This is a genomic window from Gordonia sp. KTR9, from assembly GCF_000143885.2.
Classification (GTDB): domain Bacteria; phylum Actinomycetota; class Actinomycetes; order Mycobacteriales; family Mycobacteriaceae; genus Gordonia.
In genome coordinates, this window is sequence record NC_018582.1 from 1 (window position 1) to 55,694 (window position 55,694).

64 protein-coding genes, 2 pseudogenes and 1 riboswitch (1 of these 67 running past the window's edge) are annotated in these 55,694 nt (G+C 63.7%); of the genes and pseudogenes, 43 read left to right on the forward strand and 23 right to left on the reverse strand.

Translation table 11 applies throughout. The features are described from left to right. The first annotated feature begins 76 nt into the window (after positions 1-76). From KTR9_RS25090 to KTR9_RS25115, 6 genes are all read left to right on the forward strand, one after another. The gene (locus KTR9_RS25090; RefSeq protein ID WP_011161105.1) at positions 77-790 is read left to right on the forward strand and encodes a ParA family protein; all 714 of its coding nucleotides are present in this window, start codon (positions 77-79) and stop codon (positions 788-790) included. After that, the gene (locus KTR9_RS25095) at positions 787-1,266 is read left to right on the forward strand and encodes a hypothetical protein (RefSeq protein ID WP_014928771.1); all 480 of its coding nucleotides are present in this window, start codon (positions 787-789) and stop codon (positions 1,264-1,266) included. The genes KTR9_RS25090 and KTR9_RS25095 overlap by 4 nt, the downstream gene beginning before the upstream one ends. Before the next feature lie 133 nt (positions 1,267-1,399). Next, positions 1,400-2,272 carry a DUF2637 domain-containing protein gene (locus KTR9_RS25100; RefSeq protein WP_014928772.1) on the forward strand — a complete coding sequence of 291 codons (873 nt, stop codon included), beginning with the start codon at positions 1,400-1,402 and terminating at the stop codon, positions 2,270-2,272. A gap of 221 nt (positions 2,273-2,493) precedes the next feature. Further along, complete coding sequence (locus KTR9_RS25105; protein ID WP_014928773.1) at positions 2,494-2,820, forward strand: hypothetical protein; 327 nt, start codon at positions 2,494-2,496, stop codon at positions 2,818-2,820. Beyond that, complete coding sequence (locus tag KTR9_RS25110; RefSeq protein WP_014928774.1) at positions 2,817-3,011, forward strand: hypothetical protein; 195 nt, start codon at positions 2,817-2,819, stop codon at positions 3,009-3,011. Before KTR9_RS25105 ends, KTR9_RS25110 begins: the two co-directional genes overlap by 4 nt. Positions 3,012-3,074: 63 nt before the next feature. After that, positions 3,075-3,599 carry a hypothetical protein gene (locus KTR9_RS25115; protein ID WP_044508583.1) on the forward strand — a complete coding sequence of 175 codons (525 nt, stop codon included), beginning with the start codon at positions 3,075-3,077 and terminating at the stop codon, positions 3,597-3,599. A gap of 124 nt (positions 3,600-3,723) precedes the next feature. Here KTR9_RS25115 and KTR9_RS25120 read toward each other — a convergent pair whose 3' ends face one another. After that, a complete protein-coding gene (locus tag KTR9_RS25120) occupies positions 3,724-4,224 on the reverse strand; it encodes a hypothetical protein (RefSeq protein WP_070415664.1) in 501 nt (166 codons plus the stop codon). 379 nt (positions 4,225-4,603) lie between these two features. On the opposite strand from KTR9_RS25120, the gene KTR9_RS25125 reads away from it, so the two are divergent. Together KTR9_RS25125 and KTR9_RS25130 are read left to right on the forward strand one after the other, a co-directional pair. After that, positions 4,604-4,831, forward strand: a complete 228-nt coding sequence (locus KTR9_RS25125; protein WP_044508585.1) for a hypothetical protein — start codon at positions 4,604-4,606, stop codon at positions 4,829-4,831. A gap of 577 nt (positions 4,832-5,408) precedes the next feature. Further along, a complete protein-coding gene (locus tag KTR9_RS25130; protein ID WP_014928779.1) occupies positions 5,409-8,138 on the forward strand; it encodes an NACHT domain-containing protein in 2,730 nt (909 codons plus the stop codon). A 36-nt stretch (positions 8,139-8,174) separates the two neighbouring features. On the opposite strand, the gene KTR9_RS27780 is transcribed toward KTR9_RS25130, so the two are convergent. Continuing rightward, positions 8,175-8,735, reverse strand: coding sequence for a hypothetical protein (locus tag KTR9_RS27780; RefSeq protein WP_193363306.1), 561 nt, complete (start codon positions 8,733-8,735; stop codon positions 8,175-8,177). Between the two features lie 585 nt (positions 8,736-9,320). Continuing rightward, positions 9,321-9,842 (reverse strand): hypothetical protein, encoded by a 522-nt coding sequence (locus KTR9_RS25140; protein WP_014928781.1) that lies wholly within the window; start codon positions 9,840-9,842, stop codon positions 9,321-9,323. A gap of 879 nt (positions 9,843-10,721) precedes the next feature. Between KTR9_RS25140 and KTR9_RS25150 the strand changes: the two genes are divergently transcribed. Together KTR9_RS25150 and KTR9_RS25155 are read left to right on the forward strand one after the other, a co-directional pair. Beyond that, positions 10,722-11,828, forward strand: coding sequence for a hypothetical protein (locus KTR9_RS25150; RefSeq protein WP_049942633.1), 1,107 nt, complete (start codon positions 10,722-10,724; stop codon positions 11,826-11,828). A 153-nt stretch (positions 11,829-11,981) separates the two neighbouring features. Continuing rightward, on the forward strand, positions 11,982-16,295 hold the full coding sequence (locus KTR9_RS25155; RefSeq protein WP_148281328.1) for an Ig-like domain-containing protein: 4,314 nt from the start codon (positions 11,982-11,984) through the stop codon (positions 16,293-16,295). A gap of 248 nt (positions 16,296-16,543) precedes the next feature. On the opposite strand, the gene KTR9_RS25160 is transcribed toward KTR9_RS25155, so the two are convergent. Together KTR9_RS25160 and KTR9_RS25165 are read right to left on the reverse strand one after the other, a co-directional pair. Beyond that, positions 16,544-17,749 carry a hypothetical protein gene (locus tag KTR9_RS25160; RefSeq protein WP_014928785.1) on the reverse strand — a complete coding sequence of 402 codons (1,206 nt, stop codon included), beginning with the start codon at positions 17,747-17,749 and terminating at the stop codon, positions 16,544-16,546. 231 nt (positions 17,750-17,980) lie between these two features. Then, on the reverse strand, positions 17,981-18,595 hold the full coding sequence (locus KTR9_RS25165; protein WP_148281329.1) for a DUF6308 family protein: 615 nt from the start codon (positions 18,593-18,595) through the stop codon (positions 17,981-17,983). A 66-nt stretch (positions 18,596-18,661) separates the two neighbouring features. On the opposite strand from KTR9_RS25165, the gene KTR9_RS25170 reads away from it, so the two are divergent. From KTR9_RS25170 to KTR9_RS25180, 3 genes are all read left to right on the forward strand, one after another. Then, positions 18,662-19,141, forward strand: a complete 480-nt coding sequence (locus KTR9_RS25170) for a hypothetical protein (protein WP_014928787.1) — start codon at positions 18,662-18,664, stop codon at positions 19,139-19,141. A gap of 163 nt (positions 19,142-19,304) precedes the next feature. After that, positions 19,305-20,117 (forward strand): PASTA domain-containing protein, encoded by an 813-nt coding sequence (locus KTR9_RS25175; protein ID WP_158409765.1) that lies wholly within the window; start codon positions 19,305-19,307, stop codon positions 20,115-20,117. An 89-nt stretch (positions 20,118-20,206) separates the two neighbouring features. Further along, positions 20,207-20,878: a hypothetical protein gene (locus KTR9_RS25180; protein ID WP_014928789.1), complete on the forward strand. Its 672-nt coding sequence runs from the start codon at positions 20,207-20,209 to the stop codon at positions 20,876-20,878. A gap of 41 nt (positions 20,879-20,919) precedes the next feature. On the opposite strand, the gene KTR9_RS25185 is transcribed toward KTR9_RS25180, so the two are convergent. The 4 genes from KTR9_RS25185 to KTR9_RS25195 form a co-directional block, all read right to left on the reverse strand. Next, a complete protein-coding gene (locus tag KTR9_RS25185; RefSeq protein WP_049942634.1) occupies positions 20,920-21,315 on the reverse strand; it encodes a type II toxin-antitoxin system death-on-curing family toxin in 396 nt (131 codons plus the stop codon). Then, positions 21,312-21,554: a hypothetical protein gene (locus tag KTR9_RS27140; RefSeq protein ID WP_014928791.1), complete on the reverse strand. Its 243-nt coding sequence runs from the start codon at positions 21,552-21,554 to the stop codon at positions 21,312-21,314. The genes KTR9_RS25185 and KTR9_RS27140 overlap by 4 nt, the downstream gene beginning before the upstream one ends. Before the next feature lie 142 nt (positions 21,555-21,696). Beyond that, entirely contained in the window at positions 21,697-22,845 is a 1,149-nt protein-coding gene (locus tag KTR9_RS25190) for an HNH endonuclease family protein (protein WP_014928792.1), read from the reverse strand. Then, positions 22,842-23,927, reverse strand: coding sequence for an adenine-specific methyltransferase EcoRI family protein (locus tag KTR9_RS25195; protein ID WP_014928793.1), 1,086 nt, complete (start codon positions 23,925-23,927; stop codon positions 22,842-22,844). The genes KTR9_RS25190 and KTR9_RS25195 overlap by 4 nt, the downstream gene beginning before the upstream one ends. Before the next feature lie 277 nt (positions 23,928-24,204). Here KTR9_RS25195 and KTR9_RS25200 point away from each other — a divergent pair, with 277 nt between their 5' ends. Together KTR9_RS25200 and KTR9_RS25205 are read left to right on the forward strand one after the other, a co-directional pair. Further along, complete coding sequence (locus KTR9_RS25200) at positions 24,205-24,480, forward strand: type II toxin-antitoxin system Phd/YefM family antitoxin (protein WP_044508597.1); 276 nt, start codon at positions 24,205-24,207, stop codon at positions 24,478-24,480. Continuing rightward, positions 24,477-24,767: a type II toxin-antitoxin system RelE family toxin gene (locus KTR9_RS25205; protein ID WP_044508599.1), complete on the forward strand. Its 291-nt coding sequence runs from the start codon at positions 24,477-24,479 to the stop codon at positions 24,765-24,767. Before KTR9_RS25200 ends, KTR9_RS25205 begins: the two co-directional genes overlap by 4 nt. Positions 24,768-24,853: 86 nt before the next feature. Here KTR9_RS25205 and KTR9_RS27785 read toward each other — a convergent pair whose 3' ends face one another. Continuing rightward, positions 24,854-25,051, reverse strand: coding sequence for a hypothetical protein (locus tag KTR9_RS27785; RefSeq protein ID WP_044508602.1), 198 nt, complete (start codon positions 25,049-25,051; stop codon positions 24,854-24,856). 99 nt (positions 25,052-25,150) lie between these two features. On the opposite strand from KTR9_RS27785, the gene KTR9_RS25215 reads away from it, so the two are divergent. The 3 genes from KTR9_RS25215 (at position 25,151) to KTR9_RS25225 (ending at position 26,900) form a co-directional block, all read left to right on the forward strand. Beyond that, positions 25,151-25,354 carry a hypothetical protein gene (locus KTR9_RS25215; RefSeq protein WP_044508604.1) on the forward strand — a complete coding sequence of 68 codons (204 nt, stop codon included), beginning with the start codon at positions 25,151-25,153 and terminating at the stop codon, positions 25,352-25,354. A 162-nt stretch (positions 25,355-25,516) separates the two neighbouring features. After that, positions 25,517-25,855: a hypothetical protein gene (locus KTR9_RS25220; RefSeq protein WP_044508606.1), complete on the forward strand. Its 339-nt coding sequence runs from the start codon at positions 25,517-25,519 to the stop codon at positions 25,853-25,855. A gap of 433 nt (positions 25,856-26,288) precedes the next feature. Beyond that, on the forward strand, positions 26,289-26,900 hold the full coding sequence (locus KTR9_RS25225) for a hypothetical protein (RefSeq protein WP_014928796.1): 612 nt from the start codon (positions 26,289-26,291) through the stop codon (positions 26,898-26,900). A gap of 18 nt (positions 26,901-26,918) precedes the next feature. Here the strand turns inward: KTR9_RS25225 and KTR9_RS25230 are convergent, their stop codons facing one another. Then, positions 26,919-27,587 carry a hypothetical protein gene (locus KTR9_RS25230; protein WP_148281330.1) on the reverse strand — a complete coding sequence of 223 codons (669 nt, stop codon included), beginning with the start codon at positions 27,585-27,587 and terminating at the stop codon, positions 26,919-26,921. Positions 27,588-27,603: 16 nt separating this feature from the next. After that, positions 27,604-28,599 carry an LGFP repeat-containing protein gene (locus tag KTR9_RS27650; protein WP_158409766.1) on the reverse strand — a complete coding sequence of 332 codons (996 nt, stop codon included), beginning with the start codon at positions 28,597-28,599 and terminating at the stop codon, positions 27,604-27,606. Positions 28,600-29,704: 1,105 nt separating this feature from the next. On the opposite strand from KTR9_RS27650, the gene KTR9_RS25240 reads away from it, so the two are divergent. The 4 genes from KTR9_RS25240 (at position 29,705) to KTR9_RS25255 (ending at position 32,740) form a co-directional block, all read left to right on the forward strand. Beyond that, complete coding sequence (locus tag KTR9_RS25240) at positions 29,705-29,935, forward strand: hypothetical protein (protein WP_044508608.1); 231 nt, start codon at positions 29,705-29,707, stop codon at positions 29,933-29,935. A 30-nt stretch (positions 29,936-29,965) separates the two neighbouring features. Further along, positions 29,966-30,244 (forward strand): hypothetical protein, encoded by a 279-nt coding sequence (locus tag KTR9_RS25245; protein ID WP_044508610.1) that lies wholly within the window; start codon positions 29,966-29,968, stop codon positions 30,242-30,244. 99 nt (positions 30,245-30,343) lie between these two features. Continuing rightward, positions 30,344-31,927 carry a ParB/RepB/Spo0J family partition protein gene (locus tag KTR9_RS25250; protein WP_014928799.1) on the forward strand — a complete coding sequence of 528 codons (1,584 nt, stop codon included), beginning with the start codon at positions 30,344-30,346 and terminating at the stop codon, positions 31,925-31,927. A 441-nt stretch (positions 31,928-32,368) separates the two neighbouring features. After that, entirely contained in the window at positions 32,369-32,740 is a 372-nt protein-coding gene (locus KTR9_RS25255; RefSeq protein ID WP_044508613.1) for a hypothetical protein, read from the forward strand. Positions 32,741-32,793: 53 nt separating this feature from the next. On the opposite strand, the gene KTR9_RS25260 is transcribed toward KTR9_RS25255, so the two are convergent. Then, positions 32,794-33,183 carry a hypothetical protein gene (locus KTR9_RS25260; protein ID WP_044508615.1) on the reverse strand — a complete coding sequence of 130 codons (390 nt, stop codon included), beginning with the start codon at positions 33,181-33,183 and terminating at the stop codon, positions 32,794-32,796. A 312-nt stretch (positions 33,184-33,495) separates the two neighbouring features. Between KTR9_RS25260 and KTR9_RS25265 the strand changes: the two genes are divergently transcribed. Beyond that, on the forward strand, positions 33,496-34,437 hold the full coding sequence (locus KTR9_RS25265) for an ArdC-like ssDNA-binding domain-containing protein (RefSeq protein WP_044508617.1): 942 nt from the start codon (positions 33,496-33,498) through the stop codon (positions 34,435-34,437). Between the two features lie 408 nt (positions 34,438-34,845). Beyond that, positions 34,846-35,103, forward strand: coding sequence for a hypothetical protein (locus tag KTR9_RS25270; RefSeq protein WP_044508619.1), 258 nt, complete (start codon positions 34,846-34,848; stop codon positions 35,101-35,103). On the opposite strand, the gene KTR9_RS25275 is transcribed toward KTR9_RS25270, so the two are convergent. Beyond that, positions 35,100-35,591 carry a hypothetical protein gene (locus KTR9_RS25275; protein ID WP_044508621.1) on the reverse strand — a complete coding sequence of 164 codons (492 nt, stop codon included), beginning with the start codon at positions 35,589-35,591 and terminating at the stop codon, positions 35,100-35,102. The genes KTR9_RS25270 and KTR9_RS25275 overlap by 4 nt on opposite strands. Before the next feature lie 492 nt (positions 35,592-36,083). Between KTR9_RS25275 and KTR9_RS25280 the strand changes: the two are divergent. Next, positions 36,084-37,262, forward strand: a pseudogene (locus tag KTR9_RS25280) (IS110 family transposase); the annotation flags it as partial. A 27-nt stretch (positions 37,263-37,289) separates the two neighbouring features. Here the strand turns inward: KTR9_RS25280 and KTR9_RS28185 are convergent. Together KTR9_RS28185 and KTR9_RS25285 are read right to left on the reverse strand one after the other, a co-directional pair. Next, positions 37,290-37,910: a TetR/AcrR family transcriptional regulator gene (locus KTR9_RS28185; RefSeq protein WP_083889042.1), complete on the reverse strand. Its 621-nt coding sequence runs from the start codon at positions 37,908-37,910 to the stop codon at positions 37,290-37,292. 7 nt (positions 37,911-37,917) lie between these two features. After that, a complete protein-coding gene (locus tag KTR9_RS25285) occupies positions 37,918-39,249 on the reverse strand; it encodes an MFS transporter (RefSeq protein ID WP_238554177.1) in 1,332 nt (443 codons plus the stop codon). Between the two features lie 329 nt (positions 39,250-39,578). Between KTR9_RS25285 and KTR9_RS25290 the strand changes: the two genes are divergently transcribed. The 6 genes and pseudogenes from KTR9_RS25290 to KTR9_RS25315 all read left to right on the forward strand — a co-directional run. Further along, positions 39,579-41,078, forward strand: coding sequence for a SulP family inorganic anion transporter (locus KTR9_RS25290; protein ID WP_044508665.1), 1,500 nt, complete (start codon positions 39,579-39,581; stop codon positions 41,076-41,078). A gap of 17 nt (positions 41,079-41,095) precedes the next feature. Further along, complete coding sequence (locus KTR9_RS25295; protein ID WP_014928808.1) at positions 41,096-41,506, forward strand: MerR family transcriptional regulator; 411 nt, start codon at positions 41,096-41,098, stop codon at positions 41,504-41,506. Positions 41,507-41,738: 232 nt separating this feature from the next. Continuing rightward, positions 41,739-41,825, forward strand: a riboswitch (Fluoride riboswitch). Positions 41,826-41,842: 17 nt separating this feature from the next. After that, positions 41,843-42,331: a FluC/FEX family fluoride channel gene (locus KTR9_RS25300; RefSeq protein ID WP_014928809.1), complete on the forward strand. Its 489-nt coding sequence runs from the start codon at positions 41,843-41,845 to the stop codon at positions 42,329-42,331. Beyond that, positions 42,328-42,693: a fluoride efflux transporter CrcB gene (gene crcB / locus KTR9_RS25305; protein ID WP_044508622.1), complete on the forward strand. Its 366-nt coding sequence runs from the start codon at positions 42,328-42,330 to the stop codon at positions 42,691-42,693. The genes KTR9_RS25300 and crcB overlap by 4 nt, the downstream gene beginning before the upstream one ends. A 9-nt stretch (positions 42,694-42,702) precedes the next feature. Next, positions 42,703-43,245, forward strand: coding sequence for a universal stress protein (locus KTR9_RS25310; RefSeq protein ID WP_014928811.1), 543 nt, complete (start codon positions 42,703-42,705; stop codon positions 43,243-43,245). A gap of 268 nt (positions 43,246-43,513) precedes the next feature. Continuing rightward, positions 43,514-44,126, forward strand: a pseudogene (locus KTR9_RS25315) (transposase); the annotation flags it as partial. Here KTR9_RS25315 and KTR9_RS25320 read toward each other — a convergent pair. Beyond that, positions 44,088-44,450, reverse strand: coding sequence for an Rv2640c family ArsR-like transcriptional regulator (locus KTR9_RS25320; protein WP_014928813.1), 363 nt, complete (start codon positions 44,448-44,450; stop codon positions 44,088-44,090). The pseudogene KTR9_RS25315 and the gene KTR9_RS25320 sit on opposite strands and share 39 nt — an antisense overlap. 99 nt (positions 44,451-44,549) lie before the next feature. Between KTR9_RS25320 and KTR9_RS25325 the strand changes: the two genes are divergently transcribed. Then, positions 44,550-45,035, forward strand: coding sequence for an ArsI/CadI family heavy metal resistance metalloenzyme (locus tag KTR9_RS25325; RefSeq protein WP_193363307.1), 486 nt, complete (start codon positions 44,550-44,552; stop codon positions 45,033-45,035). Positions 45,036-45,058: 23 nt separating this feature from the next. Here the strand turns inward: KTR9_RS25325 and KTR9_RS25330 are convergent, their stop codons facing one another. From KTR9_RS25330 to KTR9_RS25350, 5 genes are read right to left on the reverse strand one after another with little or no spacing between them, the layout of a single operon-like run. After that, positions 45,059-45,469: an arsenate-mycothiol transferase ArsC gene (locus KTR9_RS25330; RefSeq protein WP_014928815.1), complete on the reverse strand. Its 411-nt coding sequence runs from the start codon at positions 45,467-45,469 to the stop codon at positions 45,059-45,061. After that, positions 45,466-45,891 (reverse strand): arsenate reductase ArsC, encoded by a 426-nt coding sequence (locus KTR9_RS25335; protein WP_044508625.1) that lies wholly within the window; start codon positions 45,889-45,891, stop codon positions 45,466-45,468. Before KTR9_RS25335 ends, KTR9_RS25330 begins: the two co-directional genes overlap by 4 nt. A 41-nt stretch (positions 45,892-45,932) precedes the next feature. Then, positions 45,933-46,616: an arsenate reductase ArsC gene (locus tag KTR9_RS25340; protein ID WP_014928817.1), complete on the reverse strand. Its 684-nt coding sequence runs from the start codon at positions 46,614-46,616 to the stop codon at positions 45,933-45,935. Further along, entirely contained in the window at positions 46,609-47,712 is a 1,104-nt protein-coding gene (arsB, locus tag KTR9_RS25345; protein WP_014928818.1) for an ACR3 family arsenite efflux transporter, read from the reverse strand. Before arsB ends, KTR9_RS25340 begins: the two co-directional genes overlap by 8 nt. Next, positions 47,709-48,071 (reverse strand): ArsR/SmtB family transcription factor, encoded by a 363-nt coding sequence (locus KTR9_RS25350; protein ID WP_044508627.1) that lies wholly within the window; start codon positions 48,069-48,071, stop codon positions 47,709-47,711. The genes arsB and KTR9_RS25350 overlap by 4 nt, the downstream gene beginning before the upstream one ends. A gap of 421 nt (positions 48,072-48,492) precedes the next feature. Here KTR9_RS25350 and KTR9_RS25355 point away from each other — a divergent pair, with 421 nt between their 5' ends. The 11 genes from KTR9_RS25355 to KTR9_RS25395 all read left to right on the forward strand — a co-directional run bounded on the left by KTR9_RS25355 (position 48,493) and on the right by KTR9_RS25395 (position 54,449). Then, positions 48,493-49,065 (forward strand): LPD29 domain-containing protein, encoded by a 573-nt coding sequence (locus KTR9_RS25355; protein WP_044508629.1) that lies wholly within the window; start codon positions 48,493-48,495, stop codon positions 49,063-49,065. A gap of 34 nt (positions 49,066-49,099) precedes the next feature. Next, a complete protein-coding gene (locus tag KTR9_RS25360) occupies positions 49,100-50,110 on the forward strand; it encodes a DUF3560 domain-containing protein (protein WP_014928821.1) in 1,011 nt (336 codons plus the stop codon). A gap of 855 nt (positions 50,111-50,965) precedes the next feature. Continuing rightward, entirely contained in the window at positions 50,966-51,208 is a 243-nt protein-coding gene (gene nrdH / locus KTR9_RS25365) for a glutaredoxin-like protein NrdH (RefSeq protein ID WP_014928822.1), read from the forward strand. A 20-nt stretch (positions 51,209-51,228) separates the two neighbouring features. Next, a complete protein-coding gene (locus KTR9_RS27790) occupies positions 51,229-51,399 on the forward strand; it encodes a hypothetical protein (RefSeq protein ID WP_014928823.1) in 171 nt (56 codons plus the stop codon). Positions 51,400-51,425: 26 nt separating this feature from the next. After that, entirely contained in the window at positions 51,426-52,115 is a 690-nt protein-coding gene (locus tag KTR9_RS25370) for a hypothetical protein (RefSeq protein WP_014928824.1), read from the forward strand. 18 nt (positions 52,116-52,133) lie between these two features. Further along, positions 52,134-52,625 carry a hypothetical protein gene (locus KTR9_RS25375; protein WP_044508630.1) on the forward strand — a complete coding sequence of 164 codons (492 nt, stop codon included), beginning with the start codon at positions 52,134-52,136 and terminating at the stop codon, positions 52,623-52,625. A 48-nt stretch (positions 52,626-52,673) separates the two neighbouring features. Continuing rightward, entirely contained in the window at positions 52,674-52,868 is a 195-nt protein-coding gene (locus KTR9_RS25380) for a hypothetical protein (RefSeq protein WP_044508632.1), read from the forward strand. A 25-nt stretch (positions 52,869-52,893) separates the two neighbouring features. Further along, positions 52,894-53,067, forward strand: coding sequence for a hypothetical protein (locus KTR9_RS27655; RefSeq protein ID WP_158409767.1), 174 nt, complete (start codon positions 52,894-52,896; stop codon positions 53,065-53,067). Positions 53,068-53,096: 29 nt separating this feature from the next. Then, positions 53,097-53,348: a hypothetical protein gene (locus tag KTR9_RS25385; protein WP_044508634.1), complete on the forward strand. Its 252-nt coding sequence runs from the start codon at positions 53,097-53,099 to the stop codon at positions 53,346-53,348. Positions 53,349-53,374: 26 nt separating this feature from the next. Beyond that, positions 53,375-53,569 (forward strand): antitoxin VbhA family protein, encoded by a 195-nt coding sequence (locus tag KTR9_RS25390; protein ID WP_083889043.1) that lies wholly within the window; start codon positions 53,375-53,377, stop codon positions 53,567-53,569. A 10-nt stretch (positions 53,570-53,579) separates the two neighbouring features. Further along, positions 53,580-54,449, forward strand: a complete 870-nt coding sequence (locus KTR9_RS25395; RefSeq protein WP_014928828.1) for a Fic/DOC family protein — start codon at positions 53,580-53,582, stop codon at positions 54,447-54,449. A 22-nt stretch (positions 54,450-54,471) separates the two neighbouring features. Here KTR9_RS25395 and KTR9_RS26625 read toward each other — a convergent pair whose 3' ends face one another. Continuing rightward, positions 54,472-55,694, reverse strand: partial view of an SIR2 family protein gene (locus tag KTR9_RS26625; RefSeq protein WP_014928829.1) — the 3' portion only. The gene runs 763 nt beyond the window's last position; only the last 1,223 of its 1,986 coding nucleotides appear in the window; its start codon lies off the right edge, out of view — the gene reads right to left on this strand; its stop codon occupies positions 54,472-54,474.

Below are 55,694 nucleotides of genomic sequence, written 5' to 3' on the forward strand. Positions count from 1 at the left end.
GAACGTTCCAGCGTTCAAGTGCCGGAGTACGTTCCAGCATTGTGCAGTCACAACGTTCCAACGATGGAGGATCGCAATGGCAAAGATCGTCGTGCACCACTCCCGAAAAGGCGGGGTGGGGAAGAGTACGGGAGCCTATGAGCTCGCTCACCTCCTCGATGCGGTCCTGGTCGACTTCGAGCATGACGGTGGGGGAGTGACCGGCAAGTGGGGGTATCGGCCGTTGGACCGGCTCCGCATCCCCATTCTCGATGCACTCCAAAGCGGCCGCACCCCGCGTCCGTTGAAAGGGCACGGCAAACCACGTCTCGTTCCCGGCCACCCCGACCTCTACGACCAGATGCCACAGCACGACGTCGTGGCCGACGCTCTTGAACGATGGGCGGGGGAGTGGGACACAGAATGGGTCATCGTCGACACCCACCCCGGGATCTCCCCAGCTGCGGCTGGTGCCCTCAGCGTCGCTCACGCCGTCATCGTGCCAACCCCACTCCGAAACCTGGATCTGACGGCCACGGAGGAACTGATCAACGACATGCCGGACTATCCGCTCATCATCTCGCCCACGATGATCCCGCCTGTTCCGCCTGAGGCGGAACTCAGAAGGCTCGCGAGGGCGGTCGAAGGCACCCCGGTCCAGGTTGGCCCGCCGATTCCTCGAGCAGTTGCGGTGGAACGACGGACAAAGAGGATCGCCATCACCTCAGAGAACCCGCCGGCAAAGGCGCTGCAGCCTGTCGCCGAGGCATACGAAAAGACCGCAAAGTTCGTCCAGGAGTACGTCCGATGAGTGGACTCGATGACATGGCCCAGGCTCGACAGAAGCGTGCGCGGGCACGTTCAATGCCACCACCGCGGCACCAAGCCCCCGCTGTCTCTGCCGCACCGGCCACGGCCCCGGAACCGGCACCGGCACCCGAGCAGCCTGACACCACAGCCAACGCCCCAGCGGCCGTGCAGGTCACTTCACCTACCAAGAAGAAGCAGCCTGCGGCACCCGCACCACCCCCGCCGCGTGCGGCGAGCACGACGGGACGCACTGTCGGCCCGAGCACGATCTACTTCGACGAGCCGACCGACGACTGGCTGGAAGAGGTGAGCATCGCCGGCCGCCGCACCAAGCCCCGAATCGACTCACGCAGCGCTATCGCACGATATGCCGTCCGCAAGCTCATGAACGAGATGACGCCAGAGCAGGTCATCGAGGCAATCCGCGCCGAGAGTGCCGCAACCGCACACACGAAGCCAGGCCGGCCCCGCCACTAACGTTGTAACTGCACAACTACACAACGTTTGATCTTTGTCAGGCCTGCCGCCTGACGGGGGGAGTTAAAGAGGTCCTGGTGGTGATTGGAGCACCACCAGGACCGACGACCAACAGAAATGGAGCTGTTGATCTATGTCCGACCCTACCCACGCCCGCAACACCGCCGAAGGCGCGTTAACCACCGCCAGTGTGGCCACCGCAGTCATCCTGAGCCTCATCGTTGTCGCGGCCTCATTCACTTTGAGCTTCACGGCACTGAGCGATCTCGCCCGCATGTCCGGGGCCATCCCGGACCGGTTGACCTGGCTCCTGCCCGTCGTGATCGATGTCTTCATTCTCCAAGCCACCTGGTGTGTCTACGTCGCGACCAAACGCCGCGACGACGCCGGCAAGCGGTACCACTTCGCGATGCTTGCGATTTCGAGCACTGTCAGTGTTGCCGGCAACGCTGGTCACGCATTCCTTGCTAGCGACCAGGGTGTTATGCACGGCCTGATGGCCGTGGCGATCGCGATCGTTGCGCCCCTGGCGCTGCTGGCGAGCATCCACGGGCTCGTCATGCACGTCTGGGCCGGCGGGGGAGCAACAGCACACGACCCGATGTCGGACGTCGAGCACGACACCGTGGACAGTGCACCCCATGCACGCTCGCAGGTCAGCGCACCGACAGAACCGCACGCGCAGCCCGACAGTGCACAAGACGACGCAGACACCTCGCCCCTCAACCTGGCAGACCTCGACGCACAGATCACTGACGCCGACCTCGACCTGGCCCGACTGGTGTGCAGTCGAGGCCGACTGCGCAACGACGACCGTGTGGTCGCGCGCGTGCTCGTCGCCGAGCGACTCCGAGTCCATCGCGAGCAGACCGCCGATCTCACCGGCGTGCACAGAACCACGATCGGCCGGTGGCGCGACCTCGCGGCCGAATGCACCCTCGACATGCCGGCGCACGGCGAGCGTGTGCACACGGCGGATCAGCCTGTGCTCGTCGACGCCCACTGACGCACGCCAGCCCGCGGTCCAGCGCGCACGCCGGGAGAGAGGCGGAGTGCGCGCGCCGCGTCAACGCACAGTCGTGCCGTAGCTGCCTCCGGACCCGTGAGTACAGGAGCGGCGGGGGTGCGTGCGGTCCCGGACTTCCCGTTCCAGGCGCACCCCCGCCTACTCGGATAGGCTACACGCTGAATCGAACACTAGTTCGAGGTGCGCGCTAGACTTTGTGCATGTTCGACCACTGGCCCGACACCCGAACACTGCGTGTGTTCGACCCACCCAGGCCCGTGCTGATCGACATGGCGATCGCGGACCCGTCGTGCGGACGTTCCTATGCGGCCGGTGGGGGAGTGTCACTGCGAGTTCGCGCGTCCGGCGCCCGGATCGGGCCGACCATGCCGGCGTTCCTCTTGGCTTGGCTCCAGACTTCAAACGGCCTGTGGCGCGGGGTATGTCAGATGCCGGTGAAGAGCGCCAATCAGGTTTCCAAGGCGACGATCACCATGTGGGTGCCGCCCGAAGCGCTGCAACCGAGAGAGGACGACGAGCCGCAATGACCGAGAACAACGATGGGGTCGGCCCCACCAACCGCGTCGCGCCCAAACGCGGCCGCGTCGAGCTGGCCGACCTGACACTCATCGTGCGACCGCCGGGCCGGCCCAGCGACATCCGCACCTTCACCGCCGACGAGTCCAACGACGCCCACACGTATGCCGCCGAAACCGGGGCGAGCGTTGAGCAGCTATAACTGTGCGCCCCTCACGCGCCGGGGAGCGCGGCACCGCTCTGCGGTGTTGGTAGCGTCCCTCGGATGCAAGGGTTCGTCGACGAGAGCAAGGTTCGGGGCCTCGTCGTGGCATGCACCGTCGCCGACCCCCGAGCGCTCAACGACAGCCGCAAAGCTCTGCACGCGCTGCGGGCAAATGGGCAGCGGCGCATCCACTTCACCAAAGAGTCCGACCCCCGACGCCGCAAAATCTGCTCCACGATCTGCGAACTCGAGCTCACCGTCGCGGTCTACGACACCACCAGCATCCGCGACGCGCGACGAAGCCGACAAGCAGCACTCGACGCCGTAGTGCTCGACCTTTCCAGACTCGCGGCTACCCGACTCACCATCGAACAAGACGACAGCCTCATCGCCGCCGACCGCGCTTACCTCTACAGCGCGGTCCGTCGGCACGGCATCCCTGACCTGGCCTACCATCACTGCCGGCCCCAAGAAGAACCCCTGCTGTGGGTATCCGACGCCGTTGTGTGGTGTTACGCCAAAGGAGGGGAGTGGCGCCGCCGCGTGGAGCCAATCATCGGCTCGATAACGACGGTCCGAGCCTGAACCGGCCCCAGACAGCGCGAAACCCGGCTCACCAACCGTCCGGATGGCTGCCGGGTCACTTCCCACAGCTACTGCCTGGGCATCTGCAAGTGTAGCCGCACCGGGCGGCTACACGCCAGACCCACTAGCCGGAGGCGCGCATGGCATCGCGGCGCAGCGTTGCGGCCAGGTCGGTGTTGTCGGTGTGCTCGGCTGCGGTGGTCAGGATCCGAGCGATACGGGTCAACAGGGCCGGTGGGGCCGGCACCGACCCGCTACCTGATGAGGTGTCGGCCTGGATGAGCCCAGTCACCGAGAGCAGAGTCAGGACCTCGTGAGTGCGTCCCACGCGCTCGTTGGCCGGCAGGGCAGTGGTGGGGTCGGTGTAGAGCAGAGCGACCTCAGCCAGCCCCGCGATCAGCCGCCCGAGGGTGCCGACGGTCAGCGCGGTGGTTCTGGGTTCGGTGACCAGGTCGGCCCCGGGTGCCTCATCGGCCAGGGTTTCGACCATGCTGTCGACCACACCGGCGAGCGCCTCGTCGGTCAAGTAGGTCTGCGCCTGCCGGACACCGACGCGCATGCGTTCGGCGACGGCCTGCACGCGTTCGGTGAGAAGCTGTTGCGCTGCTTGGTCGGTCATGGTCATGCCGCGGTCGTTGACCATCTCGATCAGACGCTCAGTGCGTTCTTCCAACCATGCGCGGCCAGGACGAGTTGACGGGCTCACGCTCTCACTGTCTCAAGGACAGTCCCGAGGTGTACAGAACCTCGCTCGAACACCTGGGGGAGCAGCCTGTCGGTGGCGTATGACAGCGTCGGTGCGCAGCAGTAGTGATATCCCGATCGACGCAAGGGGATGAGCCCTGTAGGTGGGTGCGAGCTTTTGGCAGCGGCAACGGACACCGCAATGGGGATTCCTGGAAAATTACCCGTTCACTGTCCTGATCGACGCTCGCCTGGGATGGCGGGTCACCGGGGTGGACTCCCCGCGGATACGACCCCACCAAGCTGAACCAATCCGAGTCGTGCACCTGCAGGACAACTTCGAACGGTTCCTGACCTTCGACGTCACCGCGGATTCCAACAGGATGCGCGATCATGCCACCTTCACCAGGGCAATCGACGACGAGGTCCTGATCGCCACGACAACCCGCGCCGCGGCCGCCCTCGGCACCAGCGACCCCGACGCCGTATTCAGCTCATTGCTCACACTGCCCAGCGTCTACCGGGCCGAGGACTACCCGAGCAGGTAACCACTTCCACCCCCAAACGTCTCCGCTGCGCTGCGCTGCCGCCCTCCCGCACTGCGGTCGGTTGCCACATAGCCTACCGTGGGTGCGTTTCGAGGCGGGTTACTGCGAACCAGACGAATCCTGCCTCACGCGGCGGGTTCACGTGGATGACCGGACTCTGGCGGGTCTGCCTGCCGTCGGCGGCTTGGGCGTGCTGGAACGTGAAAATACGGGGTACCGGGCACCAGGTGCCGATACCCTGTATTTCGCCGTGGCCCGTATCTCGCCGACGTCGATAGGTCGAGATGCTCACGCTGTCAGACCACTCGGGCGGGTCGACATCTCCGAACTGTTCCAGCGGGCACAATCGCACTCAGCAACCCCCCGACAATCTCGGCCTTTGGCCGGAGAATATCTGCGAACTCTAGTCAGATGTGCGACACGAACCGCCTCGCCCAAGCCGTCGCCGGTAGCTGCCGGCCGCGTTCGCTCCGACGAACTGATCTGAGATTGAGGTGCGTGCGCGGCGGTGTCGGTACCACCACTACCGCGGTACGCCTTATGCCCCGCTGCCGGGCCGGGCAGTAGCGTTGCCTCCATGAACTACGACCTCACTCGCTTGGGTAGCGGCCGCTTTGAACACCTAGTTCAGGCGTTGGCGCTCGCCAACCTAGGGCCTGGGGTACAGATTTTCGGAGCCGGCCCCGATGGGGGCCGCGAAGCGACCTTCAACGGCAAGGTCCAGATGGAGGGCAAGGCGGAGTGGAATGGTTACGGCGTCATCCAAGCCAAATACAAGGAGCGGCTGGAAACCACACACGCAGACCAGAAATGGTTCTTTCAACAGGTCACCACCGAACTTCAATCCTGGGTAAGTCGTAAGAAGAAGCGGCATCGGAACCAGCCAGACTATCTAGTTATCGCAACCAACATTCCGCTCACGTCGGTGGAGGAGAACGGCGGATTAGATCGGCTTAAGCAACTCATCGAGCACTATCGGGACCTGACCGAGCAACTCCCGCCTCCGGACAGGGGAGTTCGCAAGATCGGAATGCCACGCTTCAAAGACTACGCCATCTGGCACGCAGACTATCTTGATCGGACGTTAGAGAAAAACACCGAGATTTCCCGCCGATACGCCGATCTGGTGCTACCGGGTGATGTGCTTTCTCGGCTATACGACCATGTCGTGCAAACCGATGAGCGGGTCGCCCGAGCTTGGATCGGACACGTTGCCCGAGCGCTCAAGACGGACACCCCAATCGAGCTTGGGGAGTCAGGTGACAAGGTCAACACTCCGCTGTCCCTTGCCGCAGTCGCAGTCGACCTCCCAACTATCCCATCTCGTTCACGCAACACGTCGACGAGGGCACTGAAGTTTCTCGTCGACCGGGCCGACCAGGTTCTCGCCCCGAACCTTCGCCCACCCGAACACGACCGGCTGGTCGTTCTGGGAGGCCCAGGCTCAGGCAAGTCGACGCTGTCGCGACTGCTGTGCCAGATCTACCGAGTAGCGCTGATTCAAAAAGAAGCAGCTGGCAGGGTCCCACAGCCTACCGTCGAAATGGCGATAAAGATCCGCAAGGCCCTCGATGAAGAGGGTTTGCCAACTCCGACGCTGCACCGGCTTCCCGTACGAATCGTTCTAAGCACGTTCGCCGACGCCGTCAGTACCAACTCGAAAATGACGCTGCTGCAACACATTGTTGACCAGATCAACCTGCGCGCCTCTAACCCAATCAGTGTTTCTGGAATCGAATCGCTGATGGGCGTATGGCCATTTCTGGTCGTACTCGATGGCTTGGACGAAGTAGCATCTGCGGATAACCGGGCAGAGGTTTCGGGTCGGATTTTTGATTTTCTCACCGAGATGGCCGCTTTGCAGGCAGACGTGTTAACGGTCTGCACGTCACGTCCCATCGGGTTCGAACGCGACGACGAGATCGGTTACGAGGAGTTACATCTGGCACCATTGACGGCAGATGACGCCCTGCATTATGCCTCCCGGCTTGTGAAAACAAGGTTCCCAGAGGATCCAGATCGCCAAGACACGACGCTAGGTCGGCTCCGTGAGGCATCACGCGTGGTCGACACCGCAAGACTGATGACCTCGCCGCTTCAGGTCACAATACTGAGCCTCCTGCTCGAACAACGCCGCAGGGCTCCGGCAAGTCGGTATGCACTTTTCAAAGCCTATTACGAGGTCATTTACGCTCGAGAATGTGGCAAGCCAAAAGGCATCGGAAATTTGCTAGAGACGTATCGCCCTCAACTCGAGCAGCTTCACCAGCAATGCGGCCTCGCCATCCACGCTCGTGCGGAACACGCAGGAGAAGCGGACTCTATCTTGCCGGTGACACAACTCGAAGCAACCGCCCGCCAGATCCTGGAGGCCGAAGAACACCCAGATCAGGACGACCTCATCGCCAAGATTCTTCACCTCGCTCAACACCGTCTGGTTTTACTCGTTCCGCGACAGGACGGAGTGGCCTTCGAGGTTCGAAGCCTTGCAGAGTTCTTCGCGGCGCGCTCTCTCATGAGCCGCGAGGATGCCACCAACAGGCTCGCGCAACTCGTGCCGTCCGCGCATTGGCGTCACACCTGGCTACTTGCCGCGGGCCATGTCTTCTCAGAACGGCTTGAGCTGCGCGATCAAATCATCGGCACACTCGACGATGTCGATCACAGCAGTGCAGTGAACCGCCTCGTCCTACCGGGCGCACTTCTCGCTCTGGACGCTCTCGATGACGGATTCGCTGCGCAAACACCCCGGTACGAGAAGAAGCTGATTATCACAGCCCTTAAGCTCGCGGAGGGGCCAACTGGCAGCCATATTACTAGGCTCGCGGATGTCTTGATCTCGTGCATGACATCGTCCGACGATCTACGCCAGACAGTCTGGCGGGAGATCGATGCGTCCATAGCCGACAAGAAGTCGGGATCACTGCGCGCACTGTTGAACGGTATAGCAGCGGCCGATTTAGGTCCGGACGGAGCACGCGCGACGCGGCTGCTCGAGGAGTACGTCACGCAAGCCGGAAGCACGCCGAGCGCTGGTAGTCCTGACGAGGAGCGCGCAGCGTCAGCCTCGCTGCTGGCTGCGTTGATCGACGCGGGATATGTGGAATCTGATGCCCCCAGCCAGCAACAGATAGATGATCTATCTCGAAAGAGTTTCGACGGCAGCGAGTCCGAACGGTGGCTTCTTGACGCTCGGGAGGCCATAGTCGCAGGTTGCCGAGACAACCCTCATCAGAGGACGCGCATCCGCCGACTGCTGGCGGATGCGCTTCAACACGACTTCGTGGGGGAAAGTTTCTCGCTGTAACCCGAGATCGCACGGGAACTACAGGTGACCGGATGGTCACCCACGGCCTTTCCAACGCTCATTCGCTGATTGTCGGGTCATGCCGGCCGCCGCCCCGATATCGGCCCACGAGCGACCCAGTCGGCGGGCCTTTGCCACTGCGGCGTCGAGTTGCGCGTCGGCGTTCTTGCGGGCATCTGCGGCGGTCCGGATCTCGTAGTCGACGTCGATAGGGTCGAGATGCTCACGCCGCCACACCGCTTGGGCGGCCTCTGCGACCTCACGCCGCACGTTGACGTCGAGGTCGGTGTCGGGGGCGAACACGCGATGGCTGGTGAGGTCCTCCAGCGACACTGAGGGGACCCGCGCCCACTGGACAGGATCGGTCCAGCTCGACACAGCGGAACTCGATCGGCGGGCGCAATCGCAGGTCAACAGCCAGCCGACGATCTCGGCCGACGGCCGTCGACGATCCTCGTCCCGGTACCGGCCGGTCTCGACAGTCTCGTAGTCCACGCCTTCGACCATGGTCGACCCGTGGCTCACGGCCCCGTCCTCGAACACGGCCACCAACGCCGCCTCGTGTAAGTGCGTGTCGCTCTCGTGCATCCAGCCCATGCAGATAGGGTAGACCCACATCGTCAGGATAACCAGACACTGTTTTGATGCCCGTCAGGATTACCTGACATAAGGTACATTATCGGCATTTCAAAGGGGCTGCGGCAGAGTAGGATTCGAGCACCGATGACATAGGTGTTCGTCACGTGACGGAATGTGACGCGCGGCAGTCCTGTGGATGAAATGGCGACTCGGGCGGAGGTCGTACTAGCTGCGGCTGAACGTCGCAGCGCCTGTCGCGCGAGCGGGCGAGCCACGGCTACCAAAGAAGCGCAACGATATATATCCTCGGCGCTCACCCGCGCCAGGCGGTCCAGTTCGTTGCTTTCCTCGTCGTTGGGGTTGATATAGAAGCCAACGTCATCGTCACCGGAGTCTTGCAAGTCGCAGTGGCGATGCATCTCCTAGGCGCTGCTGGTGTACCACTCGACCGAGCGGTTTGAGCTCCGGTCACAGTGCTCCTTGGTTGCTCGCGTCTTCGTAGCTCACCGGAGAACTCCGAGTCCGTGCACTGACAGCGTCTGGGACCCCACCTCTAGACGCGGGAGACCTCGTGGCGAGGTTGACGTACCGGCTGTTCGGGCTCTAATTCGTCGGCACTGGGCAGGTCGCCACGGCAACACCGCGTTGAGCCTTGGTCGACTTGTAGGGCTCCTGCGCAGCGTCGTAAGCTGCTGCGTTTCCGGCGACTCCGGCCGACTTGTCGTTGATCTTTATACGGCACGTAGCGATGGCGGCACGTCCATTGGCAGTGATCGTGATCGCCGGTGACTGGCCCTCGCCCAATGGATACTGGGCTGACGTCCAACCGATAAAGCCGTGTTGGGAGTCGATCATGGCCCCTGACTCTGTGGTCAGCTTGACGCGAGTGTCGTCGGTGGACGTCGGAGGCAGGTTCTCGGACACTGTTCCGCTATCTGTTGTGAACTCGACGGTCACTGAGTCAGCACCGACCACCTCAGCTTGGTACTCGACCATTTTTGGGTCACCAGGTGGTGCTGACGCTTGGCCGTTGCCGGGTGCTGCGTCGGTGTCTGCTGATCCGCAGCCGGCGAGGAAGATGGCCGCTGCGGCAATGAAACACGTAGCTTTCGTAAATGTCGTCACGCTCGTAGGACTCCCTTATGATTGCGTCGTGCGCACCAACCCGCAGCAGGTGATGTCATCTGTTCGGGGCGGCCCGAACTCCGGTACTCACGTGCCCGTCGTGTAGCTCATCGTCAACGGCGGATATGTCGTTACTGACCGCAAGGGAGGCAACGAATCCTAGCGCAGTCAGTGGTTGTTCTCCGTGTCGCGACGAGTCGTATGAGCTGGATTTGTCAGCTCGCCCAGCGGCCGCGTAGGCGAGCCGCCATAAGCTCCGTGTCTTATCGCGCCTCGGTGGTGGCGAAGACAGGCAGAATGCAGCTGCCGCCGTTGGTCGGGGCTCCGATAGTCACCACAGACAGTTGCCCGGGTTCCTTCCATGGTCCGGATGCGGTGAGCAGGGTGGCTGCGAGAGATGAGGTGAGGCAGGCGGCCTGGACTCGGTGTTCGCCGGCCCCGCCAGTGCAGTAGGACGCGGCGGCGACAATTGCCGATCCGGCCACGCAACCGGTGGGGGCGGCAGACGCTGGCGGCGTGGTGAGTGCTGAGAGGAACAAGCCGACGCCGCACACTGCTCCAACGATGAGTGTGCGCGACAGTGCGATAGGAGCAGTCATGAGCGAGATGGTAGTGAAATCGGACATATAGCACCACAGTTCGGCGATTTCTTTGCCTAGCGTCGCTATGATCCCGCCCATGAGTCCAGCGTCGCAGCTCGCCCAGGTTTCTCGAACGACAAGGAACAGGAGTTCGTGGTGTCGCTGGGTTGGGACCGTGTCGCTGGTTGTAGTCCTCGCCGGGTGTTCGGAGTCGACACCCGATGCCCCGCCGACCGACGCGTCGGCGCGCCCGTCGGGACAGTCGTCTGGGCCGACGACATCGAGTCCGTCGTCAGACGTGACGGCCGCGGCCTCCGTTGCCGTTCCGGACGATCAGGGTGAATACACGATCTCGGCCGGCACGATCTCGCAACACTGCGACGGGGAAGTGGTCTATAACGGCCAAACTCCCCCAGAACCGCGTGTTTTCGACACCAGTACCGGGAGCTTCAAGACAGCGTCACTTCCGGCCGTCCCGGCCGGTGAAGAACTCCAAACGAGCCAATGCGTGGTGACCCGCGACGGCGGCGATCTCCGCGTGGCCTACGTCGTTGCCACCCAAACCCCCGCTTCGGGGCTTGCCCCGCTGAAAAATCACAAGCGGGCCCATCTTCTGACGTTGGACGGCGCGGCCCCAGTAGCCTCCGTCGACCTACCGCTCAGCGCAGAAATACGGGGTAGCAGCTCTTTCGGCGTCCCGCTCCTGGTGCGAGAGGACGCGGAAGGGGTGCGAACAGAGGTGCTGCGTCCATCTGACCTCACCTCGAGCTGGGCCCGTCCTGGCGAACCGGCATGGGTATCGACGCCGACGGCACTCGCGATCTACCAGACCGAGAACCCCGCGATGGTCGACATCGTTGATGCGCGATCGGGAAAGACCATTGCCAGCGCCCCTATCGTCGAGCAGCTGGATTCGCGAAAGCTCCTTGCTTTCACTGACGGGTTCCGCGTCGGCAATCGCATCATCCGAACCTCCGATGGCAAGACTCTGCCCGCGGTCGCTGACACCGACTTCACAGGAACCGAGTACGAACTCTCGCAGGACTTCTTCCTCATGGAAGGTTCAGACCTCCTCCAGGTCTACGACATCAACACTGGCAAACCGGTCCTTGATCGTCGTGGTGAGGATGTGGGGTCCCTCGACTTGCGGGGGGTGAAGCTGTTCGGCGACAGGCTATTTCTGCACTCCACCTCATCGGCGGGCGTCGACACTAGAACAATCATCGGCCTGCCCTCGCAAGCCGAACTCGCGACCACCTGGTCAGCAATTCCCTATGCCGACCTCGAGGGATGGACACTCACCAGCAGCAACTGCTTGTCCGCTGAACTTGTCATCGAGCACTGCGACGACATGAAGCTCGTCAAGGACGTCGACGGTCGGTACCCACCCTTCGCCGAGCAGTAACGCCGCCTGCCGTTTGTCCGATTCAACCGATCGGGTGAATCCGAGTGCCGACCCATTTTCGACGCGACTGATAGACAAACCCCCTGGTAGCGTCCCGCTCGCAACGTGTCACGCAGAACCTGCGGAAAGAGAGAGCCGATGTCGCGGTCGTCGATGAACAAGCTGAAAGCGACCCGGCGAGTGGTGGCCTCGTCTGGAATCGCGGCCGCGCTCCTCGCTGCAGCTCCGATCGGCCTCGCCATCGCCGACCCCTCGACCACGACGGCCCAGGACTCCGAAAGCACCACGCAGGTGGCGTCGTCCGACACAGGCACAGACGACACCGAGCCGAATGCCTCAGCGAGCTCCGACGAGGACTCACCAGCAGACAACACCGACGTATCAACCCCTGAGACAGGCGAACCAGCAACCGGCAGCGCTTCTGAACACGACGCCGGTGACCAAGACTCGTCTCCCGATAGCCTCCCGCCCTCTGGCGTGGACAGTGCGGACGCCAGCCCCCCGACTTCGGGTCCGGCAGCAACCGAGCAACCGGATGGCGCAGCCGATGTCGATGCGCCACCAGCCGAGCAACCCTCGACAGGATGGGGCGAGGAGGCATCCGGAGACGACCCGGCATCCTCAGACGCGTCCGAGCAGCCCAGCAGTGACGCCGGTGATGCGGGTGTACCTCCAGAACAGGGCGCACCTGACGAGCCTGTGGCAGAGACCGCGGCGCCGGATGTTGCGCCGTCAGCCCTTGCGCACTTCAAGCCAGCGCTGCCAGTAGTTTTCGACGCGCCAGATCTCGTAAACAATCCGATCAGGCAACTGTTCTACCGACTCACCGACGGGCCCGGCGGCGAGGGACTTGTCCTTCTCAATCAGGGTGCCGTCGCGTTCGCGGTGCTCAATCGTCGTGCGCGCGGCAACGGAGAAGACTACGTCGGTCTCCTAGGACCGGGCGACAAGATGTTCCTACCCAGAACGACGGTTGCTGAACTCACTCTCGGAAAGCACACCTGGGATCGCGAAGCATCCGAGGTCGACATGACCGACGACACGGTGCGGGCCTTCCTGGCCCGTTCGGTCGTCGCCGTCACTAACGCGCTGGTCACCTTCGGCGACCCGGATGATCGTTTCGTCAATGTCGGGGAACCGATCACGGCCGACCCGATCTACCTGGCACCCCCTGCCGGGGTCTCCTACAGCATCCCCGCCAGCAGCGGCGACGGCGTGGTCACGATCCACAACAACAGCGACCAAGACATCGCCGTGCACGATGTGTACGACCTCGACGACACGTCGTTCGTGGTGATCCATCCGGGTGGGAGCTACACCATCCCCGCGAGTGTTGAACCCGGGACCCTGTTCGGGTCGCACATGTACCGCGTTCAGGGCGTCAAGCAGGACGGCGCCATGGTGGTAATCGGCATGATTCAGACCGAGCCAACCAGTGGCATGGTCACCTCCCTGCCCACCGCCACAGTGGACGGGCAACTCGTTGGATTACCGCTTCACGGAATCGATTCACCCGACTACGGGCTCATCGACCCGTCGGATCTCTTTCACAATCCCGGTGAGACTGCTCCGACGTTCGTGCCCACTGACCCAATTGACGCCGGCATCAGTTACACGGTCGGCAACGGCGACACCGTCACCATCTACAACGATGGTGACCACGCTATCGCTGTCACCCAGACCACCCTCGGCGGGCAAACCATCGGGTTCAAAATCGTGGACCCGGGTGATTCGGTGACGTGGAATGCTGTCCCCGGTGGCGGACAACTCACGGTCACCGGTGGCCGCGGAACCGGCACGAGCGCAGCGATGTACGGGACCATCCTCGACTACCCGAACTACGCCCCAGCATCCAATCCGGCGGGCGACACCGTCTCATCGATCCCGGTGCGGGCTACCGGACCTGTCAATCACGCCCCTGTCGGATCGATCACCATCGGAGTCGTCGATCCCGAGACCGGCTCGGCGATTGTGACCGTCGACTTCACCGATGAGGACGGCGATCCCCTCACCTACACCGCCTCGGCGATCCACGGCACCGTGACCGACAATGGCGACGGCACCTTCACCTACCGTCCTGACCCGGACTACGCGCACGCCGGCGCACACACCGACATCGTCGTCGTCACCGCATCTGACGGGCATGGCGGCACACGCTCGGCCAGCGCCGAAGTACAGGTATCCAAACAGAACGCCGCCCCCACAGGATCTTTCAACGCCTCCACGCCGGGCGACCGCGGAATCATCGTCTACACCCCGAACTTCACCGACACCGACGGCGACCCGCTGTACTACCAGGTGACCGGTAACCCCCAGCACGGCACCGTCGAGGTTGGGATCGACGGAACCGTGGTGTACACCCCCGATCGATGGACCTCCATCAACCGGCCGATCACCGACGACTTCACCGTGACGGTCACCGACAACCACGGCGGCACCACAGTTGTGCCCGTAACCGTCGAGGTGCCGCTGCAAGTTCCGCAGCTATGGTCCTACGACTGGTGGCGCCTCGCCGATCCGACCAACCGGTTCATGACCCCGGATGACAGCCTGATTGGCCAGAGCTACGACGTCCTGGCCAACCCACGCATCTGGGGCGTGTCCTTCGCGCCGGGCGGCACCCACGACACGCTGACCATCACCAACGACGGCGACCAGGCGATCGCGGTGTGGCGCCACAACGGCATTACCCCGACTTCCTCGGTCGGCCCCGACGGCCAGTATGTCCCTGGATACAACTACGTCATGAGTATCGGTGACACGGCAGACGAATTCGTGATCATCGAACCCGGGTCGACGCACACGTTCGATACCAGTGAACAAGCCACCTACGTCGTCTATGGCGAGCGTCTCGACGATGGCCGCACACCGCTACTCGGATTCGTAGTCGCAGAGGAAGGAAAGGCCTACAGCTCGCCCGTGCGCGGGGCGATCGAGTACGTCGACGGCGGCCAAGTCGATCGCTACCTTGACACCATCCCGAAGACCCGGTGGCTGGCCTTCGACCCTGACGACCGCTTCTTCGACATCAGTGATCCCATCGACCCCAGCGACACCCTGTTCGACCCGAACGGGCCGTGGACGGTGTCGTACGAGAATGGCTCGAGCGAAGGCATCACCTACGAACACCGATACGACGCCGACACCGGCGACCGAGTCATCGTCATCCGCAACGGTAGTGACGGCGACATCATGGTCACGCCTACTATCGACACCTACTGGCTCACCGACGCCAACGGCTCCGTCATCGGCACGTCCGGCCCCCCGGAAGAAGCCGAAGACCCCATTATCCTCAACCCCGGCGAGACCTACGAGTTCGTATACAGCGACTACTTCACAAGTCCTGACTACGGCACCCGCGCGACGTACCTGCTGGTGCAAGGTGAGCGCGACGAGCTGGGCAGGCCCGTCCGACTCGGCACGATCGGCCTCAACGCATTCCGGGGATCAGACGGCACACTCACCTACGGCGCGATTCACACCCAGCTAGACGAATACACGGGGCCCCCGGCCAACTCACTGCCGGAGATCGACCTGACCGTGAACTCGCCAGTGGGTGAAGACCACGTGACCTACACAATCGTGGCCTCCGACCCCGACGGGGACACGGTGACGCACAGCGTGTCCCCGACATCCAACGGCGGCCGCGTCGTTGTCAATGCCGACGGCACGGTCACCTACACAGCCTCCCCCAGTCACACAGGCTGGTCCGAGGACAGCTTCACCATCACGTCCGACGACGGCAACGGCGGAATCGTCCGTACAACCGTGCGTGTCGGCGCCGTCACCGAGGTGGTCACCGCCGCCGATGGAACGACCGGACCGAAGCCAGGAGCGCCGGTCCTCGTGTTCTCTGACGTCGACCAGGGATGGGCCTACTACAAGTACACCCGCAACCCCGGCCTCTATGGAGCCGGTGAGCGGCAGCGATGGCAGAACTACTTCACCGAAGCCGGCGCGCACACAGCGTCGGCGAACGTTGTCGAAGCCGTACAACAATCGCGACCAGGCCAAGCGGTCGCAAATCTGGTGCAGTACTTCACCTCACCAGAAAAGATCGAAGAACTCGCGGTGAAACTGGTCGGACAGTACGGCCTCGCCGGGAAGGCCGCCGCCTACTCGTACAAGATCGGGCAGCTGGTCAACGCCGCAGGAGCGGGCGATGCGACCAAGGCCACCTCGATGCTTATTGGACTGTTCTCCGACCTCGCCCGCGACGGAGGCAACGCCCCCGCAAGACTGTTCGGCATCGCGACAACCGTCTACCAATACGTCGGGGAACAAGCAGCCCAAACAGACTTCGAACTGGTCTGGGACTCTATCCGCTACGAGATCGAAAACCCCGGCGACACATTCATATACGCCATCACCCACCCAGCAGAAACCGCAACAGAATTCGGCAATGCGGCCGCAGAGGTCGCCGAAGCCGCACTGAAGGTGTGGGGCGACCTCTGGCTGCGAACATGAGTGCGCGTGCAATATCTGCCACAGTCGCATTCGAGCGTCACTGTCATAGTGTCCCTACGGGACCGACTTTGTTAAATCTGCCGACAGTCCGGATGCGATCTACAAACCGTCAGCGGGTACGACGCACCGGGCCCATGCGCTGCGGACGTCGCTCGTCGAATGCCGAAAGGCATCCTCCGACCGAGATGAGCGCAACAAGGCTTAAAATTCCCGATGGATTAACTGAACTCTCCTGGATTGCCTGTGGGTTACTCACCGTTCTGGTCACCGAGCTTGGCCGCTATCAGCGCCCCTGTGCCTGCGAGTGCTACTACGCCTAGGCCTGCGACCTTTGGTCCGGCCTCGGCGGCGGCGTTTCGCAACTGCTTCGGGTCGCGGACCGCATCTCTCCACCGGGTGTTAGTCAACGACTCGCGATGAATCGCGCCTGCAAACGGCACATGAAACTCTTCGATCGAGCGGCCGACTGCGTTGATCGAGTTGACTACCGTGCGTGCCGCACGGGCATGCAGCAGAACGTTCGCTTGAGCAACACCACCGGCCTCATCGAGGCGGGTCAGAAGGTGTGTTGTCCTTGCGACGAGCTTGCTTCGTCTCTCCTGCAACGCCGCAACGACGCCGAGACGATGACCGTCCAGGGACGACGGTGCGGTGTGGAGTACATAGTCGAGTTCGAGATCCGCGAACTCGTTCTGAAGTTGAAAGCAACGTGTTAGCACGGCCATCCAGACTCCGACCTCTGCCTCAATCTTCTGAGTAGCTGTCGCCAGGGCCTTGACACCCGCCGTTTCGCTAGCCTTGTCAGCGAGTGCTTCGATGGCGCGGAGCGCATCTGCTTGGACCGTAGCGATCGTACTCGACTCGGATTTAACTTTGTCCCAAGCAATTTGGCGGTCGCCGCCATTCTCTCTGATTGCCATCGCTTCGTCGATCACGAAGCTGGCCCCGTCCATCTTGGCGAGGACCTCATCCCTCTGCCGGCGACGCACATCATCGAGCTTGCCATCGATCGCGACAAGGAGGTGCGTTAACTCCCTGGTCTCGTGTTGCCGGGCGAGCTGAGCCATGGTTCCGGCAACACTGGAAAGGAGAACCGGGTTCATGAGAAGGGACGCCGGTCCGTCTTCGATCTGAATCCATTTGCTGATCGAGCCGGGAGCGCCGAGCATAGCGTGACTTATGCCCTTGGTCTTCGTCGGCATGAGGCCGATTTTCTTGACGTGTTCGGCTGACTCCTTTGTGAGTTTTACGTACCGGCCTGCGTTTTCGGAAATATTAGCTGCCGCTTCCGCCGCCTTCGACCCGGTATCGAGCGCGGACCTTAGCTTGTCGAGCCGAAGCTCCCGAGAGACTGACAAGAGCCCGAACGAGTTAAGGAAATGTTCAACAGCTGATGGGGAGCCGATGACAGCCAGCCCTTCACCGTCATGGACTACCTCGACCTCATCAGCCATCAACTGCCTCCTCCATCATCTCGTTTGAAGAGTATGCACAGTGACTGACAGCACCGGGAGTGTGTAAGTATGCGCGATCGGCCCCGCCACATGCGACGGCGATGGCACGGGACGCCCTGGCTCGACCAGCAACCTAACGATTGGCTTAGATGCAGGTAGTTAGGTCGGCTTCGGGCCGACCTTCGGGCCATACCAGGTCGTCGGGGTCCTGCCTGCGTTCAAACCCCGGCATCATCCGTCCCCCTGCATCCACGCAATGACGTCGAGGACGCGGAGCTCGCTGACCGTGGGTGGGAGTTCGGCGTGCTCGCGTGCGGCGACGATGCGGCGTCGTAGATCTGGGTCGGTGCGTAACGCGGTGTGAATCGGAACCAGGTGTGCTGTTCGGGTGTTGAGAACCTTCGCGACGACTGTGTCGTAGACCGGGTAGAGCCTCGGCCGCTTGCGCGCAATCAGCTTGGTTGCGATGGTCACGCCGATGCCCCGGACGCCGAGAAGTTCGGTCTCAAGGCGCCACGCCGGCCACGTGCGGTCGATCGGTCCTGGCTCGTCCGCCAGATCTCGGTCCGGACCGACTGCAGCGAGTAGCTGGCTGAAGTCGTCGCGGCGGTCACGCAGCAGCGTGCGGGCAGCAACAGCGCCGGCGTCGACGGATAGGAGGCCTATAGCGACGAAATCGTCGGCGGTGAAAACGTTCACGTCGGCGGTTCGTGTGCCGGTGGAGTCCCAGTCGTCGAACGAGGCGCCGGTATAGGTGGCTCCGGGGTACGGGTCGCCGAAGTAGGCGCGCAGAATTCCGACGGCTGCGGCGGGGTCGTCGATGGTCAGTGCGTGCGGGATTGTCATCGGCATAGCGCTGGCCTTCCGGAATCGGTGAATCAGATGTCGTAGTGGCCTGACACGATCCTCATCGTGATTCCCCGAGATCAATCCGTTCGCTGGATCAACCCTGCCGCCATCGCCCGGAGATATTGGAACACAACAGAGGCCGACATCCAGGCGGCAATCGCCGGACGGATCATCGGTGTTGAGAAGGACGGCATGGTTCAAATCACTGGACATGTCTGGGAACGGCCCGAGGATCGACCACCGCTACACCCTGCGCTTCAAGCCCAGCGAGATCAACACGATGCTCGCGATCATCGCGTCGTTCGCACTCTCCCACAGGCAGCCAAACTCACCGGCCTGCCCGAAAGCACCTTCATCGCGGCATGGCTGACCGGAGCACTCCGCGATGACAATGGAACCGTCGACTTGCTGTTTAACACCGACCGCGAACCACTATGGCGCGTGAGCGACATCGACCTCGTGACGGCGATGGCGCAGGACGGCCGACTCGACCAGCATCTCGAAGACTGGCTAGACGCAGGCGGTCAGATCGGCTTCGGCTGACCGGCCACAACGGCCCACGGCTCGCTTGAACTCCAGGCGAAAGACGGCACTGCTCGCCAGTCCCACGCAGCTCACCGACGGCGCCACCCGAACCATCGGCTCGATGCTTCGCAGTCACGCACTACGGCGTATGGCGTCCCACTACGTTCGATATGCTGCGCCAATGCGAAGCCGCACTGTGCTTGTCATCCTCACCGCCGCACTAGCGTTGGGCCTGACTGCCTGCAGTGCCGAGTCGAAGGAACTCCCAGACGTCACCGGGCACCGTCTCGACGACGCGCACAACATACTCAAGGACGCCGGGTTCGAAACGTTCGACGACAGTGATGCAGTTAGCGACCGCGAGCCACTGCGGGATGCGAACTGGGTGGTCCTAGAGCAGAGCCCCACTGGAGGCGACTCGGTTCCAATCGACACTACGATCAGACTCTCAGTCGCGAAGCCGGATGACTCGGGGGTTCGGGAACGGCTTCCTGAAGGATCGCCCGTCGCCCTCGAGATGGAGCAGCAGGATCGGCAGCGTGCGATCGAGAAAAGAGAGCAAGCTTCGGAGCAACGACGTCAACAGGCGGAGGAGCTGGGTGAGGTGAAGTCGTTCGTCGAGAAGTACGATGCCCTCATTCGCAACAACATGAATGCGATCTCGGACCTGCCCGGGCTTGCGGACTCGATCCGAGCAGCTGGAGTCGTGACATCGAATGCGGGCGTCAAGCTGATCGATATCGAGATGTCGCTGGGAGCGTATTGGGACGTCCTGGAGGCCACCCCTAAGCAGGTTAACGACTGCGCTGATCGTGCTCAGGAGGCGATCAGGTCCTTCCAGCAGGCATCCGACACCCTCCTGACCGCCGAGGGTGCCGCCGCCGAGGGGTCCCTCGCCCGGTTTGCGCAGCTCTATAACCCAGCCGTGACGAAATACAACTCAGGACTCAACTGCCTGTACAAGGAAACAGGCATCTCAGCGCCAACGGTCTGATGTTCTCAATATGCGTTGTCTGACAATGCGGTCGACGGCGGGGGCCTACGCGCAGGAAAGCGGCCCCGAAGTGACGTAGCGTTCTCAGCGTGAAACGTAAGACTGTGGCTGTCTCGATGCTGATTCTGGCAATCAGCGGTGGCGCGGGGTGTTCCACAGATTCTTCAGTCCCCTCCTCCTCCTCGTCGACGGATCTATCGACGTTTCCTGCGACGACCTCCTCGGCATACTCCTCAGCTGCATCGGGGTCGAGCCTCGCAAGCACACCGAGCGTGTCGGACAAGGTGATCACGCTGACCCTAGACACTCAGATCGATGGCGACACTGTTCGAGCGTCGGGAAGCGTCAACCTACCCGACGGCGGCAAACTGTCCGTTGTTCTCAATCGAACGATCTTCGACCCTCAGGAGCCAAACGGCCCTGGCTACTACGGTGTCGACTTCGCAGAAATCGAGGTCCGCAACGGTCGTTACGCTTACGACCTGGTCGACGAGCGCAAGCACAGCGCCACCGCCTTTGTCACGGCCTACAACCAGGGCGAGCCACCGCAGAACCACCAGCGGGTAGGTGAAAACGTCGAGGTCACCGTGTCATTCAGCCCCCAGTCAGAAGGGCAAACGAACGCCGCGATTGAAGCAGCCGGCGGTCCAGGCGGCGCGAACCTCGAGACGAGCCCGCAGCGCCGTCAGATCGGCGGCTGGACTGACCACCCTTACTGGACCCTCACCGCGCAACGCGAGTTCGCCAAACCACTCCCCTAGGTGGAATGCCTGGCGGTACGTATGTCATGGTGTGCCCATAACTAGCCCAGCGGTGCCACGTCGCGCAGCCGGATGGCGATCTGCTCGACAGACAACTCGCCGGCGGCGATTTGTAGCACCAGCTTCTCGGCGTGAACGCCGTCGAGTTCGGATGCTGGGAAGATTGGCGCGGCAGCGTTGACGATCAGGAACGTCCACGCCGCCGCCCACGAGGTGCGCTTGTTACCGTCGACGAGGGTCTGAGTGGTAGCGAACGCGTGCAGCAACGCAGCTCCCTTAGTCCACAGATCCGGGAACGCATCTTTACCGAACGCTGACGACCCCGGGCGCGCGATGTTGGCCTCGAACTGGGGTCTTTCCCCGACGGTTACCTCGAACTTGCACGCTGCACTTCCCACGGCGAGGACTTCCTCGCCGGTCAGGTAGTGGACGGTCACGCCAGACGGCGGTTGAGATCGGCCGACCATTCGGCGACATTCGCGCCGATCAACTCGATATAAGCTCGGCGCTGCTCCGAACTCAGCGATCCAACATCGGGATGGCTGATGGCGCTGGTGGGCTCGTCGCGAGGAGGTGTGCGATCCGGGTTTCGCTTCGTCGTGACGCTGGTTACGAACCGTCCTGTCTTGCCTGAACGCGCTTTGGCGCTCTTGGCCAGTCGGTGTGCCTTGCCCATCGTTCACCTCCCATTACTAGACAGCAGCCAGATCAGGCGCAGTTGTACGTTGGCCCCACAATACTCTCATCACGGCTGTGCCAGCGGCGACGACGTCAGAAGACCACCGCAGAGATGAAAGCGAGCCGCTCACGCGCTTGCGTCACCGGTTGCCCTTACTGCGGTTGTGAGACACGCAGAGCATCTCACAGTTGGCAAGGTCCGATGCTCCGCCTTTGCTCCAGGCGGTCACATGGTCAGCGTCCATCTCGCTGAGCTCGTAGATGCGGGTCGCGTTGTTGTTACCACTGCCCGCGCAGACCGGGCAGTTGGATGCCCCTGACATCTCGGCCGCAGCCGTTTGCTTCCCGTATGCCGCGAGCTTGGTCTTCTCGTCGAAGACCCGGACGTTGAGAAGCTTTGTGTTCATCTCGCCCTCGAGTAGAAACTCGTAGATCCCCTTTTTGTTCTTGACGTCCGGGTCCGCCATGAGAGTGGTGATCCGCGTTTCAAGCTCGGTCGGGTCGGGGTTCGTGCCCTTGTGCTGGTTGTAGAGCGGGCCCCATGAGACCGACTTCATTTGAGGGCGTTTCTTCGGGAAGGTGGTCTCGACCCAGTCAATGACCGCCTTGAAGTACAGCCACAGCTCGTTGGCGTTCGTGTCGTGCTGGTGATCGCGCATGTACTCATCGACCCTGCCGCCGTTGACCCATTCGATTGCGGTCTCGAGGTAGTCCTGGCGGATTGGCGATCCAGTGATGTAGTCGCTGGCGATTCCGTAGGCGGGGCAACCGCTCTTACTGAAGTACTTTTTCGCGGCGGACACCCACGGTCCGTGGTAGACCGCGTTGCGTAATTCCTGGTCAGTAAGCTTCTCACCGGCGATGTTGATCGTCTTGAACCAGTCGAGCTTCTCGGAGGGTGTCCCCTCGCAGAGGTAGATCATGAGCTGATAGTCGAGGATCTGTTCCTGCTGGTCGGGCTGGAGATTATGGAACGCGAGTTGGTGGCCGCCGATTGGAATGGAGAAGTCACCCTCGACGTACTGGCAGATCGAGATGGTGCGTTGCTGGCCGTCGATGACCTCGAAGGTGCCGTCGTCCTGTACGGCCCAGTACATGACGTTGAGTGGGAAGTCGCGGCGTAGCGTCTCGATCACGGCGTCCCGCTGCTTGTCTTTGTAGACGAACTCGCGCTGGTAGGGCGGCCGGACGTCCAGCTTACCGGCGTAAGCCCGTACGCCCTGTTCCTCATTGTCCTCGTAACCTTCGACGAGGTCGCGGACTGGGATCGTCTTAAGCTCGATCCTCATGTAGTAGCAGCCTTCCTGCGCACAAGAACGCGCTTGAAAACAGCGCGGGCCTTCGGCTCCATCACCCCCAGCATCCGCATACCTGCTGTGCGATTGCCTGTACCGCCAGCCGCCTGATAGGCAGCAATGAACTCCGCACCCACGGGCTGAACGCCGATCTCCTTCATCTGTGCCATGTCTTCGCTGTTCCCAATGAGTTCAAATTGGGCAGGATTGAAGTGGTCGAGCAATGTAATCGGTACGCCCATGACTCCGTCGTAGTCGTAGGGAATGTCTTTGTAGCTGGAGACGTCGATCGCGTCGAAGTTCACGTAGGTCGGATACTCGGTGGGCGTGTACCTCTTGTAGAGGATGAGATCCTCGTGGCGCTCGGGATAGTCGAGGTTGGTGAACCAACGGACCCCTTTGACCCGGACGAACTTGTTGCCGAACTCGTCAATCCGAGCCCCCGCAGCAGTAAGCGGGTAGTCGGCGGGTACGCCGAACTCCCGGTCGCCACTGCGGATGCTGGGGCCGTACCAAATTTGGTTGCTCTGAAAGAGTGGGAAGATCTCCTTGTAGGTGACGGCGTTCATATTGCCGATGATCAGGAACTGCTTCTTGTATTCGACCAGCTGCGCAACGTACTCCTTGAAGAGTGAGAACGGCGGGTTGGTCACAACGATGTCGGCCTGCTTCAACAGTTCGATGCTCTCCGCGTTGCGGAAGTCCCCGTCACCCTCTAGAGTGTGGACCCCGATCTCTTCGATGTCCGGCATTCGGTTGCCGTCCTTGTCGCCGTTGTACTCCAGCCAGATCGCCTGTTCGGCCTTGTTCTGGCTGAAGAGGTCCATGTCCTGGTTCTTGTAGCAAGTGGCGATGAGCTTCTTCAGGCCGAGGCGCTCGAAGTTGTGGCTGAAGTAGTGGAAAAAGTTGCTCACCCGCGGGTCATCGCAGTTGAGATAGACGACCTTGCCCCTGAAGTGCTTCCGGTAGTGGCGGAGCTCCTTCTCGATGTCGCTCAGTTGTGTGTAGAACTCGTCCTTGCGACCAACTTTCGCAGCTCCCAGAAGGCTGTTTGCTGCTGCTGCTGCTGTTGTCATGCTTATCCCCGCTCACCCGGGCTGCACCGCGCCGGCAGCGATGCATGTGTGTCGAACGCATCCTATCGGCGGCTCAACCGCGACACATGGCAGGTTGCTCCACCACTCCTTCACGAGCGGGTGGAGCCTTTTCCCGGCCGGTTCGCCTGTGACAGATACGCCGCTGCCCGACGCAGCACCTCGTTCTCCTGCTCGAGCAAAGGATCCCAGTCCCCAATCCAGTTTTCGGCTACAGTTATGGCTAGATTCTGGCCACTCTAGCGGCTAATATGGATGCATGACGACAGTGCCGCTGGGTGAAGCCAAGGACAAGCTCTCCGCGCTCATCGACAGCGCCGAGAGCACGCACGACATCATCACGATCACCAAGCACGGCAAACCTGCCGCGGTGCTCATGTCGGCTGACGATCTCGAATCGCTGCACGAAACGATCTACTGGCTCTCACGTGCCGGCACCCGCGACGCCGTTGCGGCCGCCGACGCCGAGTACGCCGACGTCCAGACCATTTCGCTCGAGGAGCTGCGCGCCGAACACGGTATGCCGCCCAAGTGAGCGACACGCCCACGGACTCGGCCGACCCGTACCGAGTCGAGGTCGCATCCCCCGCACGCCGCGACCTGCAACGACTTCCGTCTCGGATCGTGCACGCCGTCATCGAGTTCATCTCCGGACCACTCGCCGGCAACCCTCACCGACTCAGCAAACCGCTGCGCGACGACCTCGACGGCCTCCACAGCGCACGCCGCGGCGACTACCGCATCCTGCTGCGCATCGACGACCCCAACCACACCATCGTCATCGTCAAGATCGACCACCGCGCCCACGCCTACCGCACCTAACCGGTTGCCCCGCAACTCATTCTGACAACCATGAGGAGCATTGTGAACGACTCCGGCCGCACACTTGACCACGCCATCGACGCGCTCTACGACCCCATCAACGCCAGGTCCTCGACATCGAACGCAACTACCGCGACCTCGCACAACGCGACGACCTCGCCGTCGACACCCTCGGCGCGTCCACCACCCCCGCCGAAGCCATCGCCGGTATCACCAAAGCCCTGGGATCTCTCCGCGATGCGCTCCGCGCCGCCGAAGGACACCGCGACACCGCCAAGCAGCATGCAGCACGCCTCTACACCGACCGCTGACGCTTGTCGGAGGCTACCGGCACAATCAGCGCAGATCCCCGCCCGCGAGCCGACGAACCGCCAAGAAGCACGATGAACCAGGTCGTCGACCTCGATGACATCGTGGCCATCGCAACGATCACCGCCTGCGTGATCGGCCGACCACTCTCTCCCGGCGAATCATCCCGCCTTAAAACCGCATGGAATCAGGACACTCCCCGCACCCTGGCCGCGCTCGCTGACCAGCTCGATGCACAACTCGGAGCGGCTGACGCCGCACAGAACCAACCTCTCTGACCAAGATGCGGTGAAAGTAGTTCTGTCACACGTCCTTTCATTATGACACGTCGGGGGCCCGACCCCTCAACCCACGCTGCACTCTCCGGGGTTGACCGCCCACCCTCGCCGTGTCCCAAGGGTAGGACGCGACAACCGGTCGCGCACTCGGAAGGAGTCACCATGACCACTCGCACCAACGCCCGCACCCAGTTCCTCACCGACATCTACGTCTGCGCCCTCGAAGGCGGCATCGGCTACTGGTCGACCTGCATCGAATACCGGTGGAGCACCACCCAACGCGCCGTCATCGAAGACCTCGAAGACGCAGTACACGAGATCACCCTCGACACGATCGCCCGCGGAATCAACGCCGTCGCCGACGGCTCGGTAGCGGTCTCCGACCACCTACGGAACCTCATCCGAGCTGCCAGCCGCAGCAACGACGCCGGCGACGTCGACGCCATCGCCGCCGACGTCATCGCCCAAGCCGGCATCTACGGCGAGGTGATCTACGGATAACCCTCAACGACGGCCGGGCACCCACGTTCCAGCAGGGCGCCCGGCCCTCGATGCCCGACACCCGGCAGGAGACCACCATGGGGGCCTTAGCTCTACCTCAGACGCCTGGTCAGTCGAGACGCCAACCAGGCCCAAACGGACAACGGCAGCCGATCACATCCCGGCTCTACGTCCGTTGGGGAGACGTCCCAGCACGTGGAACCAGACACGTAAGGTGATGACCAGGAAGATCGCAGTGCCGGCTACGAAGAGCGTCCAACCCCACGGTGGACTTCCTGCAACAGCGGCGGAGCTGAGAATGAACACCAGTGCAACTGTCGCGCAGACGGCATCACCTAGATTCAGTGGCGAACGATCAAGTCTGGACCAGTGAAGAATGCAGACCAGCAATTTACACCCCCAACAAGATGTGCGCGGTTGATACGATCAGACCATGATTCACGCAGGTGAAGCGATAGAGAGGATCATCGAAGAGCGCTGGGGAGCCACGCTGGCGGCTCATCGAAGCCACATCGGTGACCGTCTAGCATCGAACGATGTATTTGACGAGAATTTCAAACTCACGCTCCGTGAGGTGCGCGCACCTACCTTCACAAATCAAAGCCTAGACATTCGACTCGACTGGGCGGTCTACGACCCGAGCCAATCAGCAACTTTCCCGACTAGCATCAATCCTCGCCTAATCATCCTGTTTCTTTCATTCCACCAAGTGGACGACTCCGACTATAGCGCGAAGCGTTGGCAACACACGACGGTCGAGGAGCAGGAAGCCTGGGTGTACTCGGCCCTGGGAAAACAATGGTTCGACTACGCGTACAGAATCCAAACGAGCAGATCACTCGTACGATACAGGCCAACACGATTCGTTGTCTTCGCTGACGACGCCGGAGAACCGTTCCTAGCACCAGAAGACTTCAACTGGATGCTGGCCAGCGGGAACGATCCATCCGTGCGCCTCAAGCTCCGTCCTCGCCACCCGACCCACGAACTCGAACAGGCGTTGCTTACGGTCGGGGACGTAACCTCGGTTCCGGGCCCAACCTAGGTGTGAGTCCGCTGCTGACTACGCAAACATCGTGTCCCAGTACCCAGCGACATCGAAGTCCTTAATGCTCTGAGAAACATGCCCATCGACACCCTCCTCGTAACAGGTCACCAATCCAACGATACGTTCATCGCTCTCATAGTCGGCCCCCACTAGCCTCAGATAATCGATCTCGTTCGAATTGGGAAAGGTCGGATGAACCCCAGGATTCTGCTCGGTCGGTTTTACACTCGCAAGGGCCACCCAGTAGTATTCGCGCTCATTGTCTTCGACCACCGCGATCATTTTATGAGTGATTGGGACGCCGCATCCGAGATCGCCTATGCAATTTGTGGTCTGCAAGTCCAGGCGCATCCGTACCTGTCCGGTGTATTGACCGTTGTCGTCGTCCGTTGCAGTTTCTCGCCGGCCGTACTCGAGAACCAGCCATGGGATCCCCAGATCGCTGATCCCATGCTTTTCTCTGATCTTGTCGGTACCAAACCCGCGATCGGTAACGTCGTCGTAGTACCCGCGTCTCATCGGCACGTCGCCGATCTCGGACGGAGTGGCCGTATGCCTTACCTGCCACGACATATAACCTGGTGGCGGAGGCCCAGCAGCGGCAAACGAGTTTGCCGTCATAATCAGGTAAAGAGTGATCATGGCCGAGATCAGACCGAGTATCTTGGCGCGCTTAGAGGTCATCGTCGACACCTTTCTGCTACTGAGGCTTCGATGCGACAAGACCCTTGCCGCTGTCAGTTACGAGAGCTACGCCGTTCTGGAACTTCTGCCGCAAGAAACCCTGACCGCTCGCCGAAGCGTTGTGCGGCTCCGCGACCGGATAGCCCAGGCTCCCTAGTTCGTATTGCACGGTTTGCCAGAGGGCCAGCATCTTGGTTGGTACAGGCCATGCTCCAACGACGGGATGCCAGTAGATCGCCCCGTTTCCCTCGAAGTAGACGTAGTGGCCCACATTGTCGGGAGAGACTTGCTCGTCGGTCTTCGGATATCCGAAGGGCCCGTCCTCGCGGCCGGCTTGTGCCCACTTATCCCGGATCGACCCGAACAGCTGCCGAGCACCTGTCTGCTGTGACCAGGTCACTGTCCCGTTGAAGAAGTTGTTGTAGCGCCCGTTGTACTTCGTGACTGCTACCTCATCAGAGGTCGGGTACCCCATGGGACCTCCCTCGGCGCCCACAGCGTTCCACTTTGTGCGGATCGCACCACCGATCGAGGCAGCCTGCGGATTCTGGGTGGGATGCCAGTAGATTGCCCCACCAACGAACTCCTGACGGCGCCCCTGCCCGTCCGGATTCGCGATCTCGTCAGTCTTCGGGTAGCCGAGGAACCCCGACTCCCACCCCTTCGAGCCCCACTTGGTCATGAAGCTGTTCACCACAGGGTGCGCACCGTGCGCGGACGACCAGTAGATCGGCCCGACCATGAATTCGCTGCGCTTACCGGTGTTCCCGGGATTGGTGATCTCGTTGCTGATCGGGAACTTCAAGAAGCTGTTGGGTCCGCCCAACGAGTTGTACTTGTCGCGAATCACGCCACAGACCTCGTACGGTGCCGGCCAGTACACCTGGCACCCAGCCGCCACACGAGCCGTCATCTGCCGCTTCTCCACACGAGCTTCCATCACCTCGGCCCTGTCGGCGTCAGCCTTGGAAAACTTGCCGTTACCAGGGATCTTCTCGCAATCCGAACGCATCTTGCCCGGCGTGACGGTGTCCTTCGGGTCCTCAGTCGGAGACCACTTCTCAGTCGCCGGCCGCCCGGACTCGCCCTTGGAGCACGTCTCCGTATCCGTAGTCGACGACGACGGAGCCTCCGACGACTCCTCGGATGAACTGGGCGGCGCAGGGACGCTTGACTCCCCTTCCGACGGCTCAGACGGCGGCGGGGTCGTCGGCACAACCGACGGTGTCTCGACCTCCTCAGAGGCCGGCGGGGCGTGCTCGTCCGTCGGCTGCGGCGCCTCCGACTCCGGCTCAGCAGACGGTGAGGATCGCTCAACGCTCGACGGTGCCACCGACGTCGTTGATGAGCTCGACGACGCAGGCTCGTCGGCATGGGCTACACCGACGGCAGAGTGCACAACACACAGCAACGCGCCGCATCCAACAGCTATTCGTACAGGTAGACGCATCGTTGACAACTCCTCTAATCCAGAGCAATGCGATTGATCTCGCGGAATATGGCGGTACCACGACAGGGACGTTCGGCCATTGAAATTCGGCACCAACGTCATTCTTGGGAATCCCGGCCCGCCCGGTGAACTCTCAAATCCGGAGGGTGATTTGACCCAATTAAGCGAAGCGTATGACACGCCTGAATTCTTCGCAAGATATTCGCCTAGGTAACAACGCCGATCAATATTGTTGGCAAATAACAACATTCGGCACCGCTAAGAATATCGGGGCACCATTCGGCGCTGCCGCGACACCACGCCCTCCCGGACCCGCGTCGCTCCCGCACAATCACCTTCCCTGCCTCGTGCGTCCGGTGTGCCCGCGTCCGGTCGGCCAGCTCGCCGGCCGCGATCGGTTGCGGTCTTGTCTGCCGGCTGCGCCGTCACCTGATCGGAGCGGCTGCGCCGCGCCCTGAGCCCTTCGGGCAGAGTTGGTTTGCGTTGCCCTGCCGCATTCTCTTACCTCCAGTCGCGGCCCGCAAGGGCGTGAAAAACTAATCCGCCCTGCGGGTTTCAGGGCTCCGCCCCGGATGACTTTTTCACTTCCTCCCTTGCAGTCCACTCCCTCCGGCAAAGAGATGGCCAGTGCAAACGCAAACCAGCACTCACAACGGGAGGGGTCACCATGACCAGCGCCACCACCATCGCCTACCAGCTGTGCAACAGCTGCGCTGTCGCCGTCGCCTACGGAGACATGAGCGCCCTCGACACCGAGAGCGCCGCCGAGGTCCTGGCTTTCATGGCCGATCACGGCTACCTGACACCCGCTGACGGCATCGACCCGCCCGGTTACTGGCTGTGCGAATGCTGCGGCATCGACCAACTGGGCGCAGGCCGCACCTTCACCCACGACTAACCCTCTGACCAGCCGAAAGGACACCCCACCATGAACGCCTGGATCGCCACCTACGACCCCGCCAAGGTCAACGAGCTCGCTGACCTCATCGCCGCGCACGAACCGAACCGCCTCACCGAGGCCGACGGTGACCGCGAGTTCGCCGTGTGGATGTACGGAGTCGACCGCGCCATTCGCAGGCGCACCGACGGATTCAGCCACCGCGACCTGCCCGATTTCGGGTGGCGAGACGCCTACAACGACGACCTGTCCCCCACCGACGCCGCCGCCGACGCAATCGCTCACTGGGAGCAGTTCGGCGACCTCTAGAAAAGACCTCCGCGTCGCAATACGGCACGCGGGCAACAGAAAACCCGGCCAGGGACTAGCTGGCCGGGGTCTCACCCACCACAGTAAGGGAGAAACCCCATGACACACAACACCACCACCGAGACCGTCACCGCGACGGGCGAGCTGCGCCACCTCAACCCGGCCGATCTGGTCATCGACACCAACATTCGCACCGAAGCCGAAGCCACCCTAACCGGCGAGTTCGTCGATTCGATCCGCGACGGCGTGCGTCAGCCGATCCTCGCTGTCGAACTCGACGGCGAGGTCCGGGTGCGCGACGGGCAGCGCCGGACCCTGGCGGCGCGTAAGAACGCGCTCGCCAGCGTCCCGGTCTACGTCGTGCCGGTCGCGACCGACGCCGACGACAAGGCCCTGACGGTGGATCGAATCTTGGAGCAGCTGGCCAGTTTCGAGCGCGAAGAGTTGCGCGCCTCCGATCGCGTGGCCGCGATCGAACAACTCGCGCTTGCCGGGATGTCGGCAACCAAGATCGCCAAGGCCACCCGCACCAAGAAGAAGGACGTAGACGCCACTCTGGCGGTCGCGAAGTCCGCGACCGCCCTGGACCTGCTCGACCAGGGCGCAGGGTTGACGTTGGAGCAGTCCGCGACATTGGCGGCATACGACCACGATCCCGAGGCGCAACAGTGGCTCCTCAGCGCCGCGCGTAGCGGACGGTTCGACTTCCAGGCCAAGCAGTTGGCCGACAATGCCGACGAACGGGCCGAGTTGCTGGCCCAGGTCGCCGCCTACGCCGCCGAGGGGATCGCGGCTGTGACCCGCCAGCCCCTCTACAACGAGGCCCACAAGCTCGACCGGCTGCTGACCGCCGACGGTAAGGCGGCGACCATCGAGGACGTGCCGGTCGATCACCGCGTGGCCTACGTGTGGGCCGATGAGACCGAATCGTGGACCGACGCCGAGGGCAACGCGGTCGCCGAGGACACCATCGACTGGTCGCTGGACGACGACGTGTTCGACGACGACACCGAACCGTCCGAGGGATTGGTCGACCCGCGCGCCCTCACCCGCAACGTCACCCGCGAGATCGAAACCACCTGGTACGTCCTGCGCAACGACCACCTCGGATTCACCGAGCGCCCCTACAGCTACGACACCCAGAGCAGCGCCACGGCCGCCGACGACCTCAGCGACGACGAGAAGGAAGCCCGCAAGCAGGAACGTCGCCGGGTGCGGGTCCTCAACGCCGCCAGTCTCACCGCCCGCGAGGTGCGAATCGAGAAGCTGACCGCGTGGCTGGCCCGCAAGACCCTCCCGAAGGGCAGCGCCCCGACGGTCGCGAAGTTCATCGCGACCTCGATGCGCGCCCATCACGACATGTTCGGCGCGAACAGCAGCCAGGGCAACGCCGCCGAGATCGCGGCCACGATCCTCGGCGGCGACCCCGCCGAATTGATCGAGCAGGCCACCACCGCCGACCGCGCCCAGATCATCGGACTCGGCATCGCCCTGGCATCGCGGGAAGCGCACATGTGGAAAGACGCCTGGCGCAACGCCGGTGACAGCCACTACCACGGAAGCTACGTCGACGCCCGCGCCGACTACCTGCACTTCCTCGTCGAGGTGACCGGCTACACCCTCTCCGACGTCGAGCAGGTCATAGCCGGAGACAAGCAGGCCGCCGACGTGCCACTCGACTAGACCCGCTGCACGGTGGGCCGCGACCTCTCACGGTCGCGGCCCGCTCAACACGCACACCCGCCACCCCCGAGGGGGCATAGCGGAGCGACCTGACGGCCGCACAGCGTTGTCCCGGCCCGGTGGCTCCGCTGCGCTGCGCCCCCGGCCCCGGGGAGATTCCCAGTCAGGTGGGTGGTCACCTATTGCGCGCGCACGTCGACCAAGTGTGACCGACCGGGGGCCCGAACTGTCAACCCACACCAGGCGGCTACCGCCCGTTCTCCGCTGCGCTCCGCCCGTGCGCTCCAACCACTTTGGTAACCCGCGCTCGCTGCGCTCGCAACCGAAAGTGGCTTCCGGCGCGCCTGCCTCTTCGGGGTTGACAGCCCACCCTCGTCCGGTCAGCACAGGTCTCTCGACGTCCACCCACACCGGGCCGGACCACAACGAGAGGACTTTCTCATGGACTACATCGCTCACACCGTCGACACCGCCGCCGCCATCGGCAGCGTCGCCGATCTGCTCTGGGCCGCCGCCGACCTCGTCGCCACCAACCCCGAGACCGCCGACCCCATCCACGACGCCGGCCTGCACCTCATCGCCGCCGGCCGAACCACAGCCCGCCGGGCCGGGGCAGCCCGCGAGCTCGCCACGATGATCGCCGAGAGCCGCCACCCCGACCTGGCCGCCACCATCACCGGCGACGACACCGACTGGGCCAGCTGGCAGCAGGTACTCACCGAGCCCTGGCCCATCCTCGCCGACGCCGCCGCCTTCGCCGCCAAGCTCGGCGGACTCGAAGGCCACATCACCCCCGGACGCTGGATCGCCTAACCGGGCAGCGGGTCGGGGTCGCCACCACGGCGGCCCCGGCTCGACCTCTGCTGTCATGAGTGATCGGTGTCGGCGCGCCGGCGAATGCGGCGCCGACCACGATCGGCCGCACGGAACACCCGCAACGGCTTGCGCACGCTCTCCTCGAGATCGAAGGTGAAGGCCCCGATGCGTTCGGCCATGTGCCAGTCGATGTTCCACTGGCTGTCGAGGACCATCATGCGGCCCACGGCGCGGTCCTCGTCGCCGGACTGATAGGCGTCCTCGCACACCTGACATAGCGCCCACCAACTACCCAGGGTGTGGCCCTTGCCGTACTTGCGGAACCTCGTCTCGTTCGGGTCCATCGTGTGTAGCCACACCGGCCTCTCGCGCCCGCAGAACGAGCACACCAGATAGCCGTCGTCGTCGACGTCGGCCGATTCATCATCTGGGCTACCCACAACCGTCACAGTAACCGGCGCGAGCACCGACGGTGCTGCCTCTGGCGGCTGCGCCGCCACCTGATCGGAAGCGGCTACGCCGCCACCCCACCGCATCGGGGTTGCTTTGCTGACCCCCACCAGTCTTGTACCTCTGGTCGGCACGGCGGCAAGGGCCGCGAAAAACTAATCCGCCCTACGGGTTTGCAGGGCTGCGCCCCGGATGACTTTTTCACTGTGAACACCCTTGCCCCGACCTCCCGCCGGCGAAGACATGGCAGGTGTCACGCAAAGCACCGGCCCGCCGAGGCCGACACTAGGGAGGCATCCACCATGGCCCGTACCGCCACCATCAGCCGCGAAGACCGAGCCGCCGCACGCCGCGAACTCGCCGCGCAGCTGCACGCGACCATCACCGACAAGGTCGCCGCACTCACCGGTACCGACGAGTGGGCCGCGTTCCTCGACTACGCCACCAAGTTCCGCACCTACAGCCTCAACAACCTCATGCTGATCCTCGCCCAGCGCCCCGACGCCTCCCAGGTCGCGGGGTACAACAAATGGCTCGAACTCGGACGCCACGTCCGCAAGGGCGAAAAGGCGATCCGGATCCGCGGATTCAGTTCCCGCAAGATCACCGACACCGACCCCGAGACCGGCGACGACACCGAACGCAAGATCGCCACCTACCCGATCCTGTCCGTGTTCGACATCGCCCAGACCGACCCCATCACCGAGGTCACCGACTGGATGCGCAAAAAGAACCCCAAGGCCCGAGTCTGGGTCGACCTCGCCAGCCCCGCCCACACCCTCATCGGTGACGACCCCGCCGACATCTACAGCCGCACCGTCGACTACATCACCGCCCAGGGCTGGACCGTCAGCCGCGAACAGATCCCCGAGACCGGCACCAACGGGTACACCACCACCGACGGAACACGCCGTATCGTCATCGCCGCCGACCTCACCGACGCCCAGGCCGCCAAGACCATGCTGCACGAGAGCGCCCACGCCCTCATGCACACCGACATCGACACCGCCGACTACATCGCCCACCGCGGCCGCTGCGAAGTCGAAGCCGAATCCGTCGCCTACGTCGCCGCCGGAATGCTCGGAGTCGACACCAGCGACTACAGCATCGGCTACATCGCCGGATGGGCCGAAGGCAACACCGACGTCATCGCCGACACCGCCGCCCGCGTCCTGACCACCGCCCGCCAAATCGCCGCAGCACTCGACCCCGACACCCTCACCGACACAGAAGACGCCGCCTAACCCGAGCATCGGGGCCGCCCGACCGGCGGCCCCAGCCGGGAGGCACAGCGGACCGGCCCGGCGGCCGCACAACATTATCCGGTGGTGGCCGGCGACTTCGCTACGCTCCGCGCCGGCCACCACCGGGAGTCAAAAGCCCTACTCAGGTGGGTGGTCACCAACAGCAGCGCACACGTCGACCAAGTGTGACCGACCGGGGACCCGAACTGTCAACCCACACCAGGCGGCTACCGCCCGTTCTCCGCTGCGCTCCGCCCTTGCGCTCCAACCACTTTCACTCGCTACGCTCGTATGACGAAAGTGGCCTCCGGCGCGCCTGCCTTCTTCGGGGTTGACAGCCCACCCTCGTCCGGTCAGCACAGGTCTCTCGACGTTCGCAACCCTGCGAACCCAATCGAAGGAGTCACCATGGCTTGGACCATCACCAACATCGACGTCACCCCGGCGGCCCGCGAGATCATCCGAGCCACCAACGTCCTCGACAGCGCGAGCGCCGACAATGCGCCGGCACTCATCGACATCGCCAACATGCTCGACCTCAAAATGTCGGAGTGGGCACTGGGACTCGCCGAACTCCTCACCCACGGCCACGCGATCATCGTCGCCGACGACGACAACCGCGAATGCCTCATCCTCACCACCACACCCATCTACGGAACGGCCTAGCCCGGGGCTACGCCCCCGGGCGCTTCGCGCCCGGGGGCGTAGCCCTCGCCGTTCTCGTTCGCGATATCCGCCCATTTCGCCGCATTTTGGGCCTCCGCCTGAACCAACGCCGAATCCAACGCCTTCCGGCCTTCTGGAGTCAGGGTCAGCCGTACAAGCACCTCACCATCAGGACCCTCAACGTCCGCACGTTCAAAAACGCCCATATCGATAAGTCTGCCAAAGGCAGTAGAGAGGTAAGCATTCTCGTGTATATCCAATCCGCCTAAGTTAGAAATGGCTTGCATGGACATCCGTGAGAAATGCGCCGAAATCTCCGCTGCCGCACGGTCAAGATTCAACGATTCGCGTTCCTGTCTCGCTACAAATAGCGAAGCAATAGCACCTACAACCGCGGCGAGCGCTGCGAGCACTGATCCCCATATGCCAACCTTCGAGCCCTGGCTGGTCAGAGCGAACAGCACAGTCGGAACCATCACACCGATCACACCAACGCCTATAAAAACGGTCGATTGCCGAAGCTGCGCTAGTCGTTCTTTCACACCAGCCCAAAAGCCTCTGCGCCTTCCACGACATTTCTACCACTCGCAACAACGGCTGTAACTCCGGCAACGACAAGAGGTATCAGTACAAACCGAAGCCAATCTCCCCAGGTAAACATACGGAGAGTATGACGAACACAAACCGCAACTACTAGTGCTGCCGCGACACCAAGCCCTCCCGAACCCGCGTCGCTCCCGCACAATCACCTTTACGTTGGAGTACGTCCGGGGCCGGTTGCCTCGGGTGCTCGTCCGCGGTTCGGGGCGTGGCTCGACAATCACCTGTTGCCCTTGGTGGCTTGGCGTGGACGGCCACCCCGGACCGTGACGGGTCGTTTCGGCCGCTGATTGAGATGTGTTCGCGAATTTGTCGCTGTGTAAAGGTGTGCCGGCGAAACAACCCTGACGAGGTGACCACGACCGATCAGAGAGGTTCATATGATCGAAACGGTATGGGTAGGAATCGATGTCGGTCGTCACGCACATCACGCCGCGGCGGTCGACGACGCGGGAGTGGTGCTGTGGTCACGACGGGTACCCCACGACCAGGCGGCCATTGAAGCGATCGTGGACCGAGTGTCCGGGACTGAATCGGTGGTGTGGGCGATCGACATGACTGCACCCGAATCAGCCCTACTCCGAGGAGTGTTGTCCAACCGCGGCCAGCACATTCGCTATGTCCCTGGTCGCGTAGTGCACAGCATGACCGGCGCTTTCGCCGGCGAAGGCAAGACCGACGCCCGAGACGCGGTGGTGATCGCCCAGACCGCTCGGCTACGTGGCGATCTCGCGACGGTCGCGGTCCTTGATGACCTCGCGATCGAACTCGACCTGTTGACCGGCCATCGCGGCGACTTGGTCAACGAGCGCACGCGAGGCATCAACCGCCTGCGCGGCTTGTTGACCCGCATCTTCCCTGGTCTGGAACGGTGTTTCGACTACTCGACGCTGACCGGTCTGGCGTTCCTCACTCGCTTCGCCACGCCAGCGGCGATCCTTGTGGCCTCCGACGAGGAGATCTACGACCACCTGCGCGGTCATGGTGTTCGCCGGCCGACCATTCCGAAGATGACCAGCAAGGCGCGTGCCGCCGCGGCCGCGCAGACCGTCACTCTGCCTGGCGAGGCGACCACCGCGGAGCTGGTGCAGCAGGCAGCTACTTCCCTGATGGCGCTGACTCGCCAGATCGCCGAGCTGGACAAACGGATCACCGAGGTGTTCCGCAGACACCGCCATGCATGGATTCTCGAATCCGTGCCCGGCATCGGCACCGGAAGTGGTGCCGAGCTGGTCGCGATCACCGGTGGTGATCTCACTTCGTTCGGCTCGGCCGCCAAACTCGCTGCCTATGCCGGTCTTGCGCCAGTGCCGCATGATTCAGGCAACCGCCACGGCACTCTGCGCAGACCCCAGCGCTACCACCGAGGTCTGCGGAAGGTGTTCTACATGGCCGCACTCAACAGTGCGCAACGTGACGGGCCGTCCCGTGAGTTCTACCAGCGCAAACGACGGGAGAAACGCTCGCATGTCCACGCGCTTATCGCACTCGCTCGACGTCTCGTCGACGTCGTGTGGGCGCTACTTCGCGATGGTCGCGAATGGACCGCGGTGTCGCCCCCTCGCGGAGGGGGGTTGTCCCCAGCGTCAGTCCGTATGGAGGTCCGGTGCGGGCATCAGCTGGTTGAGGTGTTTGCTAAGGATGCTGCGGGCGGTGCGGCAATCGTAGAGGCCGATGAGGATGCCTGTGCTGAGTCCGTGTTCGAGGGCCATCAGGTGGTGAGCTTCAGTCGCGGGATCGGTGCCGCGATCGACCAGCCCCGTGTTGTGGACTCTGCCGATGAGGTCGGTGATCTCGTGGTGGACGCGACGAGGGCCGGCGCTGAGGGATTCTGTCGTCAGTGCCGGGTCGGTCAATGCTGCGGCGGTGAATGCTCGGTAGACGATGTGGAATTCGCGGCTGGCCGCGTCCGTGGGTAGCGCTTCATCAAGGTAGGCATCGAGTATGTCGCGGGGTGTGGTCGCGCGATCGAGCATGTCGAGTCTGTGGCGCCACCGCTGTTGGCTCTCGGTTTCGAGGTGGGCCAGAGTGTGTTGGAGGAGTTGACTTTTAGTGCCGAAGTAGTACTGCACTAGGCGCAGTGATACCCCAGCCATCTCGGCGACTGTGCGCATGGTGACCTTGTCGAGTCCTTCAGTGGCCACGACCTGGAGGACGCCGCCGATGATCTGGGTGCGTCGTTGATCGTGGTCGGCGTGTGGGGGCATGGGCAGATCACCTCTCGTGGATGTGGTCAGGCTCGATGCAGTTCTGGGGTCTGATTGTCCATCGGGCGGTCACAGCGACGGCCGCCATCAACGCAGCCATGATCTCGAACGCTGTGGTGAAGGTGGTGTAGTCAGCCGTCAACGGGGTCAACGCGGCCAAACCCAGTGCCCCGCCGAGTTGTTTGGCAGTGTTCATCACCCCGGAAGCGCCACCGGCATCAGCATCGGCGACCCCATTGGTGACGGCGACTCCGAGTGGCGTGTTGAGCAGTCCACCGCCGATGCCAATGACGACGGCAGGGCCGAGAACCGCGGTTGAAAAGCTATCGGTGGGCGCGAGGGCTTGCCAGGCGAATCCCACAGCAGCGACGGCGGCGCCTGCTGCGATGACCGAGCCCGGCGCACTGCGCTTGAGTATGCGTGGCGCAACCAGTGTTCCGACAAGCATTGTGACCACGGTGAGGGGAACAAACCCGATCCCTGCTTGGAGTGGGGTGAAGCCCATGTCCCGTTGCATTAGATAGGTGAGGAAGAGCCAGACCGGGGCCTGAAAGCAGATGCCGGTTAGCAACATCAATCCGTTACCTGCCATCACCACTCGGTTGCGCAACAGCCGGGCCGGCACCAACGGAGTCCGGCTGTGCCGTTGTTGCATCACACAACCTGCACCGGCGATGACAGTGACGACCGTGGCGGCCGCCGCCATGTGTGGAGCCGAGGTGGCCTCGCTCACGGCGACGGTAATTCCGACCAGCGCGACCGTGGCAAGGGTCGCACCGACGACATCGATGCGCCCGCGTCGACCGAACTCGCGACGTGGGAGGACCAGGAGGGCTGCGACGATTACGGTGCAGCCGATGGGCAGGTTGATCAACAGGACCGCCCGCCATGACACCGCATCGGTGAGGAACCCGCCGACAACATTGCCCAGACCGCCGCCAACCAGGCTGACAGCGGTCCACACAGCCACCGCCCGAGTGCGTTGTGAACCTTCGGGGTAGCTGCGGGTCAAGACAGTGAAAGTTGCCGGAGACGCCACTGCAGCGCCGACCCCTTGCAGCGCTCGCGCGCCGATCAGCGCAACGGCAGACGATGCCAATCCGCCCACCACGCTGGCCAGCACGAAGACTGTGAGTCCGGTGACGAACACCGAACGTAGACCAAACACATCGGCGAGTCTGCCGCCCACCAACAAACCGCCGGCAAAGACCAGCGCATACGCACTGGCTACCCACTGCACAGAACCGTCCGGGATTGCGAGATCTGACTGTATGTGCGGCAGAGCCACATTGACCACCGAGACATCCAACACGAGCATCAGCTGGGCGGCTGAGGCCACCCACAGTGGCGCCCACCGGCACCTTCGCTTCTGCACACGACCCCCTCCCCGTCTTGATACGATCGTATCAAGACGGGGAGGGTGGTCGAGTGCTGTGGTGTCTCGCACACGCAACCGCTCAATTGGATCTCTACCCTCCCGTAAGGGTAGAGTTCGTCGCGTTGCGCCGCTCCCCGCGCGGCACCGATGCCGACCGCTAGTTGGGAAGCTTGCGCGACAGAGTCTCTGATTCACGGCGCAGTACAGCGCCGGTGTCCCAGGGGCCGTGTTCGCGGTCCCGTGACCTGGGCGCGCACCCGACGTCCCCCTACTGAAAGCGATGTGTGTCGATGGCAACCGAGGTGCTCTCTCCTGCTCAACAACAGTCGGTGTGGGCGGCGTTGCGTTCACCGCGGCGCCTGCGTACCGAGATCCTGGCCGGCCTGGTGGTTGCGCTCGCGTTGATTCCTGAAGCAATCTCGTTTTCGATCATCGCGGGGGTGGATCCACGAGTCGGCTTGTTCGCATCGTTCACAATGGCGGTGACCATCGCGATTGTCGGGGGTCGGCCAGCGATGATCTCCGCTGCGACCGGCGCTGTTGCGCTCGTTGTCGCGCCGCTGGTCAAAAGCCACGGACTGGACTATCTGATCGCCGCAGTGATCCTCGCCGGCGTCTTCCAACTGGCCCTCGGTGGTCTCGGTGTCGCGAAACTGATGCGTTTCATACCCCGCAGCGTCATGGTCGGCTTCGTCAATGCCCTGGCGATTCTCATCTTCACCGCTCAGCTCCCGCACCTGCTGGGCGTGCCGTGGCTGGTCTACCCCCTGGTCGCTGTCGGTATCGCCATCATCGTGCTTCTGCCGAAGATCACCAAGGTGATCCCAGCCCCTCTCGTGGCCATCGTGCTGCTCACCGCGATCACGCTGGCCGTCGGTTTCTCGGTGCCCAATGTCGGCGATGAAGGAAAGCTTCCCGACAGCCTGCCCAGCCTGTTTGTCCCCGACGTGCCGCTGACCTGGGGCACCCTGACAGTCATCGCCCCATACGCGTTCACCATGGCACTGGTCGGGCTGCTCGAATCGCTGATGACCGCGAAGTTTGTTGACGATCTCACCGACACCCACTCCAACAAAACCCGCGAAGCCGCCGGCCAGGGAATCGCCAACATCGTCAGTGGCTTCTTCGGCGGGATGGGTGGCTGCGCGATGATCGGGCAGACCATGATCAACGTCAAAGACTCTGGCGCGCGTACGCGGATCTCGACCTTACTCGCCGGGGTGTTCCTACTCGTCCTGGTCGTCGGCCTCGGCGAGATCGTCGCCCTCATCCCCATGGCCGCGCTCGTCGCTGTCATGATCATGGTGTCAGTCGGCACCATGGACTGGCACAGTCTCAACCCGAAGACGTTGCGGCGCATGCCGAAAAGTGAGACTGCGGTCATGCTTGCCACCGTCATCGTTACCGTGGCCACGCATAACCTCGCCTACGGGGTCATCGTCGGTGTGCTCACTGCAATGGTGCTCTTCGCCCGACGGGTCGCCCACTTCACTGAAGTCGTCGACGTCGCCGACCCCGACCCCGATACCCGGGTGTACGCCGTGCAGGGCGAACTGTTCTTCGCCTCAAGCAACGACCTGATCTACCAGTTCGACTACGTTGGCGACCCGAAGAACGTGATCATCGACATGAGCGGCTCACACATCTGGGACGCCTCCACTGTCGCTACCCTTGACGCCATCACGACCAAGTACCAGGCAAAAGGCAAGACTGCCAACATTATCGGACTCAACGACAGCAGCGCCGAGCGGCATCAACGTCTTAGCGGACACCTCGCCGGCACACACTGACCACGAAAGGGCCACCAGTGACCGCCGAGGAGACCGAGCACTTCCAGATCGGTGAAGTCGCCGCAGCCACCGAGCTATCGGTCAAGACCATCCGCCACTACGACGATGTCGGTTTGGTAGCCCCCTCGGCGCGCTCCGCCGGAGGCTTCCGCCTCTACACTCGCACCGACATCGACAGGCTTCTAGTCATCCGCCGCATGAAGCCTCTTGGTTTCAGCCTCGACGACATGCGCGCCCTACTGGCCGCACAAGACGTACTCGCGCTCCCAGGCGCTCACAACCACGAGCGTCATGCGGCACTGAGTATCATCACCGAGTTCCGCGGCCGCGCCGAAGAGGCCTGCCGCAAGCTGGAGCGGCAGGTCGAGTATGCCCGCGAACTAACCGCTCAACTCGCTGACCAGATCGGCGCCAAGCAGCGCTCCTGATCCCGTTGCATCTGTTCGATATGCAGTGCTTTACCGGACATAATCCCTAATCGGCGCTAAACGGGGGCGAGTGTAATTGCTAGGCAGTGGATTTGGATTGGACGCGGTCTTCAGTGAAGTATTCGACGGACTTCTCGTGACCCCGGCAGTACGGTCGCGGGCGCTGTTCACGAGCACACCGAGACGCCGGCGCGCGGCAATGGTGGGCGACTGCGATCGGCTTCGGCTATCATCTTCATCGGGCGATGGATCTCCGCCCGGATACCGTCGAATCGGTATCTGAACCGCCTCGACCGAGGCTGATGGCTCCTTTCCGATACGGAAGGAGTCTGCCCTGTGAACGACCGACATGATCCCGCCTCGCCGTTGTCGATCGACCCCGACAGTCCCCCGCTGCCCGCCGCCACACCCCTGCATTTCAGTCCCGCCGCGGTCGCCGCGGTCGCCGCAGGCGGTGTGGCTGGTACGTGGCTGCGGTATCAACTCGGCGTCTGGTTTCCCCACACGGCGGGCACGTGGCCGGCTACGACGTTCGTCATCAACATCGGCGGCGCGTTCCTCCTCGGTCTCCTCCTCGAAGCGTTGAGCAGGCTCGGGCCCGACACCCGCTGGCGGCAACGGGCTCGCCTGGCGGGGGGGACCGGCCTGCTGGGCACATTCACCACCTACAGTGCCCTCGCAGTTGACACCACCGAACTCTTGCGCGACCAGCTCACCGCCGCAGCGGTGGCCTATGCGTTAGGCACCGTCGTCGCCGGCGTGGTTGCTGCGGTCGCCGGTATCGCGGTCGGAGCGCGTGTACGCGGCTCGGAGGAGAGGCGGTGACGCCGTTGTGGATTGTGCTGTCCGGAAGCTTCGGCGCCGTGAGCAGGTTCGTCCTCGACGGTGTAGTCAGAACGCGTATTCGCGGCGAGTTTCCCTGGGCGACGTCGCTGATCAACGTGACCGGATCGCTAATCCTTGGATTCGTCACAGGTCTCGTGCTTTTCCACGGCGCGCCCGACGACGTGCAGCTGATCGTCGGTGTCGGATTCTGCGGCGGCTACACCACATTCAGTACGGCGAGTTTCGAAACGGTGCAACTGATCCAGCGCGGACGCTACGGGGCCGGCGCGGTGAACGCTTTCGGTTCGTTGGCTGTCACTATCGCCGCGGGCGGCGCGGGCCTCGCACTCGCTGGTCTATGAGGAGGCGCGATGACCGACCACCATCACCATCAGACGGACCCGACGGACCCGCCACCGCGGGAAAAGCTGCGGGACTGGCGAAGCCCCCTATACGTGGACGGTCCCAGTGCCGGTGAACCCGACTGCCATTTGGTCGTCGGCTTCGATCGACATCCCGCCAGCCACACCGCGTTGACGTACGCGATTAACCTCGCCGCACGCCTCGACGGATACCTGCACGTCGCGCACATCGTCGACAACGACGATCTGCCGATCGACCCGGACAGCGACGATTGGGAACAACGCATCGCCGATGCCGTCGAATCCGAACGCGTCGATGCCTGCACTATATTGGCCGAGAGCCGCGGGAACTGGACCTACTACTCGCGGGAAGGAACACCTTCCCACCTGCTGACCGCCATCGCAGACGCCAATGACGCTCTGATGATCGTTATCGGCGCTTCCCGCGGCGGCGTCATGTCGCTGATGGAGCGTTTCCTTGGCGAATCGGTGTCCTCCGCCCTGGTCCATCACGCCCGGCGTCCGGTGTTGCTGGTGCCCGCCGCGCACTGACCGCCGCAGCGATGGATACCGACGACACCGGTCGCGAGGACGCTCAGAATCGGCGATGGCTCACCCCCGGCGTCCTTGGCATCGGTGCCTCGCTGTTCAGCGACTCGAGCAGCGATACGCCGGAGGATCATCCAGGGCCGCGTACTCAGATGGGCAGTCACAACAGCTCACTTTGCCACGAGTGCTCCTGTGGCGTGGCACTTGGCTAGCGGGCGAGTTCGTAAGCTGTCTGCAGTCGTCGCACGTGCTCTCGGGCCTGGTGCAGCTCGCGGCCGGGCAGACCGTCGTCCTGCCCGGAGAGGAGGCAGCGACCGCTCGCCTGGTGACCGCAGCGGCAGCCTCTCTGACTCTGCTCACGCGCCAGATCGCCGACGTAGACAAACAGATCGCCGAGGCTACGGGTCGGCGCCGCCACGCTCGCATATCGCAGTCGGTCCCGGGTATCGGGACGATCGGAAGTGTCGAACTGATTTCCTACACCGGGGGTGACCTCGAATCCTTCGGATCAGCAGCCAAACTTGCCGCATACGCCGGACTCGCCCCAGTGCTCCATGACTCCGGAAACCGGCATGGAGTCCTTCGACGACCGCAGCGCTATCACCGCGGACTACGCAAGGTCTTCTACATGGCCGCCCTCAGCAGCGCCCAGTGCGACGGCCCGTCGCGCGAGTTCTACCAACGTAAGCGCACTGAGAAACGCTCACACGGCCACGCCCTCATTGCACTGGCGAGACGGCTGGTAGACGTCGTGTGCGCTGATCCGCGACAACCGAGAATGGACACCCACGCCGAACCCACGCTTAGCGTCAACGGCCGCCTGGGCTATCGCCGACGGTGCCGGTTCAGCAGCACCCTGTGGTGGCGCTGAGAACGCTGCGTAGCGCTTCCAATGACTCTGGCCGTGCGTGGTAGTAGACGTTCATTCCTCGTCGGTCAGGTGCGACCATGCCGGCCTTGCGGAGTTGCCCCAGGTGGTGGCTTGTGGTGGCTTCGGTGAGGCCGACCGCGGTCGCGAGGTCGCAGGTGCAGATCCCGTTCCCGGTGTCGGCGAGCAGGATCGAGACGAGTTTGATCCGGACGGGATCGGCCAGCGCCTTGAGCCGCAGAGCGATTTCTAGGGCGGTGTCGTCATCGAGCGGGGCCGCGGATACCGGCGCGCAGCAGATCGGGGCACTGATGTCGACCATCGGCAAGGTCTTCGGCATGACCCAACCCTACCCTCGTCCTTGACATATGTCGAAAAGGTGGGCACCCTGCATGGTGACCGTAGTTCGATATATGTCTCACAGGTGAAGGTGATGGTCATGTCCCGTATGCAGCTCGCGCTCAATGTCGATGATCTCGATACCGCGATCGAGTTCTACTCCAAGCTGTTCAGCACCACCCCGGCCAAGCGCAAGCCGGGATACGCCAACTTCGCGATCGTCGAGCCGCCACTGAAGCTGGTCCTGCTGGAGAATCCCGGCCAGGGCGGCACGATCAACCATCTCGGCGTCGAGGTGGAGTCCAGCGAGAAGGTGCACGCTGAGATCGCCCGCCTGTCCGGCGAGGGCCTGTTCACGCAGGAGGAGATCAACTCCACCTGTTGTTTCGCGACGCAGGACAAGGTGTGGGTGACCGGGCCGGCGAAGGAGAAGTGGGAGGTCTACACCGTGCTGGCTGATTCCGACACTTTCGGCACCAGCCCGAAAGTGTTGGAGCAGAACGCTGTTGATGGCGCCGAGCAGGGTTCGGTGTGCTGCGGCGGCAACGCCGCCGAACCGGCTCAGGAGCGCACGGCCTGCTGCTGAGGGGTCGCGGCTCGCGCTCTCGCCTACCGTGCGATGCGGTCGGCGAGGGTGCGGATCCGGTTGGTGATGTCGTCGCGGATCAGCCGCATCCGTTCGATACCGTCGATGCCCCGTTCGGAGGGTTCGTCGGTGTTCCACACCTCGAGGGCGACGCCGTCGGGTGGGGTGACGTCGGCGGTGCCGACCACCACGACGAGGTCCGCAGCTTGCATTAGGTCGTCGGTCAGTTGGCGCGGTTGATGTCCGGCGACGTCGGCGCCGACTTCGGCGAGTACCTGGGCGGACAGCTCGTTGACCTGGCCGCCGATTTTCGCGCTGGTGCCGGCCGAGGACGGGGTGATCCGGTCGGTGACTGTCGGTGTGAGGTGTTCGGCCATCACCGATTTGCCGCGGTTGGACACGCACACGAACAGCACCTGCGGTGGTGTGCTCACTGGCCGACCTGCTGATCGGCGGGTACCAGTTCGTTGAGCAGGTCCGCGACGAGTCCGCGGATCTGATCGCGGATCGGGCGGACCGCGTCGATGCCTTGGCCGGCTGGGTCGTCGAGGGCCCAGTCCCGGTAGCTGACGCCGGGGAACACCGGGCATGCATCGCCACAGCCCATGGTGATCACCACGTCGGAGGATTCGACGGTGTCGGGGGTGAAGATTCTCGGTGACTGTGCGGAGATGTCGATACCGGCTTCGGCCATCGCCTCGACAGCGGCCGGGTTGATCGAGTCAGCTGGGGCTGATCCGGCGGAGCGGACCTCGACCCTGCCCTGGCTCAAGGCGGTGAGGAAGCCTGCGGCCATCTGCGATCGGCCAGCGTTGTGGACACACACAAACAGCACACTAGGCCGAGAGGAAGACATGAGACACAAGCCCTTTCAGCTGTGAAGGAACATCAGATACGTCACACACGTTCGGTGGTGAGTTCGGTGAGAAGAGCACGAACTCGGGCGTCAAGGTCGTCGCGGATCGCGCGAACCTCGTCGAGGGGACGGCCCTGGGGGTCTGAGACCGTCCAGTCCAGATAGCGTTTGCCGGGATAGATCGCGCACGCGTCGCCGCAGCCCATCGACACCACCACGTCGGCGGCGGCGACTACATCGTCGGTGAGCGGTTTGGGGTACTGCGTGCCCAAGTCGACGCCGATCTCGGTCATTGCTTCGACGACGGTCGGGTTGATCGAGTGCGCGGGTGCCGATCCGGCTGAGCGCACGTGTACCCGCCCGGCCGCGTGGTGGGTCAACAATCCGGCGGCCATCTGCGAGCGGCCGGCGTTCTGCACGCAGACGAAGAGAACCTCGGGCACATCCTTGGGTACCGCCCCCGCCGCCTGGGCCAGGGCGCGTAACCGATCAGCCGCGAATCGTCCCGCCAAGGTCGTCAGATGTGCGTGCACCCGGGAGGTGCGCCGTAACGCGGTGTAGGACTCAAACACACAGCGTTCCACCGTCTGGCGAGACACCACACCCTCGTACTTGGCGGCCAGGTCAGCGGCAGTGCGGGCGAGCACGGTATGGGGCATCAACAGCTCGGGTTGGGCGCGGTGTTCGCCGCGACTCAGTTGCCCGTTCAACACATTCTCAGGCATCGGGAACGGGCTCCTTCGATACATCTGGGCTGGAGGCGGTGGTCGGGCTGGTGAAGCGTTTCCGCAGTGCCAGGGACACGTAGACGAGGGCAACGAGGACGGGCACTTCGATGAGTGGGCCGATGACTCCGGCCAGGGCCTGGCCGGAGGTTGCACCGTAGGTGGCGATCGCGACGGCTATCGCGAGTTCGAAGTTGTTGCCGGCGGCGGTGAACGCGAGCGTGGTGGTGCGTTCGTAACCGAGCCCCATCGCGGCGCCGAGGACGAATCCGCCGCCCCACATAACCGCGAAGTAGATCAGCAGCGGGAGCGCGATCCGCACGACGTCCCAGGGTTGCGAGGTGATCTGTTCGCCCTGTAAGGCGAACAGGATGACGATGGTGAAGAGCAGCCCGTAGAGGGCCCACGGACCGAGTCGCGGGAGGAACGAGGATTCGTACCAGTCGCGGCCTTTGGTTCGCTCGCCGATGCGGCGGGTCAAATAGCCGGCGACCAGGGGGATTCCGAGGAAGATCAGGACCGATTTCGCGATCTGCCACGGCGAGGTGTCGATGGTGGTCTGTTCCAGGCCGAGCCATCCGGGTAGCACCGAGAGGTAGAACCAGCCCAGCACGGCGAACATGATTACCTGGAACACCGAGTTGAGTGCGACGAGGACGGCCGCGGCTTCGCGGTCGCCGCAGGCCAGGTCGTTCCAGATGATGACCATCGCGATGCATCGGGCCAGACCGACGATGATCAGTCCGGTCCGGTACTCCGGTAGGTCGGGGAGCAGGAGCCAGGCCAGCGCGAACATCAACGCGGGTCCGACGATCCAGTTCAGCAGCAGCGATCCCAGCAGCAGGCGACGATCGCCGGTGACCGAGTCGAGTCGGTCGTAGCGCACCTTGGCCAGCACCGGATACATCATGATCAGCAGTCCGAGGGCGATCGGCAGCGAGATGCCGTCGAGTTCGACCGCCGCCAAAGTGTCACCCAGGCCGGGGACGACTCGACCGAGCAGCAGTCCGGCGACCATCGCGGCGCCGATCCACACCGGCAGAAACCGGTCCAGCGTCGACAACTTGCCCGCGACCGCGGTGTCGGTGGCGGTCACTGGTCCGCCTCACACGACCGCGTTTCCCCCACGACCGTGGCGAGATCCCGCAGCAGGTCCGACAGTTGTTGCAGCGCTTCGGTGTTCACGCGGTAGTACACCCAGGTCGCGCGGCGCTCGCTGGTCACCAGACCCGCCTGGCGCAGCACCTTCAGGTGATGCGAGATCGTCGGCTGCGACAGCTCGAACGGTCCCGAGATGTCGCACACGCACGCCTCGCCGCCCGGATGCGCAGCGACCTCCGACAGCAACCGCAGCCGAACCGGATCCGCAAGCGCCTTCAGCAGTGGGGTGACAGCCCCGGTCTCGACGCTACTGAGGCCGCGGCCCGGTGGCAGCAGGAGATTCTTATTCGACACACGTAAATATTGACACACATCGATGCAGGCGACAAGACGACTGATCTCGACGAAGCGGGCTTGCCTTCCCGCATTGAGATCCACGTCTGCCTGGTTGCGTCCGGTGTGCCCGCGTTCCCGAAATGAGGTCACCGAACGCGACTGGTCGCGGTCTGTCTGCCGGCTGCGCCGTCACCTGATCGGAAGCGGCTACGCCGCGCCCCGGGCCCTTCGGGCTGAGTTGGTTTGCGTTGCCCCGCTCATTCTCTTACCGCCACTCCCGTGCCGCAAGGGCGCACAGCGAAAAACTAATCCGCCCTACGGGTTACAGGCCTCCGGCCCGGATGACTTTTGTCGCTGTGACCCTGGCGGCCCACTCGCGTCGGCGAAGAGATGGCCGGTGCAAACGCAAACCAGCACTCACAACGGGAAGGGGTCACCAATGACCGTCAGCTACAGCACCAAAGAGACCGCCGCCATCATGCGCAAGACCCTGCGGGCGAGCTGGCCCGGCGTGAAGTTCTCCGTACGCCAGGGCCGGGGCACCGGCTCGGCCTGGATCGGCGTCTCGTGGACCGACGGCCCCCGCGAATCCGAGGTCAAGGCGGTGGTCGACGGCTTCCGGTCCGCCTCGTTCAACGGCATGACCGACAGCTACGACACCCTGCCCGACCGACTCGTGGCCATCAGCACCGACCAGCTGCCCGAGATGGTCCGCTACGGCTGCGACGGCGTGAACGTCGAACGCCACTACTCCCCCGCCGCCGTCCAAACCGTCACCCGCGAACTCCTCGCCGACAACGACCACCTCGCCGAGCTCCTGGCCGCCGTCGACGTCACCACCCTCGACTACAACCGCCTGCACAGCGGCCAGTTCTGCCTCCTCGCCTTGCCCGAGGATCGCGGCCTAACCCACCGAGGCGAACACATCTCCACCTACCGCATCAACGACGCCGGAACCGCCATCGCCGCCGCGCTGCGCCTGACCGACCTCACCACCCACACCACCGCCTAACCCTCACCCACCACACCGAAGGAGAAACCACGCCATGACCGAGATCACGATCACCCACACCGCCGCCGACGGCACCCTCGCCGACGGCATGATCCGAGGTGACGGCACCTACGAACTGTTGAAGGCGAACGGGTTTCGCTGGTTTCGTTCGCTCGGCCTGATGGGCATTCAGTCCAGCCGTGACCGCCAGCCCAACGAGCACAAGATCAGCCGCGCCGCCCGCGCGTTGGAGGAGGCCGGCCACACCGTCACCGTCGAGATCGACCGCAGCCACCGCGACCCCGCCCAGGCCGAAGCCGACCGAGCCGCGCGTCAGGCCGAGCGTGTCGCCGCACTCGAGAACAAGGCCGGCCGCCGCGCCGCCGACGCCGAGGCCGCCTGGTCGGCCGAGCAACGCGCCACCGAGGCGCTGCCCCCAGGCGGAGAGCCGGTCAAGGTCGGCCACCATAGCGAAGGCCGGCACCGCCGCGCGATCGACCGGGCACACACTGCCCTCGGTAAAGCCGTCGCTGCCGACCGCGACGCCGACCACGCCTCCCAACGTGCCGAATCCGCCGCCCGCACGACCGAACTCCGGTACAGCCCGGTCACCGTGGCGAACCGGATCCAGAAACTCGAAGCCGAGCAGCGCGCCGATCAGCGCGCCCTCGACGGGCACACCCGAACCCTGTTCACCGACGGCCGAGGCGTCAAGCACACCGAGAAGACCACCGCCGCCACCGGTGAGTACCGCGACCGCATCATTGCCCGCATGGCCGAACGCGCCGCGAACATCACTTACTGGACAGACGTGCGTACCGCCCAGATCGCCGACGGCCAGGCCGGCGACTACAGTCCCGACACCATCACCGCCGGTGACCTGGTCAAGATCCGTCACCACGGATGGACGCCCGTGCTGCGCACCAACACAAAGACTGTCAGCGTCGAAACACCGGCACCGTTCGGCGGCCGCATGATCCGCCACACCGTGCCCTACCCCGAACTCCAAGGCCACCGCCGCGCCGACGCGGCCGCCGAGAGCGCCGAGGACGCCGCCACGGCCTGACTTCCGAGCCCGGGCCCACCCCGCGCAGGCGGGGCGGGTCCGGTGCTTCGGGCATCGAACCGCCAAGCACCGCAGGCGCTTCGCGCCACGCCCACCGCCCAGCGTGCCCACCCCCGCGAGTGGCACACCCCACACCGTGCATCCGCAGACAGCACACCACTGCGCTTGCTAACGTGTTGCTCGCGAATCACTGTGTTGCCACATCAACCATGACTCGCCCCTTCCAGGACGGAAGGGGAGGGCGCGAGCTCCCCCCAGAACGCCGCACATTCCCCTCCCCTTCCCTCCCTGCCCCTGGCGGCGCTCCACCGTGTCCCCAGGGGTCTCGTCGAGCGCGGACAGCAAACCCGATCTTTGCTATCGTGGCCGAGCGGACCTACCGGGCGTTGCCACACAACCTCACCAGGCCCGCACCTCACAGGACGGAAAGGGCAGGGGTGCGAACTCCCCCGATGTGCACACCCCTACCCTTTCCCCTGTCCTGACCCACATTTCAGACACACCCGCTGCCCAGTGGCCAGGTGTGACATCGGTGGCCCACCGCCGGGGCTTTGCCTGACCTGCCGAATTGTCATGGCGCCCAACCGGACCGCGTCAATTCCGCTTCGGCAACAACTCGCCACGCGCTCTGCCTCGCTGGCGCTCGGCGCCGCTTATTTCGCGGCGACTTCTTCCCTGCACTTCATTGACCCACCCCGCCTGGGCGTATGGGCGGCAGATATCAGGGAAAGCACCACCACCAGACACCCTGAAAACATCCTGTGAACAGCGAAAACGGTTGCACGACACCATAATACGCGATACAATAGATGCACAGACAAGCACTCGCGACGACACCAGAGAAGGGCCGACGCCATGAGCGAGAACACCACGATCACCGTCTACACCAAGCCCGCATGCGTGCAGTGCAACGCCACCTACAAAGCCCTCGACAAGCAGGGCCTTGACTACCAGGTGGTCGACATCAGCACCGACGACACTGCACGCGACTACGTGATGAGCCTGGGTTACCTGCAAGCCCCCGTTGTCGTTGCCGGAGACGAACACTGGTCCGGATTCCGCCCCGACCGGGTCAAGGCACTCGCGGTCGCCGCATGAAGAGAACAGGAGTCCTCGTCATGACCAACACCACCGATTACGCGCAGCGTGCCGTGGCCTACTGGGCGAAGTCTGAACGCGCCTACGCCGAGGGTGATCCCCGCTACGGCGACGAGCTCGCCGAACTGGCCGCCCAATGCGAACAGTGGGCACACGAAGACCTCACCGGCGTCCGTAGCGACGTCGCCTAACCACTGAGACGACAAGGAGACAGCAGGTGATCGCCATGGCCGAGAACCCCGAGGTCGCACCCGTTGATGTGCCGCAACCGCCGGCCACCGCGATCGAACCGCTGCCCGAACTGGAAACCGTTGCCAGCGGTGACGACCTCACCCTCACCGGAGCTGTCGGAGAGGACACCGCCGAGTTCGACAACACCCTCGCCCTGGAACTGGACATGCTCACCGCATTGCTGTGGGCACCACCGGCCCGCGCCCGCCAGGTCGTCGAAGCGCTGATCGGCTCGCGCGCCGACCGCGACGCCCACACCACCACCACCACCGTCCTTCCCGCCGGCAGTGTGGTGTTCCTCAGCGCCGTGCATCAAGACGTCTTCGACACCGTCGTGACCCTGCTCGACGAAGGTAGCCCCGCCACACCCGTGCTGGTCAATGCGCGTTTAGCCGATCGAGGACAGACCACCCGCACCCGCAGCGTCATGCTCGAAATCGCCTCCCCCCGACACGGCCGCCCCGTCGCCGACAGTGCCGACCTGCCCCACCTCGCCGCCGCCCTCATCGACGGCTGGTACCGCCGCGGCTACCGCGCACTACTGGCCCGCATGACCCAAGTGACTGCCGAGCGCCCCACCGCCGAACTCGCCGGCCACTGGACGGCCCTCACCGGACACCAGCAGACCGCCGAAACCCGGTGGCTGGCCATCCGCGACACCCTCGCCCGCATCTGAAACGGAAAGAACACCGCGATGTCCGACACCAACACCATCGACACCGATGTCGACCTGTGCTGGCTATGCGGTCATCTCGCTGCCGCACACCACTCCGCTGCCGCACACCACTCCGCGGCCAACGACACCCGCGCGTGCACCCACCCCGACTGCCGATGCATGCGCGAGACCAGCCAGCCGTGGCGGCGCTGTAAGGGCACCGCGCAGCTGCTCGAAATGCAACCTACCCTGCACGACGTCGACTACCCGGACCTGCAATTCCTGCCCGGGAGTACCTGTTGGCAGGTACGTCAACCCGCGCCAATAGTCCGGGGCATCCTCGTGCTCGGCCTGGTTCCCTTCGACCTCGACGTGCTGCATGTCATGTGGGCAGACGACACCGGAACGGTGCTCGCCGAAGGCGACGACCACTACGACACCTGCTACCAGCTCGACAGCACAGGTGAACCGCCGGACAAATGGCTGTCGGAGTCCACCCTCGGCCGCCTCGGCTATCGAGCCCTCTTCTAACCGAACACCCACCGCACACGTGGCATCTGAACAGAAAGGCACGCCGCGATGACCGACGACGACCCCCACGCCCAGGACCGCGAAATCCAGGACCTCGCCGCCGACATGCGCGAGCACGGCCGCAGCTGGACAGACATCGCCCACGACCTCGCACTGCCCGAGGCCACCGTCAAACTCGCCGCCGACCAAGCCCACCAACGCGCCGCCGAAGTCGCCGCCCGCGAGCAAATCGCCCTGTTTTGACAGACCCCACTGATAGAGAGTGTCCATGCCCACGCTGATCATCCTTGGCCCCGCGATTGTGCTGTTGCTCATTGGGGTTGGACTCACCCTGTTCGGACAATGGCAGAGCAAAGTACGTGACCCCCAACCCATTTACCGGGCCGCGGCCGGTCTCGGCGTTCTCGCAATCATCTACGCTGTCATCCTCTCGTCGGTCTGACGCGAGGCCACGACAATGGAGCGCTTGCGATGACCGATTCGAGATGGATCACGCGCTGGCCGGAGCTATTCGACGGTCTCACCGACACTCAGATCCGCGGAGTAGTGCAAGCGATCGACAACAACGTTCTCGACGGTTGGTGCCCGCAACGTGAGGACATCGAGTTCCTGACTCGCGACGCGCGCGGTGAGTTCACCGACAGCGAGGCGATCGCCGAAGCGGTCGCGTTAGCTACGCGCGCACGAACTGCACACCCTGATCAGCACCGCCCGGGCACGTAGAATCACTGTTGATGAGGAGGTCTGACATGGCTGCACCGCACACCCGCCAGACGCGCACCGAGGACGAGGTCCTGGCCGCTGCTACCGCCGGCCACGTTATGGCCGGCATGCCGCCAACCGCCGCGGATGTCGACGCTGCGCGTCGTGTGCTGCGCGGTGAGTCGACGGTCGATGAGGAGTTGGCGCAGCTGCGCGATGAGTTTCGCCGACGTCGGAGCTGACGACGCGGCCGTGACATCACACGACCCCGAGGCCGGGCAGGTACCTGAGAACCTGCCCGGCCTCACTCATGCTGAGGACCTACGCGACTACGAGCGCCGTGCGGCGTACTTGCGAGTCAGCGAACTCGACGAGCATCCGGATCTGGTCACCGGCAGCTTTGACTTCGCTCACCTACAAGCCCTGCACGCCTACATCCTCCAAGACGTCTACCCGTGGGCGGGTCAACCGCGGCGCCGCGGAGAGGAGACTACGGCCATGGGCATGGTGCATTGCCGGGCGGAGTTCCTCGACGGCGAGCTGCGACGAGTGTTCACCGCGATCGACCGCCGCCGTCCGTCTGCCCGCGACCGCGACTCTGCGATTGCTACCGTCGCCGATCATTGGGGTGAGCTGACCGGAGTGCACCCATTTCGTGACGGCAACTCACGCACCCAACGGGTGTTCTTCCACCGCTACCTTCAATCAGCGGGTTGGGAGATCGACTGGCGACGCGTTGATGCGTCCGCCGTACACGCTGCCCGCCACGTCGCGATGGCCACCGTCGATTCCAGCTACCTCACCGAGGCTTTGCGCCCCGGCGTGTACCGCCTCGGACAGACGCCGCCCGGAGCGCTGAGCGCGACCGAGGGTGCACGCGACGCGCACCGCTCAGCGGACATCTTCGCCGCCATGATCGAGCACAAACGCCGCGGCGATACCGCCGCCACCTTCGGCCGTACCGCACCGCAGTCGGAGGAGAGCGCCGCGCAGCGCGCGGCTCGGATCGCCGGCCGCGGGACCTCTCGACGCTCCCCCACGTCAGGTACGCGGGCGGCGCCGAGTAGCGACCGCCGTCGCGGGGGCGGCTATGACCGAGGGTCTGAGGGCCGCGAACGCTGACCGACCTGCCCGTGCTGGGTGGTCAGGTTCGCGTTTCGTCGTCGAGCCACACTTCGTTTGGGAGGATTGCCGCCACGAGCGGCGCTCGGGTGCGGGTGTGGTGGCTGGCTTGGTCGGCGAGCTGGTCGAGGCATGCCGCCGTTGCGCGTAGTGCCACAGCGACCGCCGATGCGCGGTGCGCGGGGTAGTTGTCGTCCACGAACGTTCCGAGAGCGTCGATGAGTTCGCGGTCGGGGCGCTCGATGAGGCGTTGGGCGATGGGGCTGATCCAGCGTTCCCTACCGCCGGCGCGGTGCATGGTGTCCAGCATTTCGATGTGCGGGCGGTAGCTGGTGGCCATGGCCGCTAGCGGGCGCAGCGCCTCCACGAGTTCACCAACAGTGCGGCGGTGATGGTCGCTATCTGGGTCGTGGGAGCGGGCCGCTTGTTCGGCGGCCAGAGGCTCTGCGGCGCGGGTTTGGTGAGCGCGGAAGTGTTGGGCGGTCATGATCTGCGTGGTCATGCGGAGCACCTCGAATTCCTGCCAAAGGGTGTCGAACCGTCCCTGGCTGAGGCCGAGTGCTTCCCGCACAGTTTCGTTGAATCCGTCGCGCATGGCGGTGCGTTGCGCGCTGTCGCTGGTGTCACTGTGTTGCCGCGCCCAGTCGGTGAGGGCGAGCAGGGATCTGTTCAGTCGGTCGTCGACTGTTGTCACGGTGAAGGTCCGCACGAGGGTGTCGTAGCGGTTGCCGGCGATCGCGCCGAGGGCGGCGGCGTAGACCAGGCGGGTGGCGACCAGCGTGGGTAGTTCGAGCGCCTTGGTGTGGCCACTGGCACGGGTAACGTGTGCCCACTGCTCGATGACGGGTAGCCACCACCGATCGGTGTCGGCGGTTCCCCACCGGGCCAGGGTTGCTGTCGCGGCCACCGGCACGGTGCAACCCTCGTCGATCTGAGCTACCAGTGTGTCGTATTCGCTGCGGTCTTTGAGGTGGAACTGGGTGAGGTTGAGCGCGTCGAGTCCTTCCAGGCGGCCGGTCTCGGCGGCGAAGGTGTCGTGGGCGGTGATGGCTGGCTGTGCGCCGGCCAGCTCGCGTTTGATGCGGTCGACGATCACCGCGGCGGTCATTGGGTGACGCGCCCTGCGGGTGCGCATCGCGCTCACCGCGTCGGCTAGTCGGGGGAATGCTTCGTCGGCAGTCGCCTCGAAAGCTCGCGCACCGAGGGCGGTCGCGACTTCTCGAGCATCGCCGCGCAGCGGGCTCG

Bases quoted from the DNA above. Each gene is read 5' to 3' on its own strand.
- KTR9_RS25190 (WP_014928792.1), bottom strand. From the start codon at position 22,845: ATGAGGATCGAGCTTAAGACGATCCCAGTCCGCGACCTCGTCGAAGGT.
- KTR9_RS25320 (WP_014928813.1), bottom strand. From the start codon at position 44,450: ATGCCGAAGACCTTGCCGATGGTCGACATCAGTGCCCCGATCTGCTGC.
- KTR9_RS25195 (WP_014928793.1), bottom strand. From the start codon at position 23,927: ATGACAACAGCAGCAGCAGCAGCAAACAGCCTTCTGGGAGCTGCGAAA.
- KTR9_RS27655 (WP_158409767.1), top strand. From the start codon at position 52,894: ATGCCCACGCTGATCATCCTTGGCCCCGCGATTGTGCTGTTGCTCATT.
- KTR9_RS25155 (WP_148281328.1), top strand. From the start codon at position 11,982: ATGAACAAGCTGAAAGCGACCCGGCGAGTGGTGGCCTCGTCTGGAATC.
- KTR9_RS25325 (WP_193363307.1), top strand. From the start codon at position 44,550: ATGTCCCGTATGCAGCTCGCGCTCAATGTCGATGATCTCGATACCGCG.
- KTR9_RS25200 (WP_044508597.1), top strand. From the start codon at position 24,205: ATGACGACAGTGCCGCTGGGTGAAGCCAAGGACAAGCTCTCCGCGCTC.
- KTR9_RS28185 (WP_083889042.1), bottom strand. From the start codon at position 37,910: ATGCCCCCACACGCCGACCACGATCAACGACGCACCCAGATCATCGGC.
- KTR9_RS25245 (WP_044508610.1), top strand. From the start codon at position 29,966: ATGAACGCCTGGATCGCCACCTACGACCCCGCCAAGGTCAACGAGCTC.
- KTR9_RS27790 (WP_014928823.1), top strand. From the start codon at position 51,229: ATGACCAACACCACCGATTACGCGCAGCGTGCCGTGGCCTACTGGGCG.
- KTR9_RS25340 (WP_014928817.1), bottom strand. From the start codon at position 46,616: ATGCCTGAGAATGTGTTGAACGGGCAACTGAGTCGCGGCGAACACCGC.
- KTR9_RS25310 (WP_014928811.1), top strand. From the start codon at position 42,703: ATGACCGACCACCATCACCATCAGACGGACCCGACGGACCCGCCACCG.
- KTR9_RS27785 (WP_044508602.1), bottom strand. From the start codon at position 25,051: ATGCTGCTTGGCGGTGTCGCGGTGTCCTTCGGCGGCGCGGAGCGCATC.
- KTR9_RS25160 (WP_014928785.1), bottom strand. From the start codon at position 17,749: ATGGCTGATGAGGTCGAGGTAGTCCATGACGGTGAAGGGCTGGCTGTC.
- KTR9_RS25355 (WP_044508629.1), top strand. From the start codon at position 48,493: ATGACCGTCAGCTACAGCACCAAAGAGACCGCCGCCATCATGCGCAAG.
- KTR9_RS25100 (WP_014928772.1), top strand. From the start codon at position 1,400: ATGTCCGACCCTACCCACGCCCGCAACACCGCCGAAGGCGCGTTAACC.
- KTR9_RS25095 (WP_014928771.1), top strand. From the start codon at position 787: ATGAGTGGACTCGATGACATGGCCCAGGCTCGACAGAAGCGTGCGCGG.
- KTR9_RS25120 (WP_070415664.1), bottom strand. From the start codon at position 4,224: ATGACCATGACCGACCAAGCAGCGCAACAGCTTCTCACCGAACGCGTG.
- KTR9_RS25105 (WP_014928773.1), top strand. From the start codon at position 2,494: ATGTTCGACCACTGGCCCGACACCCGAACACTGCGTGTGTTCGACCCA.
- KTR9_RS25090 (WP_011161105.1), top strand. From the start codon at position 77: ATGGCAAAGATCGTCGTGCACCACTCCCGAAAAGGCGGGGTGGGGAAG.
- KTR9_RS25225 (WP_014928796.1), top strand. From the start codon at position 26,289: ATGATTCACGCAGGTGAAGCGATAGAGAGGATCATCGAAGAGCGCTGG.
- KTR9_RS25385 (WP_044508634.1), top strand. From the start codon at position 53,097: ATGACCGATTCGAGATGGATCACGCGCTGGCCGGAGCTATTCGACGGT.
- KTR9_RS27140 (WP_014928791.1), bottom strand. From the start codon at position 21,554: ATGGGCAAGGCACACCGACTGGCCAAGAGCGCCAAAGCGCGTTCAGGC.
- nrdH (WP_014928822.1), top strand. From the start codon at position 50,966: ATGAGCGAGAACACCACGATCACCGTCTACACCAAGCCCGCATGCGTG.
- KTR9_RS25175 (WP_158409765.1), top strand. From the start codon at position 19,305: ATGCGAAGCCGCACTGTGCTTGTCATCCTCACCGCCGCACTAGCGTTG.
- KTR9_RS25110 (WP_014928774.1), top strand. From the start codon at position 2,817: ATGACCGAGAACAACGATGGGGTCGGCCCCACCAACCGCGTCGCGCCC.
- KTR9_RS25335 (WP_044508625.1), bottom strand. From the start codon at position 45,891: ATGTCTTCCTCTCGGCCTAGTGTGCTGTTTGTGTGTGTCCACAACGCT.
- KTR9_RS25255 (WP_044508613.1), top strand. From the start codon at position 32,369: ATGGACTACATCGCTCACACCGTCGACACCGCCGCCGCCATCGGCAGC.
- KTR9_RS27780 (WP_193363306.1), bottom strand. From the start codon at position 8,735: ATGGGCTGGATGCACGAGAGCGACACGCACTTACACGAGGCGGCGTTG.
- KTR9_RS25250 (WP_014928799.1), top strand. From the start codon at position 30,344: ATGACACACAACACCACCACCGAGACCGTCACCGCGACGGGCGAGCTG.
- KTR9_RS25265 (WP_044508617.1), top strand. From the start codon at position 33,496: ATGGCCCGTACCGCCACCATCAGCCGCGAAGACCGAGCCGCCGCACGC.
- KTR9_RS25240 (WP_044508608.1), top strand. From the start codon at position 29,705: ATGACCAGCGCCACCACCATCGCCTACCAGCTGTGCAACAGCTGCGCT.
- KTR9_RS25290 (WP_044508665.1), top strand. From the start codon at position 39,579: ATGGCAACCGAGGTGCTCTCTCCTGCTCAACAACAGTCGGTGTGGGCG.
- KTR9_RS25130 (WP_014928779.1), top strand. From the start codon at position 5,409: ATGAACTACGACCTCACTCGCTTGGGTAGCGGCCGCTTTGAACACCTA.
- KTR9_RS25115 (WP_044508583.1), top strand. From the start codon at position 3,075: ATGCAAGGGTTCGTCGACGAGAGCAAGGTTCGGGGCCTCGTCGTGGCA.
- KTR9_RS25375 (WP_044508630.1), top strand. From the start codon at position 52,134: ATGTCCGACACCAACACCATCGACACCGATGTCGACCTGTGCTGGCTA.
- KTR9_RS25270 (WP_044508619.1), top strand. From the start codon at position 34,846: ATGGCTTGGACCATCACCAACATCGACGTCACCCCGGCGGCCCGCGAG.
- KTR9_RS25165 (WP_148281329.1), bottom strand. From the start codon at position 18,595: ATGACAATCCCGCACGCACTGACCATCGACGACCCCGCCGCAGCCGTC.
- KTR9_RS25230 (WP_148281330.1), bottom strand. From the start codon at position 27,587: ATGACCTCTAAGCGCGCCAAGATACTCGGTCTGATCTCGGCCATGATC.
- KTR9_RS25380 (WP_044508632.1), top strand. From the start codon at position 52,674: ATGACCGACGACGACCCCCACGCCCAGGACCGCGAAATCCAGGACCTC.
- KTR9_RS27650 (WP_158409766.1), bottom strand. From the start codon at position 28,599: ATGCGTTCGGATTGCGAGAAGATCCCTGGTAACGGCAAGTTTTCCAAG.
- KTR9_RS25220 (WP_044508606.1), top strand. From the start codon at position 25,517: ATGACCACTCGCACCAACGCCCGCACCCAGTTCCTCACCGACATCTAC.
- KTR9_RS25360 (WP_014928821.1), top strand. From the start codon at position 49,100: ATGACCGAGATCACGATCACCCACACCGCCGCCGACGGCACCCTCGCC.
- KTR9_RS25390 (WP_083889043.1), top strand. From the start codon at position 53,375: ATGGCTGCACCGCACACCCGCCAGACGCGCACCGAGGACGAGGTCCTG.
- KTR9_RS25215 (WP_044508604.1), top strand. From the start codon at position 25,151: ATGAACCAGGTCGTCGACCTCGATGACATCGTGGCCATCGCAACGATC.